Origin of the sequence: Lentibacillus sp. (assembly GCF_035301925.1) — a bacterium.
Classification (GTDB): domain Bacteria; phylum Bacillota; class Bacilli; order Bacillales; family Amphibacillaceae; genus Lentibacillus.
The window spans coordinates 1-45,349 of the sequence record NZ_DATGTI010000089.1; the positions used below are offsets into that span (position 1 = coordinate 1).

Consider the following 45,349-nt stretch of genomic DNA (forward strand, 5'->3'; position numbering starts at 1 on the left):
TTTGCTGGTATGAGAGGTGTTTCACTACTACAGTTAGCATCGAATATTTTAAATAAATGAAAAATATGAAACCTCAGAATTCACTAAAACGTATGGACTATTAACCTACCGTTTCACCCGAATAAGAAGCGCGTTTGGTCATAGAGAAGCCCTCTCTGACGTTTCGGCCGAATAAGAAGCACGTTTGGTCAGAGAGAAGTCCTCTCTCTGACGTTACGGCCGATTTTGAGATGCGTTCGGGCGTATAGAGTCTTCCTATAAAACGCTAATATTAACTTTAAAAGCTGTTTAGTCCAATAGAAACAAAATAAAAAGGACCGGATTATTAACCAAGCCTGTTGCTGCCATATTAACTTGATTAGCGGTGACGGCGTTTTTGGAAGTTCCCTTTGGGTTTCTTCCGGCCTGCCCATATAATTTTTCGATACCTTTTTCATACTGAAATCGGCTGACTCGTTGATTTTCACCATTACGGCCTTTTATTTCCGGCTTCTGGAAATACGGGGCGGCGCTAGACTTTTTCTTATGATTGTCAGGAGCTATCGAAAGAACAAGCCACTGCCGTTAATCTGAATTATGATGCCCCAATTGCAGCTGTACAGACGGCCAAAAGGTCTTTATCGGTTTCGGGAGAGATTTCTTTTTTATAACATGGTACCTCTCACACTTCATTTTGTGCTGTAACAATCACTTCACCCTTTGATAATATCTTTCAACCAGATTATAAATGGACAGAAGTTCATACAGGATTTTCAGCTCCGGTGGTAAGTTGGTGGGATACTGTTTTTTCGCTGTCGTAATGGCTTCGGTATCATCCCAAAATATATCAGTTAATCGCTCATACTGCTCACGATGTTTTTCCCGGTTGAAAGCACCAGGGTGTTTAAGTGATTGTGCCATTTCTGTTACAGCATTCGCGATAGACGTCCGTTCTTCTGAAGGCCACTCATTTGTGTCAAATGATGTATAGACCAGATTCTCAATATGATAGTGGATTAATCGCAGCTGGACAAGCTGTTTCTGATATCGCTCAAATTGTGCTTGCTCACTTCCGATAAGCGGATGGTATTTGGATTCTTCCTTTTGAAACCGAATCAGCTGCTCTGTCTGGTGGATCATTTTATCCAGCTGATCCGTCAGCTCCTGTTCAACGACAATAACCTGATGCTGGTCATCGAGAATATCATGAAAAACTTTTTCGGCCGCAATCCCCGTCCGGTATGCTATCCTCTCCAGTCCCTGGGAAATCTCTTTTGTGTAGTCAGGCGGCATCATAAACAGATTAACCACTGTTGATACAACTAGTCCCGTAGTTGTTGTGCCAAGCCGGATAAAAAATGACATGAGCACATTGGTGTGAATCACTTCAACCATCGCAACCGCGGTTAATGTGGCAACAAGCAGTCCCGCATGCAGCTTTAACCGAAAACATGTTGCAATGGTAAAGACTGCAGCCAGTGTATATGTAAGTGGTGAGTTGCCGAATAACGATATGAATAGCACCGCATAGGCCGAACCGATAGCTGAAGCCGGGAAACGCACGATTCCTTTTTTGATCGAATCTGATACAGTCGGCTCAATCGTCACTATGGCTGTAATCACGGCAAAAACAGGTGGCCAGTCCAGCAGTATGCAAATCCATGCCGTTATAAAGATAGACACACCCGTTTTGACAATACGGCTTCCAGCTAATTTGAAGAGTTTCATCACATTCATCCCCAAAATCTTTTTTCAAGAGGTTGCCAAAAAGTTCGGTAAAAATAACACGTCGTACAAAGGACCTTCTGCTAAAAGCGCCCACGTCAATCGCCAACTGGAGAAGTCACCACAAACAAGAGAAGCCCGCTCCTTGGAAAAGAAAACCGCTTTTCCTGCGTGCAAAGTGAATTCGATGAAGTTTTTCTTGTGCTCGAAACTGTACCGCCTCAAACGTTGACGCGATTGACGTGCTAGTGCCGGCGCCCGTGATTGTCGTCGCGAACTTAGCCGGCCGATCCTTTTGCCCCGCATGTAAGGGTCAGTAACCTGCCAAAATACGGCAGCTTATTGACTTTAAATGCTCGATTCGGCACGGGCCTTTACAATGCAGGTCACAAAGGCGTTGCAACAGGACAAGGAAAGTTGCGGGCAGCGATGCATCGCACGAAAAAATTGCTTTCCTTTTTCGAGGACGTTGCGTTCTCAGCCTTTGTTCCTTAATTTCAGTGGAGAAAAGCTCTCCACTGAATGAAGTTTCGCTTTATCCTACCTTTTTGAATAAGCACTTCAAACTTCTATTTTTCCAGTAATTTGGGTGTTTTGCAACTTTTGAAGAAAAATTTAAAAAAAGGGTTGCATTTTATTATGATTGGGAATAAACTGTATTATAACAAAACAGTAAAAGCTTATCTGTTATATAAAAGAAAGGAGGGTGCTGCTGATGAAAGCTCCGACATGCCCGGAATGTGGTGAGCGGATTGATCGAAACAGTTATACACTGGAATGTGATTACTGCTTGTCAAAAAGAGAAGAGTAATTTTTTTACATGTGTTGTTATATAACAATGTAAAATATTATTTATTGTAGTATAACAATATGGAAAATGAATTAAGAAGCTTGAACCAATTTCGATGTGAGTTGTTGACAAAAAGATCAAATGATGAATTAAAAAAATCCAAACCATTTGTTTAAGGGAGAGGTGCTTGATGGATCGGAATACACGAATCGAAAAAATTAAAAATGAATGGGAAAATGATTTGCGATGGATTAATGTCGAGAGGCCATACACGGCTGAAGACGTTGACCGGCTGCGGGGGTCAATGGATATTGAGCATACACTTGCCCAAAAAGGTGCTGAAAAATTATGGAAACTCATCAATCAAGAAAACTATGTAAATGCACTCGGAGCATTGACAGGTAACCAGGCAGTCCAGCAGGTGAAAGCCGGTCTAAAGGCCATTTATTTGAGCGGCTGGCAAGTAGCAGCTGACAATAATCTCGCCGGGCAGATGTATCCTGATCAGAGTCTGTATCCGGCAAACAGTGTCCCAAATGTTGTCAAACGGATTAATCAGGCATTACAGCGGGCTGATCAGATCCATCATGCAGAAGGTGATGATTCGGTTGACTGGTTTGCACCTATTGTCGCTGATGCCGAAGCAGGATTTGGCGGACAGCTTAATGTATTTGAATTAATGAAGTCTATGATCGAAGCAGGTGCTTCAGCTGTTCATTTCGAAGATCAGCTCTCATCGGAGAAGAAATGCGGTCATCTCGGTGGTAAAGTACTGCTCCCAACACAGACGGCAGTACGCAATTTGATTTCGGCGAGACTCGCTGCAGATGTGATGGGAACGCCGACAATCATTATCGCCCGAACGGATGCTAATGCCGCCGATATGATGACAAGTGATCTTGATCCATATGATAAACCATTTATAACAAATGAGCGCACAACGGAAGGGTTTTTCCGGACAAAAGCAGGACTTGATCAAGCGATTGCTCGTGGTCTTGCGTACGCACCATATGCTGATATGGTCTGGTGTGAGACATCTGAACCGGACTTGGAAGAGGCTCGGCGGTTTGCCGATGCCATCCATGAAAAATATCCGAATAAACTGCTTGCTTATAATTGTTCACCATCGTTTAATTGGAAGCGTAAATTGTCGGACAGGGAAATAGCGGACTTCCAGCAGGAGCTTGGCAAAATGGGCTATAAATTCCAGTTTGTCACATTGGCCGGTTTCCATGCGTTGAACCATAGCATGTTTGATTTGGCCCGAAAATATAAAGAATCCGGGATGGTTGCTTATTCTGAATTGCAGCAGAAAGAGTTCGCCAGTGAGACGCATGGGTATAGTGCAACACGTCATCAGCGTGAAGTTGGCACAGGTTATTTTGATGACGTTGCACAAGTGATTTCCGGGGGAACATCTTCAACCGGTGCTTTAAAAGGATCGACAGAAGCGGAACAATTTGTAAAATAATAATAAAAGATCACACGTTTAAAGACCCTCCTTTTCAAGGTGGGTCTTTTTATTCAATAAAAAGGATTGCTCTGTAACATTATTGAAATAATCATGAATCGACAAGCTTAGACCCGTGAAATCACTGTTGTCGGTATTAGAGGATGATGTGCGGAGTCAGTCGAACGTCATAAATTCTGGCATAGCAACATTTGACGTTTGAAATAAAATTGTAATCTTTCCATAATACGCATGTTAACTTCTATTGATATAATACGAATAACCTAAAACTATTACATACATAATAGATACAATAGAATGCCGCAATCGACCTACTTAATTGAAAGATACATAGATACGCGGCCGTGAAATGGGGGGGAATAAAAAGTGAAAAAAACAGTCAGAACGGTAGTTGCTGCTGGTGTCGTATTCGCTGGCAGTATGTTTATGACTGATTCGATTCATGCCGAAAAATTGCAGGATGTGCGGGATGAGCGTTCGGAAGTTCAAGCGAATCTATCAGATGCAGAGGCTGAAATTGCTGATGTGATGGCAGAACTGGATGAATTGAATGAGAAAGTCGAATCTTTCACTGAGGCGCTTGAGAAAAACAAGCAGAAAATGGAAGATACAAAAGAACAAATAACAGAAACAGAAAAAGAAGTTGCGGAAATAGAAGACGAAGTAACAACGCTGGAAAACAAGATAGAAGAACGGAAAGAGATTTTAAAAGAACGCCTTGTATCACTGCAGAAAAAAGGCGGGAACATCAGTTATCTGGAAGTAATCTTTGGGTCCAAGAGCTTTGGTGACATGATCAGCCGTGTATCCGCTGTTTCAAAAATTGCTGAATCCGATGAAAAATTGATGAAAAAGCAGGAAGAGGATAAGGTTGAACTGCAGGAAAAGAAAGATGCCAAACAGGAAAAACTGTCAGGACTTAAGGATATGAAAGTGGAACTGGAAGGCATGAAGGATACTATTACAGCTCAAAAAGAACAAGTTGAAGAAGATAAACAGGAACTGAAGGAAAAAGAACAGAATTTAAAAGAAATGAAATCTGAGCTTGAAGACGAAGATAGCAGTCTTGCTGCCATTGAAGAGGAGCTTCAGCAGCGTAATGACAATTCCGGTTCTTCAAATAGTTCAAATGCAAGTTCATCATCATCTGGTGATGGCGATGTCAAACAGTTAAGCAGCACAGCCAATACCGGCAGTGGCAACTTTGGTTCTGCGATCAACGCTGGTTATACACAGCTGGGAACGCCGTATGTAACAGCCGGAAAAGGCCCTGGCGGTTTTGATTGTTCAGGATTTGTATCATGGGCATTCGGACAGGCTGGCGTATCGATTCCATCCAGCACGTCAACATTGCAGAGTGTTGGATCAAAAGTTTCTTACAGCAATGCTCAACCAGGTGATTTGGTTTTCTTTGACACATATAAGACAAACGGACATGTCGGCATCTACCTCGGAAACGGCAAATTCCTGGGTGCCCAATCCAGTACAGGAGTTGCAGTTGCTGACATGAACAGCACATATTGGACCAAAAACTTCAGTGGTCATGTACGCCGTATTCAATAAGAAAAATTCTAACGTTCAAGACCTATCTTTTCAGGTAGGTCTTTTTTCTGTGCCTAAAAATCATAATTTTCTCCAACGCGGGTTATCTTGAATAGTAAAAAAGATCGAATTGCAAAGGATCGTATTAAATGAATAGAAATTAATTGGAGGAAAATGTATAATGTTCCCTGTGGCTTTTTCTAACCAACAAAATAGGGTTATGGTAAGGGGACTTTGAAAGATATTCATGATGAAGACAGCCGCCCTGGTCAGTTATTGGAGCACTTTATACGACGGTTTCGTGAATAAGGATATTCTCTCATTTCTTTAACCCGTGAAAAAGAAAGGAATTGTTATGGAAAAACATACATATAAGAACCCGGTGTTTTTTGTATCGGCTATAATCGTTGCGTTATTAGTATTGTCCGGGGCAATTTTCACTGAGACATTCCGCGATACGGCTAATACATTATTCAGTTTTACCACCATCAATTTTGGCTGGTTTTACTTGCTGGCAGTATTTATTTTTGTAGTATTTTTAGTGGCGTTGTCGATTACAAAGTATGGAAAAATCCGTCTTGGTCCGAAGGGATCACGTCCTGAATATCCGTTTTTTACATGGATTGGCATGCTGTTTTCGGCCGGATTTGGTGCAGGCTTGGTATTCTGGGGCGTGGCTGAACCGATGAGTCATTTTTTTGAGACCCCTTTTTCAGATCTGGAGGCACAGAGGGAAGAATCTGCCCGGGTGGCAATGGGTTATGCCTTTTTCCACTGGGGTGTGAGCCAATGGTCCGTATTTGCTGTCGTTGGCTTGATTATCGCATTTCTCCAATTCAAGAAAGAAAAGAAAGGGCTGATTTCGACAGCAATCGAACCGGTCGTCGGAAACAACAGGACTTTAAGTGGAACAGTCGATACACTTGCTGTCATTGCAACGGTTATGGGCGTTGCGACCTCACTTGGACTTGGAATTTCGCAAATGAATGGCGGTTTAAAAAGTGTGTTCGATTTGCCGAATTCCATCTGGATTCAAATGATGATTGCTGCGGTTATGCTGGTTACTTACCTGCTGTCGTCCAGCACCGGTTTGAACCGAGGCATTAAATGGCTGAGTAATTTGAATCTGGGTCTGTGTCTCGTTTTACTTCTGTTTGTCTTTTTGGCGGGACCAACTGTATTTATTCTCGATACGTTCGTGCTGGGGATGGGGGACTATATTTCAAATTTTGTGCAATACAGTTTTCGTTTGACACCTTATTCGGGTGAGACTTGGGTACGTGAGTGGACAGTGTTCTACTGGGCGTGGTCCACTGCCTGGTCGCCATTTGTCGGTGCTTTTGTCGCTCGGGTATCCAGAGGCAGGACAATCCGTGAATTCGTATTTGGTGTATTGGTTGTACCACCGCTGATTGCCTGTTTATGGATTGCCGCTTTTGGTGGAACGGCAATCTACAGCGATTTATTCAACGGAACGCAAATTGCTGAAGCGGTCAATGCTGATATGACCGTTGCATTGTTTCAATCGTTCAGCGGTTTGCCAATGTCAAACATTCTGTCCATCCTGGCCATTTTTCTGATTTTCACTTTCCTGGTGACATCAGCGGATTCAGCAACTTATATACTTGGAAGTATGACATCCAATGGAAGTCTCAATCCGGCATTAACGGTTAAAATTATTTGGGGTATACTCATTACGGCAATTGCTGTTGTGCTCTTGTTTGCTGGTGGATTAAATGCACTACAGACCGCATCGCTTACGTCGGCATTGCCGTTTACGATGATTTTACTGCTGATTGTGGTGGCGTTTATCCAAATGGTCAAAAAAGAACAAATACCTAAAAAAGATGATTGAGAAAAAGGAGACTAAATTGAGTTTTCAGGGTCGTAAGCCAGGCGTCTGACTTAAGAAGTAGAACGATTTTTTCATTAAAAATAGTTGGAGGGCTATCCTTCCAGCTATTTCTTTATGTTGAAAATGATTTAGTGATGGTAAATATTGTCAGTCCTGTCATTCCAACCAAAACACCGGAATAGATGATGGTTGATTCCTGGATAATTAACCAACCTAACAGGATGACAACACTGTCTATGATCAATATAATGATTCCCACATTAAGCGAAATAACCTTAGAAAGCATGAGTGCCAGCAAGTCACCTCCACCAACACTGACCCTTGCCAGCAGCATGATGCCGATTCCGGTACCAAGCAAAAACCCGCTTGTTATGGCACTGATCAGAATGTGTGGTGTATGTAACGTTATCAATGGGTGAAAATAATCAATACAGAATGCTGAAGCCAGTACTCCGTGTATACCATTATAAAAATAGGAACGGAAATGGAACCAGGCATAAGTGTATAAAGGTAAATTTAACAGAATAATCGTCAATCCCGGTTGCAGTCCAATTGCATATTTGGAAATTAGCCCTAATCCGATAATACCGCCATCAACAAGGTGATTTGGAATGACAAAATAGTTGATACCAATTGCAATCAAGACACTGCCAACTATAATCGACATCATTTTTTGAACCAAACATATCACGCACCGCATAACTTGTCCAAAATAAAGATTTGCTAATAAAAAGATATGTGTGGTTAATCTAATTTATCCATGGGAATGTTTTGTAAAGGAGAAAAATGCTTGTGATTATGGCAATCATTATTTTATTGTTTGTCTCATTTTTCTTTTCCGGAAGTGAGACGGCGTTAACAGCTACAAATAAGATAAAGCTGCAGACAAAAGCAGATAACAATGATAAAAAAGCACAAAAACTTTTAGATCTTCTTTCCAAGCCGAGTCAGTTCATAACGACCATTTTAATAGGCAATAATATATCGAATATATTGCTACCGACCCTAGTGACATCCCTTGCGATACAATATGGATTCAATGTTGGCCTGGCTTCTGCCATTTTAACCATCATTATTATCGTCTTTTCTGAAGTCATTCCAAAGTCGGTGGCAGCTGCTTTTCCCAATCGTATTTCAATGGCTGTCTCTCCAGTCATCCGGTTTTTCGTTATTGTATTTAAGCCGGTCACAATCGTGCTTAATTGGCTTACCGATAAGATTACAAATGTATTGTCAAAGGGAGAATCGGACGATGTCTCGGTGTCCAAAGACGAATTGCGCAGCATGGTGGATATTGCGGACTCGGAAGGGACTTTTAATGAGGCTGAATCCAATCGTATCAAAGGTGTGCTCGATTTTTACAATTTGGATATTAAGGATGTCCTGAAAACGCCGAGGGTTGATATTACTGCATTGCCTTACACCGCTTCGTTTCAGGAAGTACGAGATGTTGCCATTCAAAATCCGTTCACAAGATATCCCGTATATCGTGAGGATATAGATGATATTGTCGCCGTCTTTCATTCAAAGTATCTGATTTCCTGGTCGATGGAACCTGAGAAACCACTGGAGGCATTCAGTTATTCGGAACCGCTGATTGTATTTGAGTTTCAGCCGGTTGAATGGGTTTTCCGTAAAATGACGAAAGAAAAGAAACATATGGCCATTGTACTGGACGAATATGGCGGTACGGAAGGCATCCTGACACATGAAGATGCTATTGAAGCTATGATTGGGTTGGAAATTGAAGATGAAATGGATCTCGAAGGTGAGGCAATCGTTGAAAAGTTAACAGAGAATGTCATCATCTGCGATGGGAAAATCCCGCTTCACCGGTTAAATTCACTTTTTGATACGGATATTCCGGAAGAAGAGGATGTTCTTGCCGGTTATTTGCTGAAAGAATTTAATGAATTCCCTGAAAAAGGGAAGGTCATTGAGCGGGATAATCTGACATTCGAGGTACTGGAAGTCGAGGGAAGAATGGTCAGGAAGGTTCAGATTAATAAATGATATGCTTATTTTTTTGGATAACAGATATTCGTTGACTAAAGCATAATGGTTTGTCTATACTGTAGTTAATCAAAAGTTTTCTAGGGTTCCGCAGCGTATGCTGGACTGGACCGAGAGAAAACGCACGGAATGTGTACACGGCGGGATAAAAGCCCGGGAGGATATCTGAGTGATAGATATCTTCCCGGGCTTTTCGCTTTTTAAAGGATAAGTATAAAATTTGGCATATTCAATACCGAAATTGGCTAACTGAGCTGTTTCCACCTATTTAACCTCTGGCCAGTGGAAAGACGAGAAGCGTCTTGAGTTTTTCTAATTAGACGAATTTTAGGGCAGGACACAGGAGTGATGAACATGAATAAGAGCTGGAATATTTTATTTTTGGCCGGATTATTTGAAATTGGCTGGGTCGTCGGCCTGAAGCACGCTGATAGTGCCATGACCTGGATTCTGACTGCAGTTGCGATTTATGTGAGCATGCACTTACTGATTCTGGCTTCTCAAAAGCTCCCGTCAGGCACCGCATATGCTGTGTTTGCAGGGATTGGTACGACAGGGACGGTCATATTGGAGATTGTCATATTTGGTGAACCGTTTCGTTTGATTAAAATGTTACTTATTATATTACTGTTAAGCGGTGTTATCGGGTTGAAACTTGTTACAGATGAGCAGGCAGGTGAACAGGAATCATGAGTTGGATTTATTTAATCATAGCTGGTTTTGGGGAAATATTAGGTGTCATGGGCATTAATCAGGTGAATCAGAAAAAAAGTCTTTTCTCATTCACATGGCTGATTGGCGGATTTTTATTCAGTTTCGTATTTTTGACACTGGCAATGGAAGGTCTGCCAATGGGTACTGCTTATGCCATATGGACCGGAATTGGTACGGCCGGCAGTGCGATTGCCGGTATGATTTTTTATGGCGAATCAACGAGTTGGCGCCGTTTACTGTTCATCAGCATGATCATCGTAGCAGCTGTCGGTCTGAAACTGATTAGCTAGCATGTTCGCTGGTATAAAAAGATTGTTCCCAACGTCGGCTATAAAACAAAAGTCATAAATAATGGGAGATCTATGTGTCGACGAATCGGATGATACACTAGGGCTTGAAGCCAAATTAAACAAACCGGTGAACTGACCCGGAAAACCTGTTGGCTCATGAGGCGTCAAAAGTACCGGAAGAGATTGTTAGCTGATTACAGAAAAGAGGCTTCCCACTCGGCGGCCTCTTTTTTCACGCTTCCTGGCATACAGGGCATACACCGTATATTTCGAATTTGTGGTCTTCGATGGCATAATTGTCAAGAGCCTTTAGCACTTCATCCATTGGGCAGATGTCGATTTCTTTGGTTTTTCCGCAATCTTTGCAGATAAAATGATGGTGATGATGGTGCGTGCAGCTGATACGGAAATGCTTTTCGCCATTCAATTCAGTCGTTTCCAGCACACCGATGTCATCAAATAAGTGCAGGTTGCGATAAACCGTGTCAAAACTGATGCCTTCGTATTTGGGTTCCAAATAATTGATGAGATCTTTGGCTGTCCGGTATCCGTCAGCCTCATCAAAAAATTGCAGCATATCTTTTCGTTTAGCAGTTGTTTTATAGCCTTGTTTTTTAATTTCGTTAATGGCCTCGTTCAGTTCCATGGGTTAACCTCCTTTTCCGGGAAGTCGTTTTTAGTCCAATAGACACCAGCAAAATGGCAATGGATACCATCACGATTGTGCCGCCGGGCGGAATGCTGAAATAGTAGCCTGCTATGAGTCCTATGATAACAGCCAATTCGCCGAATACAACCGAGAATATGATCATTTGCTTGAATCCGCGGGCAAAGCGCATCCCTGCTGCAACCGGCAACGTCATGAGGGCGGATACAAGGAGAACCCCGACAACGCGGATGGATGCAGCAATGACAAGTGCCGTCAGGACAATAAACAGTAAATGAATCCGTTTGGCATGAATCCCTGATACGATAGCATGCTCTTCATCAAATGATAAGGTGACCAGTTCTTTGTAAAATAAACGGATAACCAGAATGATAATGACGGAAATTCCCAAAATAGAATAAAAATCCGTCCGGCTGACTGCGGACACGGAACCGAACAAATAGTTGAACAGATCCGTATTGAAGCCATTGGCAAGTGCAATAAAAATAACACTCAAGCCGACCCCGCCTGATAAAATGATTGGGATAGCCAATTCCTGAAAAGCGTTGTAAACACGTCGCAGTTTTTCAATGACAATGGATCCCAGAACGGAAAACCCCATTCCACTGTAAAGCGGTGCAATCCCTAGAGCAAATTTCTTATCCATAAAAAGGCCAAATGCAATCCCGGCAAGTGTCACGTGTGATAGTGCATCAGCGATCAGGGATAGGCGCCGGACCACGATGAATGTGCCAAGCAGAGGGGCAATGATCCCGATTAAAAGTCCGGTTAAAAATGTGTGTCGCAAAAAGTCATATTCCAGAAAATCTGCCAGCATCATGTTTTCCTCCAATGTTAGCGGGATAAATCTTTATTTGATAACCTTTTATATTCACTGGGGTCCCCGTGAAAATGCAATGTCTTATTCAGGCAAACGATATCTGTCGCATGCTCGATCATCGTGCCGGTATCATGTGTGACCAGTAAGAGTGTGATATTGTGATCATCATTTAATTGGTGCAGAAGCTCGAAAAACTTTTGCACATTTTCCTGGTCGACCCCAACAGTCGGCTCGTCGAGAATCAACAGTTCAGGATCACTGACCAGTGAACGTGCGATAAAGACACGCTGCTGCTGCCCGCCTGACAACCTGCCGATATTTTCATAGGCATAATTGCGCATACCGACTTGATCGATTGTTTTAAGTACTTTCTTTTTATGTTTTGCCGTCAATAATTTTAAATAGCCGATTTTGGCGGTCAGCCCCATTGCAACAACTTCATAGACGGTAGCGGGAAAACCTTTATTGAATGTGTTGGCCTTTTGGGAAACGAACCCGATTCGGCTCCAGTCTTTGAACCTCCGGATTGGCTGTCCGAACAGACGAACGTTTCCGTTGTCAGGTTTCAGCAGACCGAGAATGACTTTGATCAACGTTGTTTTGCCACCACCGTTTGGTCCGAGAAGCCCCATAAAAGCACCCCTCGGGATTTCAAGATTGATATCGTTCAGGACATTTTTTCGCTCATAGGCATAATCGATATTTTTCATCGAAACAATCGGGTCTTCCATTATCGCTTGCCTCCTATTCAATTGCCTGGTCAAGTACTTCAAGGTTGTGTTTCATTAATGAGAGATAATCTTCCCCGTTGTCAATATCAGCTTCTGTTAGAATGGAAAGATTATGAATGTACAAGCTTTTGGCACCAATGTGATCCTGAATGATTTCTGAAACACGTTCAGAACTGTTTTGTTCGAACAGAATATAATCAAGATGGTACTTTTTGGCTTGATCAATAATTGTTATTAGTTCCTTTTGGGATGGTTCATCACTAGACGATAATCCACTGATCGCGACTTGTTCAATGCCGTAACGTTCCTCCCAATAGCCGTAAGCCGCGTGGGAAACGAGTATTTTCTTATTTTCCTTGGGTTTCAGCGTGCGCCGGAACTGCTGGTCCAATGCCAGCAAATCGTTCTTCAGTGCATTGAAGTTTTCGGTGTATTGTTCTTTTTTTTCGGGATTTAATTCAATGAGCTTGTCTTTGACGGTGTCAGCCATGTCAATCATTCGCATTGGATCAAGCCAAATATGTGGATTGTGGTCGTGGTGATGATCGTCATTTCCGACGTGATCATGTGCCGTATCTTGGGTTGACGCATCATGAAATAATGTTTCATCTGCACCGATTTCGATTAATGCAACATCCTGTGAATCCAATGCTTCAGCAGCAGTCTCCGCAAAACCTTCCATTCCGGCGCCAAGATAAATAAATGCATCACCTTCCGCAATAGATGTTATTTCCCTGGATGATGGTTCATAGGTGTGTGCATCAACACCAGGCGGATAAACGGATTCAGCATCAACAGATTTCTCACCGATTCGCTCAACCGCGTATTGAATGGGATAGACGGATGTATATATTTTTAAATCGGCATTATCGTTTGTTTCAGAATTTGGGGCAGTGCAGCCTGTTGCGATGATAATTAAAACCAATACCAAAGTCACCATACGGTAAATTTTCATGTTCTAAGTCCTTTCCAAATCGGTCGTTAGCATCCCGCTGAATGAAGTTTCACTTTATATTATCGTAATGATTACGATTTGTAAATAGGAATGATTACGATTTGGGATGAATTTTATGTTGTTTTTTCGAAGGTTATTACCTTATGCTTTAGTGTTCCATTTGATCCATATGCAAGCTCCTGTCGGAAAAACAACAGTATCTGAGGAGGAGAGGAAAATATTAACGAGAAGATGCAAGATATCGGCAGAAAAGGAGGAAATATCGGCATAAGAGAAAAATTATCTGCTGAAGAAGGAACATATTAACAGAACAGCGTGCGTTTTTGAAGAAAAACGTCATTAAAAATAGAGTACCGTATGGGAAAAATAAAACCGGCATGACACCGGTTTATCCTTTAATGTCAGAACTTCTGCCCATAATATTTGTCGAGGGTGAATCCGCGTCCCAAAACTTCCGAAGCATTAATAAATACGACAAAGGATGTTGGCTCTTCATCCTGCAGAGCACTTTTAAGTTTCACCGCCTCCTGCTGATCGGCAACACAGAGAATCATGGTTTTGTTTTGATTGGAATAACCCCCGATCGTCCGGATTTTTGTCAATCCACGGTCAATCTGACCACTGATCATGCTGTGGATTTTTTCCTCATTTTCCGTAATAATTATAATCAGTTTAGATGCTGATGTACGAAGCTGGACGATATCAATCGTTTTGCTTGTAATATAAATACACATGAGTGCAAACAACGTTAATTCCAGGTTGAAAACAATGATGGATGAAATCACAACAAGTCCGTCGACAATCAGCTGAGAGTAACCGCTTGAAAGCCCGGTAAACTTTTTGACAACCTGAGCGATTGCAGCTGTTCCGCCGGTCGATCCGTGCCCTTTATAGACCGTGCCAAGACCGATGCCAAGAATGACACCTCCATAGATGGTACCCAAAACAGGGTTTGATACGGTATAGGGAAAATCGGCCGTCAGATAAATCATGAATGGCACCCAAAACGTACCAATCAAAGTTTTCCAGCTGAAATCCTTCCCCAAAACGATCCAGCCGATGATAAAGATTGGAAGATTGATTGCAAACTGAGTGAGAGCAGGGCTTAATGCATACACTTCATAAAGAATGGTGCTGACACCCGATATGCCGCCTGCTGCCAGTTTGGATGGCAAAAGGAACAAATTATAGGATAAAGCGACCATCGAAGCACCGATGATAACTTGTGCGTATTCCGTCATAAGTTTTTTGTTCATGGTATGTAAATCCTTTCTTAAGCTTTGAGCTGAAGAGACGCCTCAGCGATTTCCGCAAAACTGACGCCTTCTACCTTTATAAAGGAAGAAGGCCAGAGTGTTTCCTTAAACAAACCTTTATTATTTTAACGCACTTTGCCGATTGATAAAACCCTTTCGATCATTAATGCAGTCTTAGTTCCTCTCAGCGGGGAAAAGCGTCCCGCTAAAGTGAAGTTTCACTTAATTAAAAAAATATTGCTCATTTTTATTGCGAACTATCAGAATTTAACTTATACTGTTCAATAGATGGATAGGTGACTATCTTTTATTTTACAGTTAAAAATGAATGAGTATTCATTCAAAAGAAGATAGGGGGAGAAAACATGAAGCGAACGATCAAGCGTGCTGCGGTATTGGGTTCCGGCGTGATGGGATCCGGGATTGCTGCACACTTGGCAAACGCAGGTATTCCGACAATGATGCTCGATATTGTACCGCGTGAATTGACCAAAAGTGAAGAAAAGAAGGGATTGACGCTTGAAGATCGTGTTGTACGGAATCGCATGGCGGCCGACAGCAAGAAAGCTTTATTAAAGCAAAAGCCATCGCCAATAACCTCTAAAAAAAGCCTTGATTTGATAGAGGTCGGCAATATGGAGGACGATCTTGAAAAGTTGTCAGACGTTGACTGGATCATAGAAGTAGTTGTTGAAAATCTCGAAATCAAGCAGAAAGTTTTTGAAAACGTTGACAATCACCGCAAAGAAGGCACCATTGTTACTTCCAATACATCCGGAATCTCAGTAGAGGCTATGGCGGAAGGACGTTCAGACGATTTCCGCAAGCACTTTATGGGCACACACTTTTTTAATCCACCACGCTACTTGAAGTTGCTGGAAGTGATCCCAACGAAAGACACCGATCCGGAAGTGCTGTCATTTATGAAAACATTTGGCGAAGATGTGCTTGGTAAAGGTGTTGTTGAAGCAAAAGACACACCGAACTTCATTGCCAACCGGATTGGAACGTATGGCTTGCTTGTCACCGTACAGGAGATGTTAAAAGGCGGATACAGCATCGGGGAAGTGGATTCTGTTACCGGACCAATGATCGGCCGGCCGAAAAGTGCCACCTTCCGGACGCTTGATGTCGTTGGGTTGGATACGTTCATCCACGTTGCCAACAATGTTTACGATCAGGTTGAAGGCGACGAAAAAGACGTGTTCAAGGTACCTGAATTCATGTTGAAAATGCAGGAAAAAGGCTGGCTTGGTGCTAAAAGCGGCCAAGGATTTTTCCTGAAGAAAAAAGGAAAAGATGGAAGCACGATTTACGAATTGAATACTGAAACGTTTGAATATGAAGATCGCAAAAAATTGAAAACGAAAGCAACCGAAATGGCGAAACAGGAAAAAGGTCCACAACGTAAATTGAAAGCGCTTGTAACAGCCAAAGGTGATCGAGCAGGTGACTTGGTCTGGTCCGTTTTAAAGCCGGCGCTCATTTATTCTGCAGAACTTACCGGCGAAATTGCAGATGATATCGTCTCGATTGACGAAGCGATGAAATGGGGATTCGGATGGGAAATTGGCCCGTTTGAAACATGGGATGCCATTGGACTCCGCGAGTCGGTTGAACGCATGCAGGAAGAAGGTTCACAAATACCTGACTGGGTACTGAAAATGCTTAAAGATGGCCATGAATCTTTCTATAAGACTGAAAACGGCAATGTCTATTATTACGATAATGGCGAATACAAGCAACAGCATTTCAACCCGAAAGAAATTAACTTGAAGCGGTTAAAAGACGAAAAAGGCGTCATTAAAAAGAATGCCGGTGCCAGTTTAATAGACTTGGGGGACGGTGTTGCCGGACTGGAATTCCATTCACAGGGCAATGCGATAGGACTCGATATTATTAAAATGGTAAACGATTCACTGGAAGAAGTGAATAAAAATTATGAAGGATTGGTTATCGGTAACCAGGGCAAACATTTCTGTGTTGGTGCTAATCTTGGCATGATGCTGATGGCAGCGCAGGATGAAGATTTCTTTGAACTGGATATGGTTGTCCGCCAGTTCCAGAACATGGCGATGAACATTAAATATGCCGAAAAGCCGGTTGTTACGGCACCTTTCAACATGACCGTTGGCGGCGGTGCTGAAGTTTCCCTGCCGGCAGCTTCCATCCAGGCATCAGCAGAAACGTATATGGGGCTGGTTGAATTCGGTGTCGGCCTGATTCCGGGCGGCGGTGGAACGAAAGAGCTTTATTTGAAAGAACTCCGCAACTTGCCTAAAGGTGTCGATTTCGATTTGACCAAAGTCGCCAATGACGTTTTTGAAAAAGTGGCCATGGCTAAAGTGTCAACATCAGCAGAGGAAGCACGTGAAAACGGATTTTTGGATAATGGTGATGCGATCAGTGTGAATCCTGATCATCTGCTGCATGACGCCAAACAAAAAGTACTGGGACTTGCCAAAGCAGGATACAAGGCACCGAAATGCGAAAAAATTCCTGTTGTCGGGGACGCAGGCTATGGGGCCATGCTGCTTGGAGCAAAATCCATTCAATTCAGCGGCTATGCGTCAGATCATGATCTGAAAATAGCTGAAAAATTGGCATATGTTTTATCAGGCGGACGTATTAAAGAAGGAACATTAATTGATGAGCAAGCGATGCTTGACCTGGAGCGTGAAGCATTCCTGAGTCTGATCGGCGAACCGTTGACACAGCAACGGATGCAGCACATGCTCTTAAAAGGGAAACCATTGCGTAACTAAATTGAAGAGGGGGAGAAAACGTGAAGGAAGCAGTAATTGTTGCAGGTGCAAGAACCCCTGTAGGGAAAGCAAATAAAGGTTCACTGGCCAATACACGGCCGGATGACTTGGCAGCGTTGACGATAAAAGAAACATTGAATCGGGCGGAAAATTATGACGGTAATATTGATGACGTTATTATTGGCTGTGCGATGCCGGAAGCCGAGCAGGGGATGAACATGGCACGCAATATCGCTGGGCTTGCTGGTCTCCCGAAAGATGTGCCCGGCATCACGATCAACCGCTACTGTTCATCGGGGCTGCAAAGTATCGCATATGCAGCAGAACGCATCATGCTCGGTGCGAGCGATACCATCATTGCCGGCGGTGCGGAATCCATGAGCCTGATCCCAATGGGCGGTCATGTAATCAAGCCAAATACAAAATTGGTTCAGGACGCACCGGGCTATTATATGCAAATGGGTCATACGGCAGAGGAAGTGGCCAATCGTTTTGGCATTTCACGCGATGATCAGGATGAATTTGCTGTCCGGAGTCATCAGCGTGCAGCGAAAGCGCTGGAAGAAGGCAAATTCAAGGACGAAATTGTACCTGTTGAAGTGACAGAACGCGTAATCGGTGAAAAGAATAAGGTTGAAGAGAAAAAGTCGACATTTGAAATGGATGAAGGTGTTCGTCCGGAAACAACAAAAGAAGTGCTTGGCAAATTGAAACCGGCATTCTCCGCAACTGGATCTGTTACCGCAGGAAATTCCTCACAAATGAGTGATGGGGCTGGCACAGTTCTCGTAATGGACCGCGAAAAAGCTGATTCAGAAGGGCTTAAGCCACTTGCCAAATTCCATTCATTTGCCGTTGCCGGTGTTGAACCGGAAATTATGGGTGTCGGTCCGGTTGAAGCCGTTCCGAAAGCGTTGAAAATGGCCGGGCTGGAGTTATCCGACATTGGCTTGATTGAGCTGAACGAGGCATTCGCATCGCAGTCTGTTCGTGTCATTCAGGCATTGGATCTGGATCCGGAGATTGTCAACGTGAACGGCGGTGCCATCGCGCTTGGCCATCCGCTCGGCATGACCGGGACAAAATTGACGCTGAGCCTCATCCATGAAATGAAGCGCCGCAACGTGCAATATGGTGTCGTCACAATGTGTATCGGCGGCGGCATGGGAGCGGCCGGTGTATTTGAGTTGTTGTAGGATTTTATGCGGGCTGACCAGCAGTTGAAGTATATTTGAAGGAAAAACGCTAAAGATTACCGCAAATTCGCTAAAGTTCACAATGAATTTGCTAAAGTTCACAATGAATTCGCTAAAGTTCACAAATAAAATGATGAAGTTCACAATTCAGTGGCGACAAGTGACTGAATGCGCGCAATTCAACGGGTCAATTATAAAAATCCAACATGGAAAGGATGATTCACATGAGCGAAACAAAAGAAAAATTGTTCAAAGGCGGTGGATTTTTAACCGAAGATCTGACAGCCGACGATGTGATCACACCCGAAGATTTTACCGAAGAACACAAGATGATTGGCAAAACAACAGATGATTTTGTTGAAGGTGAAGTCATTCCCAAGATTGATAATCTGGAAAATCACGAATTCGACCATTCCGTCGATCTGATTAAAAAAGCAGGTGAACTCGGATTGCTTGGTGCAGATATTCCGGAAGAGTATGGCGGTGTCGATTTGGATAAAATCAGCTCAGCCATCATTACGGAAAAATTTGCCCGTGCAGGCGGTTTTTCAATAACGCACGGTGGTCACGTCGGCATTGGAACGCTGCCAATTGTATTTTTTGGCAATGATGAGCAGAAGCAAAAATATTTGCCAAAGCTTGCGACCGGTGAAATGATTGCTGCTTATGCGCTGACCGAGCCAAGTGCAGGGTCTGATGCCATGAGCGGGAAAACGACCGCAAAATTAAATGAAGCGGGCACACATTATATTCTAAACGGTGAAAAACAATGGATTACCAACTCAGCATTTGCAGATGTGTTCATCGTTTACGCACAGGTCGACGGTGATAAGTTTACTGCATTCATTGTTGAACGGGAATTCCCGGGTGTCTCAACAGGACCTGAAGAAAATAAAATGGGGATCAAGGCTTCTTCAACCCGTACATTAATTCTGGAAGATGCTGAAGTACCGGTTGACAACCTGCTTGGAGAAACAGGAAAAGGTCATAAAATTGCCTTCAACATCCTGAACGTCGGCCGTTATAAGCTCGCGATGGGCGGTGTCGGCGGATCCAAACATGGTATCGGTGTGGCAACAAAATACGTCAACGAGCGTAAACAGTTCAATACGCCTATCTCCAGTTTTTCACTGACACAGGAAAAATTGGCAACAATGGCGGCAAGAACGTACGCCAATGAAAGCGCCGTTTACCGCACAGTCGGATTGTTCGAACAGCGGATGGGATCGTTAACCGATGAGCAGTTGAAAGATGGCCGGGAAGTTGCCAAAGCAATCGCCGAGTATCAGATTGAATGTTCCTTAAACAAGTTCTCGGCGACCGAGTGCTTGGACTATGTTGCTGATGAAGCGGTACAGCTTCACGGTGGCTATGGTTTTATGGAAGAATACGAAGTGGCCAGAATGTACCGTGACTCAAGAATCAACCGTATATTTGAGGGAACCAACGAAATCAACCGTCTGCTTGTGCCGGGAACACTGATGAAAAAAGCGATGAAAGGCGAACTGCCACTGCTGCAGCAGGCACAAAATCTACAGGAAGAACTGATGATGATGATGCCTGAAGAAATCGGTGACGCTACATTGGAACAGGAAAAATATTTGCTGAAAAATGCCAAGAAAATGATTCTGCTTGGTGCCGGTCTGGCAGCACAAAAATATCAGCAGAAACTGGAGCATGAGCAGGAGATTTTAGTAAATCTGGCTGACATGGTGAATGAAGTCTATAACATGGAATCAGCCATTCTGCGTACTGAAAAAGCAATCAATAAAGATGGTGAAGATAAACACAAACAAAAGCTTCTGTACACACAAGTATACGTACAGGAAGCCTTCAATCGTATTGAAGCTGATGCAAAAGAGTCGCTTATTGCTGTTGAAGAAGGTGACACACTGAGAATAATGCTGTCGTCATTGCGTAAACTGACACGTCATACACCGACCAATGTGATTGCTAAAAAACGCGAAATTGCTGCGAAAATCATTGAAGAAGAAAAATATGTTGTTTGATAAGGTAAAATAAAAACCCCTGGCCGAATTGACGGTCAGGGGCTTTTTTAAAAATCTCATAGTTCGCAACTTATACGATATCAGTTTTGATGACTTGAATTATATCAAATCGGCTCAAGTTTATAATTTTTTCGTTAAAGTGTTCACCATTGCACGTCCATCAATTGTGAAACCTTGAAACTCATGAAGACATAACGGAAATGCCTAATCTTTTAAATCCGGAACATTATCCATTATCTCTTTCATTGTAAACGATACACAGGCAATATTCGGAGAGGTAACCGGTTCATTATCGTGAAATACGTTGATGATTTCGTACTGATTATCACGGAGAATATATTGTTCCAGCATGCCAGCATTGGTTTCCACAATCCAGTATTCAGGAATGTTGTAACGAGCGTATACATCTAGTTTGTCGATCTTATCCCGTTTTAATGTTGGCGGTGAAAGGATCTCCACAACCATGTCCGGTGCTCCATGAATACCTCTTTTTCGAATAATATCTTTTCTTTCCCGATGAACGAGGACAATATCCGGCTGGCGAACTTCATTAGTTGATAGAATGACGTCGACTGGCGCATATAAAATAATGTAGACCTCTTCACAATTCCGCGATAATCTCTTTTGCAATTCAAAACTGGTAATCTGGTGATTAACCAAAGGAGCAGGGCTCATCAGTTCCAGCCTCCCCCCGGCTAATTCATACCGGTTGCCGTCATCAATTGAAGCATAGTCCTCGTACGTAAGTCCTGTTTCTTTTAATAAATCATTCGTTTTTTTCCGGTTTTGATCACACTGCATACCAGCCACCTCCACGCTATAATATGTATATTATAGCATGTAATCGGTTATTTAAAGATCAAGTTTACGGCATAATTTTCAAATCGGCTGAAGTTGTCACAAAATCCGCTGAAGTTCACAATAAATTACCCGAAGTACACAGGCTATTTCCCGAAGTTCACAAATCATCCTCAAAATAAATAGGTGCACCTCGCCTGTCGCCAGTAAATTTGCTATAATAAAACTGATCACAAAAATAGCTCAGGAGGGAAAGGGATGGCATTAACGTTTTACTGGTACCCGAAATGTGGCACATGTCAAAAAGCCAAAAAATGGTTCGATGCGCATGATATTGATTATAACAGTATACATATAGTGGATGAGCCTCCGACAAAAGAAGAGCTGCTTGACTTCATATCCAAAAGTGATCTGCCACCGAAGAAATTTTTCAATACAAGCGGCAAGAAATATCGTGAGCTGAATCTCAAGGAAAAAATCAATCAGATGAGCACCAATGAAATGGCAGAACTGCTGGCATCGGATGGCATGCTGATTAAGCGGCCGATCGTAACAGACGGGCAAAAGGTAACCGTTGGGTTCAAAGCGGAAACATTCACCGAAAATTGGCTTCAAAAATAAAATATTAGTAAATTGTACTATCGCCTAGTATAGTTAAGGTAACACTTGGAATGATCAACGGAGGGATTTAAAATGAACTTACCGACAGATTTGCTTTATACCGAAGAACATGAATGGATCAAAAAAGAGGACGGAAGCGTACGTATCGGGATTACCGATTTTGCCCAGGATGAGCTTGGCGACATTGTATTTGTTGAGCTGCCCGAAGTTGGTGACGACATTGAGGCGGATGAGCCATTTGGCAGTGTAGAATCTGTTAAGACAGTTTCTGAATTATATGCCCCGATCAGCGGAAAAGTAGTCGAGATTAATGAAGAGCTTGAAGACAGCCCGGAATTTGTCAATGAATCGCCATACGACAAAGCGTGGATGGTTGTTGTTGAGCCGGAAAATATATCAGACGTCGATCAATTATTATCTGCTGAACAGTACGAAGAAGCCATTAATAAGGACTAATGGCAACCAATATCGAAAAGCTGACTCACTCTCGCATGAGGAAAGTCGGCTTTTTTAATATGCTGGCAATCGATTACCCCCATGATATTAATAAAATACGGCTGTTTTCGCTCAAGGAGTGCAATATGGATGACACATGACACGGAAAAAGTTATCATTGTGGAAGGATTGACCGATAAAAAACAAATCAAAAAAGTGATTGCTGAAGACGCTGACATCATCTGTACAAACGGGACATTGGGTGTGGAAAAATTTGATGAACTTCTCGAAGAATATGATCTGGACAATCGGGATGTATACATTCTGGTTGATGAGGACAGTCCAGGCATTAAACTACGCCATCAGTTGTCACGTGAGCTCCCGCACGCTGAACATATATATGTGAGCAGTGAATATCGCGAAGTGGCGACAACGCCTGAAAACATATTGGCTGCAGAGCTTGTGGGAAAGCGGATAGCGGTTAATCCGATTTTTCTGATTTAGGGTGATTTTTTGCAGCAAGTAACAGATAAAGAACTGGAAAAGGATCGTTATTTATTATACATTTATACACCATTTTGTGGTACATGTGCCTTGGCGCGTTCGATGCTCGACAAAATCGAATCGGTCCATCAGCAAGATATTTTTTATGAAATGAATGCGTCGCTCAACCCTGATTTCATGCAGGCATACAAGATTGAAAGTGTCCCTTGTCTGTTGATCAAGGAAGATGGCGAAATCAAGGATAAAGTTTATGCATTCAAATCAATCGGTAATATATACAGCTATTTAATGACATATAAGCCAGAGCTGTTTGCTAAAAGTTAGCGGGACGAGGGGTCAGACCCCCTGTCCCACCCCAAAAGTTAATGGGACAAAGGGTCAGACCCCCTGTCCCAACCCTGACCCTTTGTCCCAACCCTGTTGACAACCGGGATAAGTCGTGCTAATATTTTTATTATCGATTTTAAATTGAATACGATTTTTTTCTCTTATCCAGAGCGGTGGAGGGGCTGGCCTTATGAAACCGCGGCAACCTCAAATAGTTATTATTTGGAAGGTGCCAATTCCTGCAAAGCGATTGCTTTGACAGATAAGGGAACGTGAAGATGGTGATTGTATACGTCTTTCTGTTCTCTTAACAGGAAGACGTTTCTTATTTAGGGTGAGAAACCACCGTTATTCAAGCACTTTCCTTCGTTAAAATGATGCGATACCGCTCTTGGAAAACGGACATAATAGCAATGAAGGAGGATAACCTTGATATCAATAGAGGGTTTAAAAAAAGTTTTCACAACAACGAACAACCAGATAACCGCGGTCGATGATTTAACCCTTGATATTAAAGAAGGTGACATATTTGGCGTCATTGGCTACAGCGGCGCCGGCAAAAGTACATTCGTGAGGCTTTTGAACAGGCTGGAGGAGCCGTCTGCCGGCAAAATCGTCATCGATGGTCAGGAACTAACCGCGCTGAGTACCAATCAGCTGCGGATTACCCGGCAGGAAATCGGCATGATCTTTCAGGATTTTAACTTGCTGTGGTCACGGACCGTGAAGGAAAATATTGCGTTTCCATTGGAAATTGCCGGGGTTGCCAAACGTGAACGGGAAGACCGAGTCCTGGAATTAATCGAACTCGTCGGGTTAGCCGGACGGGAAAATGCTTATCCTTCACAATTAAGCGGTGGACAAAAGCAGCGCGTCGGGATTGCCCGGGCACTTGCCAACAGACCGAAAGTATTGCTCTGTGATGAGGCAACATCAGCGCTGGATCCGGAAACGACGAATGCGATTCTGGATCTGCTCGTGGATATTAACGCAAAACTCGGGTTGACGATTATACTGATTACCCATGAAATGCATGTCATCCGTAAAATATGTAAACAAGTGGCCGTGATGGAAGCGGGAAAAATCGTTGAACAAGGCAATGTACGTGATGTGTTTATGCATCCGCAGCAACGGATCACCAAAAAGTTTGTTGAGCAAGTGATGGGAACCGGCAATGAACATGACGGTGTCGAGGAATTGATCAACACTTATGACAGTGGCAATATCATCAGACTTCATTTTGTCGGCGAAACAGCAAATCAGGCGATTATCAGCCGGACAGCCAAGTTATTTAATATTGACATCAATATCTTGCAGGGAAAAATTACGCAAATGCAGCAAGGCGCATACGGCACATTATTCGTTCAAATCGATGGGGAGCCTAAAGAAATTGCCCGGGTAATAAACCATTTAAGGGATGAAACCTCTGTGGAAGTGGAGGTGCTCCGTGATGTGGAATAGTCTGTTTCCGAATATTGATATGCAGGATTTATGGGTTGCCACATATGAAACATTTTATATGACGATTCTCGCCTTGATTGGTACCTTTATTTTTGGAATATTATTGGGCCTTTTGCTTTATCTGACGATGGATGGTGGCATCTGGCAAAATAAAGTACTCAATATGATCGTTGCCTCGATTGTCAATATATTCAGGGCTATCCCATTTATAATTTTGATCCTGCTCCTCTTCCCGTTCACCGACTTTTTGATTGGCACGATCCGTGGTCCGAATGCGGCACTGCCTGCATTGATCATCGGCTCTGCACCATTTTACGGGCGTTTGGTTGAAATTGCCCTGAAAGAAGTGGATAAAGGAGTGATCGAGGCAGCAAAAGCAATGGGGGCTAAAACAAAAACGATCATTTTCAAGGTTTTGCTTCCCGAATCAATGCCGGCGCTCGTTTCGGGTATTACCGTGACAGCGATTAATCTGATTGGCTATACGGCTATGGCAGGTGTCATCGGTGCTGGGGGACTCGGAAATTATGCATACTTCTTCGGGTTCCAGCGTCGTGAATTTGATGTTGTTTTTGTATGTACAGTACTGATTGTCCTTATCGTATTTTTGTTCCAGTTCATTGGAGATTATATTTCCAACAAAATAGATAAACGCTAAAGGAGAAAATGAACATGAAAAAAGGTTTGGCATTTGTTTCATTATTAACAGTTCTTTTTTTGGTGGCTTGCGGCGGTTCAGGTGACGGCGACAGCACCGAGATAAAGGTTGGTGCATCGAGCACACCACATGCTCAGATTTTAGAGGAAGCGAAACCACTTCTTGAGGAAGAAGGTATCACGTTAACGATTGAAGAATACCAGGATTATGTATTGCCGAATGAAGATCTTTCAAATGGGGAAATTGATGCAAATTACTTCCAGCATATTCCTTATCTGGAGGGACAGATTGCGGATATTGGCTATGATTTCACCCATCTTGGCGGGATTCATATTGAACCAATGGGAATTTATTCCAAAGACTTCAGCAGTATTGATGAGATTCCGGAGGGTGCTGAAGTGCTGATGAGCCGTTCGGTTGCCGACCACGGACGTGTTCTTGGATTACTTGAAAAGGAAGGCCTGATTAAATTGGCGGATGACGTTGATACAGTCGATGCAACAACAGATGATATTGTGGAGAACCCAAAAAATCTGACGTTTTCGTATGACTATGATGCCGCAACATTGCCTAATCTGTATGAAACTGAAGAAAATACCCTCGTCGCGATTAACACCAATTATGCAATCGGTGCGGAATTGAATCCGATGGAAGATGCACTCATTCTGGAAGGTGAAGAGTCGCCATATGTGAATGTGGTCGCAGTCAAGAAAGAGAATGAGGACAACGAAGCAATCAATACATTAGTGGATGTGCTGCACTCTGAGGAAATCCAGAACTTTATAACGGAAGAATTTGATGGTGCGATTGTACCGGTTGACGGTGAGCAGGCGTAATGCAAATTTTAAGGAATTCACTAAGTTTACATGACATGTTACAGAGGTGAATTTCAGCTTTATATATTTTATCCAAGCAAACTAAAGTGGCCATATGTGTTTTGTGCTTGTTATGATTATGGTATGCTTGTTTTCGCAATCAAACGAAAGGATGGTTCACTATAAATAGTGGCATAAAAATGCATTATACTCCGGAAATGGAGAAAGCAATGCAGCAGTCGCACAAAATGGGTTATGTGGAATACGAAAGGAAACTGGAAAAACGCATAGCCGTGGAAAAAAGACGACAAAAAGAATATGAAAGATGTAAACACATGGTAGCTGAAATTGACAGTCATATTCATAAACGATAAAGAAATCCGGTACGCTTTAAAGGGTACCGGATTTTTTCTTTAAAGAGGTTGTTCAAAAATTATTGTTGGGACTCATCCAAGTTTTGATGAAAAATTGCAATTATAACAGGGATTGGGATGGAAGAAGTCGAATACATATATGATTGAAGTCTCAAGGAGGTACATATTTTGAAATTATTAAGCTACAAAATTAAGGGCAACCCCGGACCGGCAAGGATGGGATTTATGCACGAAGAAAAAATAGTTGACCTGCAAGAAACATGGCGAAGATGGCAACGTGCCGGAAACAAAGACAACGAAGCAGATGCTGCTGACAGGCTTTTCCCCGCCGATCCGGTACAGTTTTATGCCGTCGGTCAGTCTGTCATCGAACAGGCCAAAGACGTACAGGCATATGCCAAAACGAATGATGTGAAGGATATTACCTTTAGTCGTGATGAAACTAATCTGGCCACACCGGTTCCGTCGCCATCGAAAATCATTTGTGTCGGCAAAAATTATGCCGCTCATGCAGCAGAAATGGATAGTAATGTTCCGGACCACCCAGTATTATTTGCCAAATTTGCCAATGCGCTGATAGGACCTGATGATCTGATTGAAAAACCGGGATTCGTCCGGAAACTTGACTATGAGGCTGAGCTGACAGCCGTCATCGGAAAACAGGCATCACATATCAAACGGGAAAATGCACTCGATTATATTGCCGGTTATACAATCGGTAATGATATTTCGGCCCGTGATCTGCAAAAGCGGACACCGCAATGGCTGCAAGGGAAAACGATGGACCGCGCAACACCGATTGGTCCTTGGGTTGTCACAGCTGATGAGGTTGGCAGCCCCGGTCATTTAGCCATTAGTTCCTATGTGAATGGTGAGAAGCGTCAAGCAGCAACAACGGAACAACTCATCTTTGATATCCCGTTTCTGATTGAATTCATTTCGTCCCTGATTACACTAAAACCCGGCGACCTGATTATGACGGGAACGCCGGATGGGGTTGGTATGGGAATGGAACCACCGCAATTTTTAAATGATGGGGACACCATAACCGTGGAGATTAACAATATTGGCCGTATGGAAAATCGGGTGGCAGAATTGAATAATTAAGCGATTATATCTAAAAATGGATGCGGATCAAGGTTACGGTTTGCATCCATTATTTTATTTTTATGAGAAAAATATTGCATTAATATAAATTTTATTGCATAATAATACATAACATTTTAAATGACAGTATATCCGGAATCATTATATGCGTCTGTCCAGCCGCGGGAGCCTTCTATTCCGTATGACTGTTTGACTGATAGCCAGAAATTGAACTGGTGGAAGGAGCGTGTGATGTGAATGAAAACTGAGGTTGCCCCCATACATGCCGGTTACCGGTTGAAAGGCCGTCATTTTTTAAAACTTGCAGATTTGTGGCAAGAAGAATTGTTCGGTTTGCTGGAACTGGCTAATGAGCTGAAAAGGAAGCACAAATCAGGAACACAATTCGAACCGTTGAAGGGAAAAACACTGGGCATGCTGTTTGAAAAGCCATCAACCAGAACGCGCGTGTCGTTCGAGGCAGGGGTTTTCCAGCTGGGTGGTACAGGTATTTTCCTGAGTCCGGACCATATACAACTAGGCAGGGGCGAAACAATAGCCGATACAGCCAAGGTCCTGTCCGGTTACGTGGACGGGGTCATGATCCGGACGTTTTCACAGGATATACTTGAAGAATTCGCTGACAATGCCACCATTCCGGTCATCAACGGGTTGACTGATATGTATCATCCATGTCAGGTGCTTGCAGATCTGCAGACGATTCAGGAAGTGAAGGGCGGATTGAAAGGTGTGAAACTTGCCTATATCGGTGATGGCAACAATATGACGCATTCACTGATAATCGGTGCTGCGATGACCGGTATGACGATCAGCATAGCATCACCTGCCGACTGCCAGCCGGACAATGCGATCGTTCAAAAATCCCTGTCAATTGCAAAGCAGTCCGGGAGCAATGTTGAAGTCACATCTGAACCACAGGCAGCCGTAAAGCAGGCTGATATCATTTACACGGATGTATGGTCGAGCATGGGACAGGAAGATGGAAAGCAATATCGTGAAAAACAGTTTGCCGGTTTTCAAGTAAACACTGCGCTATGCTCATTGGCAAACACTGATGCCGTTTTCATGCACTGTCTGCCGGCACATCGCGGTGAAGAAGTCACAACTGAGGTCATTGATGGACGGCAATCGGTTGTATTTCAGCAGGCTGAAAACAGGCTGCACGCCCAGAAAGCCCTGATGACAGCATTGCTGAGCTGAATGAAACGGACATATATTTTCAGCATTATCATAAGGAGAGGATACCATGGGGAAAGAAAAAATCGTATTAGCGTATTCGGGAGGATTGGACACGTCTGTTGCTGTTAAATGGCTGCAGGACAAATATGGCTATGATGTGATCGCAGCAGCAATTGATGTTGGGGAAGGAAAAAATCTTGAATTTGTCAAAAAGAAGGCACTTGATGTTGGTGCTGTTAAATCGTATGTCATCGACGCCAAGTTGTTGTTTGCCAGTGAATATGTTCTCCCGGCTTTACAGGCTAATTTATTATATGAAGGAAAATACCCGCTCATTTCTGCCCTGTCAAGACCACTGATCGCTAAATTGCTCGTTGATATCGCTGAAAAGGAAGGTGCTTCAGCCGTTGCGCATGGATGTACCGGAAAAGGCAATGATCAGGTGCGGTTTGATGTCGCTTTTGCCGGACTGAATCCGGACCTTGATGTTGTTGCACCGGTGCGTGAGTGGTCAATGTCACGGGAGGAAGAAATTGCGTTCGCCAGGGCGTATAACATCCCGGTACCTGTTGACGTCGACAGCCCGTACAGCATTGATGAAAATTTATGGGGACGGAGCAACGAATGCGGGATTTTGGAGGACCCTTGGGTAGAACCGCCAAAAGATGCATATGATCTGACGGTCGATCCGTTTGATGCTCCAGATGAACCTGAAGTTGTTGAAATTATATTTAAGCAAGGGAAACCGGTTTCGCTGAATGGAAACGACATGCCACTGGATGAATTGATTATGGTGTTAAATGAGCTCGCAGGCAAACACGGTGTTGGTCGTATTGATCACGTTGAAAACCGTCTCGTCGGAATTAAGTCGAGAGAAATTTATGAAGCACCAGCAGCATCTGTCTTACTGAAGGCCCATCAGGAACTGGAATCACTGACATTAACACGTGAGACATCACGTTTTAAACCTATTGCAGAGCAGAAATTCGCCCAGACTGTATATGACGGCTTGTGGTATTCACCATTAACTGATGCACTCAAAGCATTCATTGAAGAAACACAACAGTATGTATCCGGAACTGTCAAAATGAAGCTGTATAAAGGCCGTGCTCAGACAATCGGACGTGAATCGGCACAATCCCTTTACGACTTTAATCTGGCAACCTATAATGCCGATGATGCATTCGACCATGAAGCCGCCAATGGATTCATTAAATTGTGGGGACTGCCGACAAAAGTGCATTCCGCCGTCAATGAAGCACATAAAAATGACCAAACACCAACAGAGATTAATACAGATATCGCTGAAAAGGATCCATCGAACCAATGAAGCTATGGGGCGGACGATTTACAAAACCGACGAATCAGTTAGTGGAAGAATACACAGCATCCATCCGTTTTGACAAGAAACTGGCGACATACGATGTTCAGGGGAGTCTGGCACATGTCAGGATGCTTAAAAAATGCGGTATCGTAACTGATACCGAAGCAGATATGATTGTGGATGGACTGCAAACAGTTGCAGCAAAAATTGAAACTGGTGAAGCGGAATTAAATGAAGCACATGAAGATATTCATATGAATGTTGAGAAGCTGCTGATTGACGAAATTGGATCTGTTGGCGGGAAGCTTCATACCGGCAGGAGCCGAAATGATCAGGTGGCACTGGATATGCGCCTTTATTTACGTGATATAGTTCTGGAATTGATCCAATTATTGACCGCCGTTCAGCAATCTCTCTATAAGCAGGCTGAATCCAATATGGACACGATACTGCCCGGATACACACATTTGCAGCGGGCACAGCCTGTATTGTTCGCCCATCATATGCTGGCTTATGTGTTTATGTTTCAGCGGGATATCGAGCGGCTGGCCGATAGTTTGAAACGCATTAATAAGATGCCGCTTGGAGCCGGTGCACTCGCAGGAACAACCTTCCCGATTGACAGGGAGTATGTTGCCCAGGAGCTTCACTTTGACAGTATTTGTGAAAACAGCCTGGATGCCGTCAGTGACCGTGATTTTGTAGTGGAATTTTTATCAGATGCGTCTATCATAGCCATGCATCTGTCACGATTGTGTGAGGAAATGGTGCAGTGGTCAAGCGCCGAGTTTAATTTTATTGAACTGGATGATGCCTTTTGTACGGGAAGCAGCATGATGCCGCAGAAGAAAAATCCGGATGTGGCAGAGCTTGTACGCGGAAAGACCGGGCGTGTTTATGGCCATCTAAATGGAATGCTCACAATGCTAAAAGGGCTGCCGCTTGCCTATAACAAAGATATGCAGGAAGACAAAGAAGGCATGTTTGATACAGCCGAAACATTGCGGGGAGCGCTGTCGCTGTTTGCACCAATGATCGAAACGATGGCTGTCAAAAAGGTGTCAATGTATGAGGCAGTGCGACAGGATTTTTCGAATGCAACTGACCTGGCTGATTATCTGACTGGCAAGGGAATGGCTTTCAGAGATTCCCATGAGGCAGTCGGGAATATCGTCTTGTATTGTATCCATCACAATAAATATTTGCTCGATCTGTCGCTTGATGAATTCCGTTCGTTTTCTGAGGTGATTGAAGCGGATATATTTGAGGCACTGAGTCCCGAGATGGTCGTCAATGCTCGTCAGGCACCAGGCGGTACAGCTGTGCAAAGTGTCAGGAAACAACTTGAAAAAGCAGCTGATCTGCTGAAGGAAAATCATGCATGGTATCAACGAAAATCAAAGCAATAAAGATGTGCGCAAGCCCGGTTAAACGACCGGGTTTTTTCCGGTTCAATCTATTTAACACAAGTCTGGGCATGTATTATAATGAATTGAATACCTTTTAGGTTGAGCAACCGCATCCTGAATGGTTAATAAAAACTTCCTGCTGATTGAGGTTTCACTTTATACGTATCGAATAGCCTCTGAGAGTTGATAATACATTCGAAATGATTTAAGATTATAATGAGAATAGATTGAGAATGGATGAGTACATATCCATTTCCAACAACAGCATCATAACAGTAATTGGAGGTATCAATATGGCAGGCTCAACATTAGAGATCAAAAATCTTCATGTTGAAATTGAAGGTAATAAGATATTAAAGGGTGTCGACCTTACGATAAAAGGTGGCGAATTCCATGCGGTAATGGGACCGAACGGTACTGGTAAATCAACACTTGCTTCTGCTATCATGGGGCACCCGCATTACGAAATCACAGAAGGCAGTGTCCTTCTTGACGGTGAAGACGTTCTGGAGATGGAAGTTGATGAACGTGCCCGCGCTGGTCTTTTCCTTGCTATGCAATATCCAAGTGAAATCAGCGGTGTGACAACATCAGACTTTCTGCGTTCATCCATTAATGCCCGTCGTGAAGAAGGCGATGAAATTTCGCTTATGAAATTTATCAAAGAAATGGATGGCGTGCTTGATGAACTTGAAATCGACAAAAATATGGCCCAGCGCTATTTGAACGAAGGTTTCTCAGGCGGAGAGAAAAAACGTAATGAGATCCTGCAGCTGATGCTCTTAAAACCGGAAATTGCCATTTTGGATGAAATTGACTCCGGACTCGATATCGACGCTTTAAAAGTCGTTGCCAAAGGTATCAATAAAATGCGCGATGAAAAATTCGGCTGCCTGATCATTACACACTATCAGCGCCTGCTTAACTATATTACACCAGATAAAGTACACGTCATGATGAACGGCCGCGTCGTCAAATCCGGTGGACCTGAACTGGCGCAGCGTCTTGAGGCTGAAGGTTATGACTGGATTAAAGAAGAACTGGGTATTCAGGACGAAAATGTCGAGCAAGAAGTCTAAAAGCTAGGAGGGGTAATATGACTGTAGAAACAAAGCTGCCTTACGACCAAGATTATACAAGACAGTTTTCACAAGATAAAAACGAACCAGACTGGATGCAGGAGTTACGCCTTCAAGCTTTAGAGCAAGCTGATTCACTGGAAATGCCTAAGCCTGACAAGACGAACATCACCAAGTGGAATTTCAGCAAGTTCAAACATGATACAGCTAAAGGCGAAAAGATAGCATCACTGGATAAGTTGCCTGAAGATATACAGGATTTCCTTGATCAGGAGAACACACAGGATAACCTGTTAATACAACGTAACCATACGGTTGCCTATGCATCATTAAATAAAGAGCTTGAAGAAAAAGGCGTCATTTTCACCGACATTTTTACAGCACTCAGAGAACATGGTGATTTGGTGAAACGCTATTATATGAAAGATGCCGTATCGGTTGATGAACACAGGCTCACTGCACTGCATGCAGCATTGATGAATGGCGGCGTATTTGTTTATGTTCCAAAAAATGTCCAGCTGGAGGAGCCGCTGCAGGTCATTTTCTGGCAGGAAGATCCTGAAGTTGCCATGTTCAACCATGTATTGGTTGTTGCGGACGATAACAGTTCATTGACATATGTGGAGAATTATTTTTCCCAAAACCATGAGGAAGAAACAGTAGCGAATATTGTAACAGAAGTAATTGCCAACAATAATGCGCAAATTTCGTTTGGCGGGGTTGATAACTTTGCGGAAGGAACAACGACTTATATCAACCGCCGTGGTGTGACCTACCGTGATGCAAGAATTGAGTGGGCACTGGGACAAATGAATGATGGCAATACGGTCTCTGAAAATGTGACACATTTAGTTGGTGAAAATTCATGGTCCAATGCCAAAACGGTTTCGGTAGGACGAGGTAAGCAATCGCAAAACTTCACATCACAAATCGTTCACTTTGGCAAATTTACAGAAGGGCATATTCTGCAACATGGCGTCATGAAAGACAAAGCAAGGTCCATCTTTAATGGTATTGGAAAAATTGAACATGGTGCGTCAAAATCAAATGCCGAGCAGGAATCACGTGTCTTGATGTTAAGTGATAAAGCACGCGGTGATGCCAACCCGATCCTGCTGATTGATGAGGACGATGTTGAGGCAGGCCACGCAGCATCCGTCGGCCGTGTAGATCCGCTTCAGCTGTATTATTTGATGAGTCGGGGCATTACCCGTCATGAAGCTGAGCGCCTCATTATACACGGTTTCCTTGAGCCGGTAGTGGGTCAGCTGCCGATTGAATCGGTGAAAACACAGTTGAGGCAGGTTATTGAAAGGAAGGTATACTAATGGATGTGAAGGCCATACGGGAACAATTTCCGATTTTACATCAGGAAGTCAATGGCTCTCCGTTGGTATATCTGGATTCGTCCGCAACGTCTCAAAAACCGCTTCCTGTAATCGAAGCCGTTGATGCCTATTACAGGGAGGATAATTCCAATGTACACCGTGGTGTTCATACCTTGGGGACACGGGCAACCGAGAAGTATGAAGGTGCCCGGGAAAAGGTCCGGAAATTCATAAATGCGAAGAGTACGGCGGAAGTAATTTTCACACGTGGTACGACAACTTCGATCAATATGATTGCCTATAGTTATGCACGTGCCAACCTAAGAGAAGGGGACGAAATCGTCATTACACCGATGGAACATCACAGCAACTTAATTCCTTGGCAGCAGGCGGCCAAAGCGACCGGGGCATCGTTGAAATATGTATCACTTAAGAGCGATGGTACGGTTTCATTGGATGATATCCGTGAAACGATAACCGACAATACGAAGATAGTCGCCATCACACATGTTTCGAATGTGCTCGGTACAATTAACCCTGTCAAAGAAATAACCAAAATCGCTCACCAGCACGATGCGGTTACGGTCGTGGACGGCGCCCAGGGTGCACCACATATGAGCGTTGATGTTCAAGATTTGGATTGTGATTTCTATGTCTTTTCCGGCCACAAAATGTGCGCACCGACCGGTATTGGTGTTCTGTATGGCAAGCAAAAACTGCTGGAAGATATGGAACCGGTGGAATTTGGCGGTGAGATGATTGATTTTGTCAACCTTTATGATTCCACATGGAAAGAACTCCCTTGGAAGTTTGAAGGCGGGACACCCATCATCGCAGGTGCTGTCGGATTGGGAGCAGCCATAGATTTTCTGAATGAAGTTGGAATGGATAACATTACGGCACATGAACAAAAATTAGCCGACTATACAATGGAAAAATTACGTACAATAGACGGTATAAGCATTTATGGCCCGGAAAAGCGCGCAGCACTTGTTACGTTTAACCTTGATGATGTCCATCCACATGATGCTGCGACGGCACTTGATGCGGAAGGAATTGCTGTCCGCGCCGGCCACCATTGTGCACAGCCTTTAATGAAATGGCTGGACGTGACCGCAACCGCACGGGCAAGCTTCTATTTATATAATACAGAAGAAGATGTCGACCGCCTATTCGATGGAATTTTGAAAACGAAGGAGTATTTTGGGGATGTCTTTTAGCAACCTTGATACACTGTACAGGCAGGTGATCATGGATCATTATAAAAATCCGAGAAATAGGGGCTCTGTTGACGGAGACGCGCTTACCGTAGATATGAATAATCCAACATGCGGCGACCGGATCCAGCTTCAACTGCAGCTGGAAGATGGTATTGTTCAGGATGCCAAATTCAACGGAGAAGGCTGCTCCATCAGCATGTCATCCGCATCAATGATGACCCAGGCCATAAAAGGGAAAAAACTTGATGACGCATTAAAGATGTCGAAAGCTTTTTCTGACATGATGCTTGGTGAGGATGTGGATACGGAGGAAATGGATATGGGAGATGTTGAAGCGCTGCAGGGCGTTTCCCAGTTCCCGGCGCGAATCAAATGTGCAACCCTGGCTTGGAAGGCAATGGAAAAAGGTGTTAAAGAAGAGTAAGCAGCCAATGGTATAACACTTTTAAGGAGGTATATTCATGGCAAAGCAAATGCCAGAATTGGAAGAGTACAAATATGGCTTTCATGATAAAGACGTTTCGGTATTTCGTTCCGGAAAAGGGTTGACACGTGAGGTCGTTGAAGAAATTTCACGCATGAAAGAGGAACCTCAATGGATGCTCGATTTTCGCCTGAAAGCATTGGATACATTCTATAAAAAACCAATGCCGCAATGGGGGGGCGACCTGTCTGAGCTTGATTTTGACGAAATCGTCTACTATGTCAAACCGTCCGAACGTCAAGGTAGAACATGGGATGAAGTACCTGAAGAAATCAAACGGACATTCGATAAATTGGGTATTCCGGAAGCCGAGCAAAAATACTTGGCCGGCGTATCCGCACAGTATGAATCCGAAGTTGTTTATCATAACCTGAAAGAAGACCTGGAAGAATTGGGCATCATCTTCAAAGACACAGACACTGCACTACAGGAAAACGAAGAATTATTCAAAAAATACTTCGGTAAGGTTATTCCGCCTTCGGATAACAAATTTGCTGCATTGAACTCAGCCGTATGGTCCGGCGGTTCGTTCATCTATGTTCCAAAAGGTGTCGAAGCTAAAACACCGCTGCAGGCATATTTTCGGATCAATTCTGAGAACATGGGACAATTTGAACGTACGCTGATTATCGCCGATGAAGGATCATCTGTCCATTATGTGGAAGGCTGTACAGCACCGGTTTACACAACCAACTCCCTGCACAGTGCGGTTGTTGAAATCTTTGTTCACAAAGATGCTTACTGCCGTTACACAACGATCCAAAACTGGGCCAATAATGTGTATAACCTGGTTACCAAGCGTGCCACTGCTGGTGAAAATGCTACGATGGAATGGATTGACGGCAACATCGGTTCCAAATTGACGATGAAGTATCCTTCAGTTCTGCTTAGAGGCCCTGGGGCACGCGGCAACACATTATCGATTGCAATTGCCGGTAAAGGCCAGCATCAGGATGCAGGTGCCAAAATGCATCACCTGGCACCGAACACGTCATCCACAATCGTGTCCAAATCAATTTCCAAGCAAGGCGGTAAAGTAACGTATCGTGGAATAGTTGATTTCGGACGCAAAGCAACAGGTGCCCGTTCGAACATTGAATGTGATACGTTAATCATGGATAATGAATCAACGTCAGACACTATTCCATATAACGAAATCAACAATGACAATATTTCATTGGAACACGAAGCCAAAGTTTCCAAAGTGTCGGAAGAACAGCTCTTCTATCTGATGAGCAGGGGACTTGGCGAAGAAGAAGCCACCGAAATGATTGTCATGGGCTTCATTGAGCCATTCACCAAAGAACTTCCAATGGAATACGCCGTTGAAATGAACCGCCTGATCAAAATGGAAATGGAAGGTTCAATCGGTTAATTGGAGAAATATAATTCAGAGAGCTCGCTTCGGCGGGCTCTTTTCATGTTCCCTCTTTTATAATAATAATCGTTTGAAGTCGTGAAAAAGGGGCATCTAAACATGAAAAAATTTATCGATTTCATGCCCCCATTTCCAATTTCATTTCGATTGTAATGATAGAAAGAGGTTATATGGGTTATGGGGATGGGGTCTGTCCCTCTATGATAGGGGACAGATCCCTGTCCCAATAGCAAAAAATATTCATTCAGCCTGATTCGTGCTAGTATAGATATAGTGGATATGATGGAAGGGATTTTATTGTTTTATGTTATTTGTTTCATCATTGGACTAGCCGCTGCATTTGCCGGGAGTCTTGTTGGTATGGGCGGAGGTGTCATACTGATTCCGAGTTTGCTGTTAATCAGTCATTATTCGGATGCATTCAACTGGGCAACCCCTCAGGCGATTGTTGGTATATCACTGGTTACGATGGTGTTCACAGCTTTCTCATCGACGGTTTCCTATTATAAAAATAAGCAAATTCATGTTAAAATCGGTTTGTTATTTTTAACCGGCAGCATTCCGGGCGGTATATTGGGGTCATGGCTGAATCAGTTTGTCAATGCCGATCATTTCTCACTTTATTTCGGTATCCTGATGATTGTGTTATCTTTTCTGTTTTTGTTTAAACGGGAAAAACAGACAGATGATCAATCATCACAAAAAACCCCCGTATTGTCCGTATTTATCATTTCATTGATTATCGGTGCCATATCTGGTTTATTTGGTATTGGCGGCGGTGCCATGATTGTGCCGGCAATGATCTTCCTTTTCGGGTTATCGATACATACAGCCGCGGCCACCTCAATGTTTGTGATTTTATTTATCAGTATCATGAGTGCAGGTACGCATATTGCTTTAGGCCATGTCGTCTGGGAATATGTTGTCTTTTTTATTCTAGGTGCTTGGCTTGGTGGGACGTTTGGTGCTAAAGTTAATCAGCTGAGTAATAGCAAAATATTGGAATGGGTATTGCGATTAATGCTGATTATCGTTGGGATCAGACTGATTAGCGAGGGATTGATGTAAGGAGCATGTCAATGCAGGAGAAGCTTTATTTTTATTATACAAACGATTTACACAGCAATTTTGACAATTGGCCGCAAGTCGCGGGTTTTTTAAAAGAAGTCCGGGAAAAAAGAGCGGCTGATAGTCAGGAAAATTGGCTAATGGATATTGGTGATCATGTTGACCGGGTCCATCCAATTGCTGAAGCTTTTATGGGCAAAGCGAATGTGCAATTAATGAATGACGTCGGCTATGATTTCGCCACGATCGGTAATAATGAAGGCATTACGATGGCGCATGATGATCTTCACCATTTATATGATGATGCGGATTTTCAGGTGGTGTGTGCCAATTTGCACAGTTTGACAAATACCGAACCCGAATGGCTGCAGTCGACCGTACATATTCAATCGGCCAGCGGGATCAAAATTGGCATTATCGGGCTGACCGCTCCATTTAATGCATTTTATGAACTGCTTGACTGGCATATTTCTGCGCCATTTCAAACATTGGGAAACCATATAAGCAGCCTGAAGGATACAGCAGATATCATTGTTTTAATGTCACATCTGGGGCTCAGTGAAGACCAGGAAATTGCACGCCGATTTACCGATATTGATGTTATCATCGGAGGCCATACACACCATTTGCTGCGGACAGGTGAAAAGGTCAACCAAACACTTATAACAGCAGCCGGGAAACATTGCAGTTTTGCCGGTGAAGTGGTGCTGACGTGGGATCATCATGAAAAACGTCTTGTCGATAAGACAGCGACAGTTTATGATATGACAGAACGTCCCCGTGATCTCGCAACAGAGCAATCACTGAACGAATTAACGGAAAAAGCCGACAAATTGCTTGAACAGACGGTCATTCAATTAAAAAACCCGATCGAAGTTAAATGGTTCCAGCACACCGATATTATGCAGGAACTGACGGAGACGCTTAAAGAATGGACCAAAGCGGATGTCGCTATGCTGAACGCCGGTATACTGCTGGATCAGATTCCGGGAGGGCAAGTCACGTATAAAGACATTCACCGTATCTGCCCCCACCCGATCAATCCTTGTATGGTGGAGCTGAATGGTACTGAGTTGACAGAAGTTATCCGCGCATCTCTGACCAGGGATTTTACAGAATTAAAGTTAAAAGGGTTCGGTTTTCGGGGGGAAATCCTCGGTAAAATGATGTATGCCGGCTTGGAAGTCCATGCTGTTTCGCGGGAAGATGGAAGTAAATACATTAAAACCATATATTTTGATGGTACACCGCTGGATCCCGAAAAATCCTATAAAGTGGCGACAGCCGACACATTTACATTTGGCCGCCTGCTTCCGGAAATTGCCAGATCAGAGGAAAAGCATTATTTTCTGCCGGAATTTTTACGTGACTTACTGGCTCACACATTGCGTCATAAATTTGCCGGTCATTAGATGTGTGTCATGACGCCCTGTTGATGCATAATATATTGTGTATCTGGTAAGGAGGGCTTGATGATCATGATGACTGTCAATCCGCTGGAAGTCGAAGGAATACATTTTACAGCTGTAACAGTGGAGCTTCCCAAAACAAATTTATTGGTTATCTCCAATGACGTCGGCTATATTATGTGCGGCGCGCTGGATGTCGATCTGTTAAATGAAGCTCTTGCAGACAGAAAAGTGATTGCCGGACGCGCCAGAGGTGTCAGAACAATTGATCAGCTGCTTCATGCGCCGCTGGAAAAGGTGACGGATGCATCAAAGGCATATGGCTGGAAACCAGGCATGACCGGAAAAGATGCATTGCTGAAAATAGCGTGAAATTATTCTAACCCCCTTTAAACAAGCATATGTTGTTTTTAAGGGGGTTTTATATGTTGAGGAAGCGTATGGTATTCCGCAGAAGAAAAATATCCAAAACACCGCCTCCATTGTCCAAAATGATCGTATTAACAGCAATTATTTTTGCTTTAATGATTTTTCTCAGTTTGGCGATTATAGATAAAGGCATTAAACCGACTTTAATGGATATTGCCGAAAGAAGAACAGATGAATTTGCAACACGTGGTATCAATACAGCGGTCAGGTTTGCCGAAAATTACAACTATGATGACTTGCTGAATATTACATACGATAACGAGGGTAATGTTGCCACGTACAATTGGAATTCTGCTGTCGTCAGTGAAATAAATCGTGTTGCAACTGATCGGGTGGAAGAGTATTTCCGCTATATGAACACAGGGGAACCGCCCGATTATGAAAACTCCTTGTTCGAACCGGAAGAATTTGAAGACACAACCGAAAATCTTCCGATGAAAGATCCGACAGTCGTGGAAATTCCGCTAGGCCAGGCCACCGGGAATACCATTTTGGCTAATCTCGGGCCAAGGATACCGGTTAATCTGGAATTCGTCGGAAATGTACGCACCAATATTGTACGTGAGGATGAACCGCTTGGACTGAATGGGGCATGGGTGTCGTTATATGTTCAGGTCGAGGCCGACGTACAAATTGTTATTCCATTTATGACCGATGTCACGACAGTTTCAACAGAAATCTATATAGATGGCGGTGCCCTTATGGGCGATGTGCCGGATTTTTATGGAGGAGGGGATGGTCCTTCAATCGCCGTGCCAAAAGAAGATATTACGGAAGAGGAAGAAGAATGACACGTCCATGATTTTCAAAATATCATTTAATAAGTCTTAAATAAAAAAATATAAATAAACTTTGACATAGTAACAAAGTACCGTTATAATATGGACATAAATATCAGAAAAATAAAAATATCCTTGCTTCATTAAATATTCACTGAAGTTTTAAGGAATCATAAGGGGGAGTTTTGACATGGAAACCCGTTCTCAATGGGGGACAAGAGCAGGTTTTATTTTAGCTGCAGCAGGTTCTGCTATCGGGCTTGGTAACATTTGGCGCTTCCCGGCAACCGCGTTTGAAAATGGCGGGGGAGCATTCATGGTTCCGTATCTGATTGCGCTGCTGACAGCAGGTATCCCGATTTTGATCATGGAATTCACCATGGGCCACAGGTATCGAGGCTCAGCACCGTTGACATACAAACGGATGAACAAGAAATCAGAATGGATCGGATGGTGGGGCGTACTGGTTGCCTTTGTCATTTCGACCTATTATTCCGTGATCATTGCCTGGGCAATCATGTATTCGATTTTTTCCTTTAATCTGAATTGGGGTTCGGATACAGAAGGGTTCCTGTTCGGCAGCTATTTGGAAACAGCCGCACCTGGTGAATTCGGCGGTTTTGTTCCCGGCGTTCTTATACCATTGATTATTGTTTGGCTGCTTGTTTTAGGTATTCTGTACAGAGGTGTCAAAAAAGGGATCGAAATGGCGAACCGCATCTTTATCCCGTTATTGGTACTCGTATTTCTCGTTATCGTTATCCGTGCCATTACACTGCCTGGTGCAGTTGAAGGATTGAATGCATTTTTCACGCCGGATTTCTCCGCGCTGGCAGATGGTCAGGTATGGGTTGCGGCGTATGGACAAATATTCTTTAGCTTGTCGATTGCTTTTGCTATCATGATTACGTATTCAAGCTATTTGCCGAAAAAATCGGATATAACGAATAACGCGTTTATCGTTGGCTTTGGTAACTCCAGTTTTGAACTGCTATGCGGTATCGGGGTATTCTCGGTATTAGGCTTTATGGCCGTTCAACAAGGTGTCGGCGTGAATGAAGTTGTTGCTGGAGGCGTTGGACTGGCATTTGTCGTATTTCCGCAAATCATCAACGAACTGCCGGCGCTCAATGAATTGTTTGGATTTCTATTCTTCATATCACTCGTGTTAGCAGGGTTGTCATCGCTCATTTCGATTATCGAGACATATGTAGCAGGTCTGTCCGATAAATTCAACATTTCCCGCCAAAAAGCTGTTATTTTTGGTGGCGGATTCGCAGCATTGGTTTCACTGGTGTTTGCAACCCGCGGCGGATTGAACTTTCTGGATGCCGCTGACTACTTTATTAACCAATTCGGGGTCGCGTTTGTCGGCTTGGTTGAGGTTGTCCTGATTGCCTGGGTACTGCGCAAGCTTGGCGAATTGAAGGAGCATGCGAATGAGATTTCCGATATCAGACTCGGCGGCTGGTGGACCTTCAGCCTTGGTGTTATCACACCGATTGTGCTGGGGTATACGATGTATGATTTATTCAGAACCAACCTGATGAGATTGTTTGAAACGGAAACCGGAAACTATGCAAATTACCCTGATGCATTCATCTTGTATGGCGGCTGGTTTGTTGCTGGCGGTGCATTAGTGGTCGGTATCATTATGGCACTGTTTAAATGGCGAAATGCCAGTGCCGCGAGTGAAAACGAGACACAGAATACCGGGGAGGCGAAGTAATATGACTGGAGGAGCTATTACGTTTATGATCATCTCCATGTTGATTATATGGGGAGGATTGGCGGCAAGTATTATGAACGCTGTCAAAAAAGGTGCAGATAGGAAATAGATTCATTCAATATGAAATACGAACCGTTATTCTATTCGGATGGTGCAGCTTAACTTATAAGAGCCTTTGCCTATATGGCAGAGGCTCTTTGCTAATTTGTGGTTGGGCCACACTGATGGAATGGAAAGGTAAATATTGAAACGCGCTGACACTTCGGTTTAAATTACTGATACACCGCGCAGCAATGACCTTATTCAGACATTCGCTCCCACCTTTGCAAAAATGGGTACGGATCAAACGACGATTCACTGTAACCGTTGTCCTGATACAAGCCATAATGCAGATGCGGCGGGAATTTGCCTGATGTGCCGGGCGGACCGTAGCCGGTAGATCCGACATTGCCGAGGATATCACCTGGCTTAACCACCTGGCCGACTTTAATTTCATCATTGTAACCGCTCATGTGTGCGTAATAATGATAAACATTATTGATATCCCGTATGCCCAGCCGCCATCCGCCGTATAAGTTCCAGCCTTTCATTTCAATAACACCGTATGTTGTGGATTTTACAGGTGTGCCGTAGTCTGCAAATATATCTGACCCTTCATGTATCCTCACCCCTCCAAATCCGCGGCGATCACCCCAATTATTGTTATAGGTGTAATTGTAATCTGTATCAACCGGGAAATCCCGGTCTGTTAAATCAAGCCGGTTGAACCTTTTGAAAACTTTAGCCGTATTCATGATGGTTTGGACGGTTAAATCACGTCTATAGAAATTCCAAAGCGCAATTTTCACCTCGTCCCGCGAAGGACCGTATTCCAGCAGGATGGATGCCATTGTGTATAAAACGTCTTCAGGGTTTTCAGGATTGGCTTTTTTGTCACCGTTTCCGTCCTTGCCTTTCCCCTGGAAAAATTGAATGATGTTTTCGTCTTTGACCATGGAACTATTACCAAGACCATACCAAATTTCATCCGGTATTGATATCGATACAAGCTGATCGTCTTTATTTGCCTCGGAGCTATTCCGTTCATACTGGTCAATTGCAGCAATATAATACCATGGGATTTGTGTTAATGTCTCCGTTTTTTTGTATAAAACCATCCGTTTTTCGTGCAGATCCTGTCCCTCTGCCTGCACAGGATACGTAAAGACGATGACCATGAAGCATGATGTTAACAGGAAGGTTATTATTTTCGGCATTAAGCACACCTCCTTCATTAACGAGCAGGACTAACGAAACGTGGCCGTTAGTCCTCTGGTTGGCTATTTTTCCATTCCCTGTGGTGATTTCTTCATTTCTTCGATAATCTGATTTATCGTGTTGTCGTAGTCATTATCCTGAACACTGGAATTGTGTAAGCTTTGAATATCCTGCATCAAGGTTTCGTTATCCGATACATAGACATCAAAATAACCCGGCAAAATGGAAACTGCCGTTTTGTTGGCGACATCTGCCGCTTTATCGGCATCCAATTCATCTGCCTTATCGTATGCAATCAGCGCTTTGTCATCCGTCACAAGTGTCGCTGCTTCTGAAAAACCATCATTGCGCAAAATGATCCGTGTAATCATATTGGCAAGGCTGGTCCGATCAATGTTGATGTTATGCTGATTTTCAGTTTGATTATCAATCTGTTCTTTTGTATAACGCACATATCCAAGCTTGCTGTCACCGGATGGGTTGGATGGTGTCGATTCCTGCTCCGGATCGAGTTCTTCAACAATCTGATCACGCTCTTCAGCTTGCTGGCGCTCCTCATCTGCTGCATTGTCTGTACCATTACAGCCTGCCAGTGTGATGACTGTCATAAACAATGGGAAAAGTAATTGTCTGTACATGAGTGGCCTCCTTTTGCCCAAAAATTCTTTCCGTCTTAGTTTGCTGTATCAGGCGAAATTCATACAGAAGTTGTTCAAAAACTCCGGTAAAAATGACACGTCGAATAGAGGACTTTATGCTAAAATCGTCCACGTCTTGTGCCAGGCGCAGAAGTCACCACAACACACGCAAGCCCTCTCCTTAGAAAAAAGAATACGAATACTTGCGTGAGATGTTGTTTCATGGAAACATTCCTGGTGCTCAAAGCAGTGCACCGTCTTGAATTTTGACGAACAGGACGTGCTAGTGTCGGCGTTAGCACAGGGTGTTGCAAACTTAGCTAATTTATATGAAGACTATGATTTTAGTCCTGGTTTTCGTTTATTGTGGTGTCTGAGAAAACATGTGGATTTTAAACACATACATAGAGCAGTTTTTGTTAAAATGTTGGTTGAATGCCGCCAGGTTATGATAAACTGAGGATACGTAAGTGGGGGGATGTTTGTGATTGAGTTACAAGGAAAGACATATGAGATCATCGAAAATGAAAAGAACGGATTTCATGAAGAAAGTGTAAAAGAACGTTTTTCCGATATTTTGTCAAAATATGATTTTATTGTTGGTGACTGGGGATATGATCAGTTAAGACTCAAAGGTTTTTATGATGATCAGAATCCAAGAGCCGATTTTGACACAAAAATAAGCACGCTGGATGATTATCTTTACGAGTATTGCAACTTCGGCTGTGCCTATTTCATCATGAAAAAAGTGGACAAGTAAG

At 43.3% G+C, this 45,349-nt stretch carries 43 protein-coding genes and 2 riboswitches; of the genes, 33 read left to right on the forward strand and 10 right to left on the reverse strand.

Annotation, left to right across the window (positions count from 1 at the left end; all coding sequences use genetic code 11):
• Window positions 1-687: 687 nt before the first annotated feature.
• The gene (locus VK080_RS08005; RefSeq protein ID WP_324224246.1) at window positions 688-1,707 is read right to left on the reverse strand and encodes an aromatic acid exporter family protein; all 1,020 of its coding nucleotides are present in this window, start codon (window positions 1,705-1,707) and stop codon (window positions 688-690) included.
• A gap of 712 nt (window positions 1,708-2,419) precedes the next feature.
• Here VK080_RS08005 and VK080_RS08010 point away from each other — a divergent pair.
• From VK080_RS08010 to VK080_RS08025, 4 genes are all read left to right on the forward strand, one after another.
• A complete protein-coding gene (locus VK080_RS08010) occupies window positions 2,420-2,515 on the forward strand; it encodes a YhfH family protein (protein ID WP_414672230.1) in 96 nt (31 codons plus the stop codon).
• Between the two features lie 169 nt (window positions 2,516-2,684).
• Window positions 2,685-3,965, forward strand: coding sequence for an isocitrate lyase (gene aceA, locus VK080_RS08015; RefSeq protein WP_324224247.1), 1,281 nt, complete (start codon window positions 2,685-2,687; stop codon window positions 3,963-3,965).
• A 366-nt stretch (window positions 3,966-4,331) separates the two neighbouring features.
• The gene (locus tag VK080_RS08020) at window positions 4,332-5,528 is read left to right on the forward strand and encodes an NlpC/P60 family protein (protein ID WP_324224248.1); all 1,197 of its coding nucleotides are present in this window, start codon (window positions 4,332-4,334) and stop codon (window positions 5,526-5,528) included.
• Between the two features lie 334 nt (window positions 5,529-5,862).
• Complete coding sequence (locus tag VK080_RS08025; protein WP_324224249.1) at window positions 5,863-7,362, forward strand: BCCT family transporter; 1,500 nt, start codon at window positions 5,863-5,865, stop codon at window positions 7,360-7,362.
• A gap of 112 nt (window positions 7,363-7,474) precedes the next feature.
• Here the strand turns inward: VK080_RS08025 and VK080_RS08030 are convergent, their stop codons facing one another.
• On the reverse strand, window positions 7,475-8,044 hold the full coding sequence (locus tag VK080_RS08030) for a YitT family protein (protein ID WP_324224250.1): 570 nt from the start codon (window positions 8,042-8,044) through the stop codon (window positions 7,475-7,477).
• Window positions 8,045-8,154: 110 nt separating this feature from the next.
• Between VK080_RS08030 and VK080_RS08035 the strand changes: the two genes are divergently transcribed.
• The 3 genes from VK080_RS08035 to VK080_RS08045 all read left to right on the forward strand — a co-directional run bounded on the left by VK080_RS08035 (window position 8,155) and on the right by VK080_RS08045 (window position 10,379).
• Window positions 8,155-9,375, forward strand: coding sequence for a hemolysin family protein (locus VK080_RS08035; RefSeq protein ID WP_324224251.1), 1,221 nt, complete (start codon window positions 8,155-8,157; stop codon window positions 9,373-9,375).
• Between the two features lie 69 nt (window positions 9,376-9,444).
• A riboswitch (guanidine-I (ykkC/yxkD leader) is annotated at window positions 9,445-9,537 on the forward strand.
• A 192-nt stretch (window positions 9,538-9,729) separates the two neighbouring features.
• A complete protein-coding gene (locus tag VK080_RS08040; protein ID WP_324224252.1) occupies window positions 9,730-10,068 on the forward strand; it encodes a multidrug efflux SMR transporter in 339 nt (112 codons plus the stop codon).
• A complete protein-coding gene (locus VK080_RS08045; protein ID WP_324224253.1) occupies window positions 10,065-10,379 on the forward strand; it encodes a multidrug efflux SMR transporter in 315 nt (104 codons plus the stop codon). Before VK080_RS08040 ends, VK080_RS08045 begins: the two co-directional genes overlap by 4 nt.
• A 232-nt stretch (window positions 10,380-10,611) precedes the next feature.
• Here VK080_RS08045 and VK080_RS08050 read toward each other — a convergent pair whose 3' ends face one another.
• The 5 genes from VK080_RS08050 to VK080_RS08070 all read right to left on the reverse strand — a co-directional run bounded on the left by VK080_RS08050 (window position 10,612) and on the right by VK080_RS08070 (window position 14,808).
• The gene (locus VK080_RS08050; RefSeq protein ID WP_324224254.1) at window positions 10,612-11,025 is read right to left on the reverse strand and encodes a Fur family transcriptional regulator; all 414 of its coding nucleotides are present in this window, start codon (window positions 11,023-11,025) and stop codon (window positions 10,612-10,614) included.
• Complete coding sequence (locus tag VK080_RS08055) at window positions 11,003-11,863, reverse strand: metal ABC transporter permease (protein ID WP_324224286.1); 861 nt, start codon at window positions 11,861-11,863, stop codon at window positions 11,003-11,005. Before VK080_RS08055 ends, VK080_RS08050 begins: the two co-directional genes overlap by 23 nt.
• 17 nt (window positions 11,864-11,880) lie before the next feature.
• Complete coding sequence (locus VK080_RS08060) at window positions 11,881-12,597, reverse strand: metal ABC transporter ATP-binding protein (RefSeq protein ID WP_324224255.1); 717 nt, start codon at window positions 12,595-12,597, stop codon at window positions 11,881-11,883.
• A 13-nt stretch (window positions 12,598-12,610) separates the two neighbouring features.
• Window positions 12,611-13,552, reverse strand: a complete 942-nt coding sequence (locus VK080_RS08065; RefSeq protein WP_324224256.1) for a metal ABC transporter solute-binding protein, Zn/Mn family — start codon at window positions 13,550-13,552, stop codon at window positions 12,611-12,613.
• A 401-nt stretch (window positions 13,553-13,953) separates the two neighbouring features.
• Window positions 13,954-14,808, reverse strand: a complete 855-nt coding sequence (locus VK080_RS08070; protein WP_324224257.1) for a YitT family protein — start codon at window positions 14,806-14,808, stop codon at window positions 13,954-13,956.
• Between the two features lie 365 nt (window positions 14,809-15,173).
• Here VK080_RS08070 and VK080_RS08075 point away from each other — a divergent pair, with 365 nt between their 5' ends.
• The 3 genes from VK080_RS08075 to VK080_RS08085 all read left to right on the forward strand — a co-directional run bounded on the left by VK080_RS08075 (window position 15,174) and on the right by VK080_RS08085 (window position 20,778).
• Window positions 15,174-17,573 carry a 3-hydroxyacyl-CoA dehydrogenase/enoyl-CoA hydratase family protein gene (locus VK080_RS08075; RefSeq protein ID WP_324224258.1) on the forward strand — a complete coding sequence of 800 codons (2,400 nt, stop codon included), beginning with the start codon at window positions 15,174-15,176 and terminating at the stop codon, window positions 17,571-17,573.
• 20 nt (window positions 17,574-17,593) lie between these two features.
• Window positions 17,594-18,769 (forward strand): acetyl-CoA C-acetyltransferase, encoded by a 1,176-nt coding sequence (locus tag VK080_RS08080; protein ID WP_324224259.1) that lies wholly within the window; start codon window positions 17,594-17,596, stop codon window positions 18,767-18,769.
• A 224-nt stretch (window positions 18,770-18,993) separates the two neighbouring features.
• Window positions 18,994-20,778 carry an acyl-CoA dehydrogenase family protein gene (locus tag VK080_RS08085; RefSeq protein ID WP_324224260.1) on the forward strand — a complete coding sequence of 595 codons (1,785 nt, stop codon included), beginning with the start codon at window positions 18,994-18,996 and terminating at the stop codon, window positions 20,776-20,778.
• Between the two features lie 204 nt (window positions 20,779-20,982).
• Here VK080_RS08085 and VK080_RS08090 read toward each other — a convergent pair whose 3' ends face one another.
• Window positions 20,983-21,579: a Uma2 family endonuclease gene (locus VK080_RS08090; RefSeq protein ID WP_324224261.1), complete on the reverse strand. Its 597-nt coding sequence runs from the start codon at window positions 21,577-21,579 to the stop codon at window positions 20,983-20,985.
• 255 nt (window positions 21,580-21,834) lie between these two features.
• On the opposite strand from VK080_RS08090, the gene VK080_RS08095 reads away from it, so the two are divergent.
• The 22 genes from VK080_RS08095 (at window position 21,835) to VK080_RS08200 (ending at window position 42,802) form a co-directional block, all read left to right on the forward strand.
• Window positions 21,835-22,197 carry an arsenate reductase family protein gene (locus VK080_RS08095; protein WP_324224262.1) on the forward strand — a complete coding sequence of 121 codons (363 nt, stop codon included), beginning with the start codon at window positions 21,835-21,837 and terminating at the stop codon, window positions 22,195-22,197.
• 72 nt (window positions 22,198-22,269) lie between these two features.
• Window positions 22,270-22,653 carry a glycine cleavage system protein GcvH gene (gcvH, locus tag VK080_RS08100; protein ID WP_324224263.1) on the forward strand — a complete coding sequence of 128 codons (384 nt, stop codon included), beginning with the start codon at window positions 22,270-22,272 and terminating at the stop codon, window positions 22,651-22,653.
• Between the two features lie 129 nt (window positions 22,654-22,782).
• Window positions 22,783-23,136, forward strand: a complete 354-nt coding sequence (locus tag VK080_RS08105; protein WP_324224264.1) for a toprim domain-containing protein — start codon at window positions 22,783-22,785, stop codon at window positions 23,134-23,136.
• A gap of 9 nt (window positions 23,137-23,145) precedes the next feature.
• On the forward strand, window positions 23,146-23,460 hold the full coding sequence (locus VK080_RS08110) for a thioredoxin family protein (RefSeq protein WP_324224265.1): 315 nt from the start codon (window positions 23,146-23,148) through the stop codon (window positions 23,458-23,460).
• A 161-nt stretch (window positions 23,461-23,621) separates the two neighbouring features.
• A riboswitch (SAM riboswitch) is annotated at window positions 23,622-23,732 on the forward strand.
• 160 nt (window positions 23,733-23,892) lie between these two features.
• On the forward strand, window positions 23,893-24,924 hold the full coding sequence (locus VK080_RS08115) for a methionine ABC transporter ATP-binding protein (RefSeq protein WP_324224266.1): 1,032 nt from the start codon (window positions 23,893-23,895) through the stop codon (window positions 24,922-24,924).
• Window positions 24,914-25,582: a methionine ABC transporter permease gene (locus VK080_RS08120; protein ID WP_324224267.1), complete on the forward strand. Its 669-nt coding sequence runs from the start codon at window positions 24,914-24,916 to the stop codon at window positions 25,580-25,582. Before VK080_RS08115 ends, VK080_RS08120 begins: the two co-directional genes overlap by 11 nt.
• A gap of 14 nt (window positions 25,583-25,596) precedes the next feature.
• Window positions 25,597-26,418: a MetQ/NlpA family ABC transporter substrate-binding protein gene (locus tag VK080_RS08125; protein WP_324224268.1), complete on the forward strand. Its 822-nt coding sequence runs from the start codon at window positions 25,597-25,599 to the stop codon at window positions 26,416-26,418.
• Between the two features lie 521 nt (window positions 26,419-26,939).
• A complete protein-coding gene (locus VK080_RS08130; protein ID WP_324224269.1) occupies window positions 26,940-27,878 on the forward strand; it encodes a fumarylacetoacetate hydrolase family protein in 939 nt (312 codons plus the stop codon).
• Between the two features lie 237 nt (window positions 27,879-28,115).
• Window positions 28,116-29,078, forward strand: a complete 963-nt coding sequence (gene argF / locus VK080_RS08135; protein WP_324224270.1) for an ornithine carbamoyltransferase — start codon at window positions 28,116-28,118, stop codon at window positions 29,076-29,078.
• Between the two features lie 46 nt (window positions 29,079-29,124).
• Window positions 29,125-30,387, forward strand: a complete 1,263-nt coding sequence (locus VK080_RS08140) for an argininosuccinate synthase (RefSeq protein WP_324224271.1) — start codon at window positions 29,125-29,127, stop codon at window positions 30,385-30,387.
• Window positions 30,384-31,790 carry an argininosuccinate lyase gene (gene argH / locus VK080_RS08145; protein WP_324224272.1) on the forward strand — a complete coding sequence of 469 codons (1,407 nt, stop codon included), beginning with the start codon at window positions 30,384-30,386 and terminating at the stop codon, window positions 31,788-31,790. The genes VK080_RS08140 and argH overlap by 4 nt, the downstream gene beginning before the upstream one ends.
• 293 nt (window positions 31,791-32,083) lie before the next feature.
• On the forward strand, window positions 32,084-32,869 hold the full coding sequence (gene sufC, locus VK080_RS08150; protein ID WP_324224273.1) for a Fe-S cluster assembly ATPase SufC: 786 nt from the start codon (window positions 32,084-32,086) through the stop codon (window positions 32,867-32,869).
• A 17-nt stretch (window positions 32,870-32,886) separates the two neighbouring features.
• Complete coding sequence (gene sufD, locus VK080_RS08155; protein ID WP_324224274.1) at window positions 32,887-34,197, forward strand: Fe-S cluster assembly protein SufD; 1,311 nt, start codon at window positions 32,887-32,889, stop codon at window positions 34,195-34,197.
• Window positions 34,197-35,417, forward strand: a complete 1,221-nt coding sequence (locus VK080_RS08160) for a cysteine desulfurase (protein WP_324224275.1) — start codon at window positions 34,197-34,199, stop codon at window positions 35,415-35,417. Before sufD ends, VK080_RS08160 begins: the two co-directional genes overlap by 1 nt.
• Window positions 35,407-35,841: a Fe-S cluster assembly sulfur transfer protein SufU gene (sufU, locus tag VK080_RS08165; RefSeq protein ID WP_324224276.1), complete on the forward strand. Its 435-nt coding sequence runs from the start codon at window positions 35,407-35,409 to the stop codon at window positions 35,839-35,841. The genes VK080_RS08160 and sufU overlap by 11 nt, the downstream gene beginning before the upstream one ends.
• A gap of 37 nt (window positions 35,842-35,878) precedes the next feature.
• On the forward strand, window positions 35,879-37,276 hold the full coding sequence (gene sufB / locus VK080_RS08170) for a Fe-S cluster assembly protein SufB (protein ID WP_324224277.1): 1,398 nt from the start codon (window positions 35,879-35,881) through the stop codon (window positions 37,274-37,276).
• A gap of 300 nt (window positions 37,277-37,576) precedes the next feature.
• A complete protein-coding gene (locus VK080_RS08175; RefSeq protein WP_324224278.1) occupies window positions 37,577-38,347 on the forward strand; it encodes a sulfite exporter TauE/SafE family protein in 771 nt (256 codons plus the stop codon).
• Window positions 38,348-38,358: 11 nt separating this feature from the next.
• Window positions 38,359-39,759, forward strand: a complete 1,401-nt coding sequence (locus tag VK080_RS08180) for a bifunctional UDP-sugar hydrolase/5'-nucleotidase (protein WP_324224279.1) — start codon at window positions 38,359-38,361, stop codon at window positions 39,757-39,759.
• A gap of 66 nt (window positions 39,760-39,825) precedes the next feature.
• Window positions 39,826-40,128, forward strand: coding sequence for a YunC family protein (locus VK080_RS08185; RefSeq protein WP_324224280.1), 303 nt, complete (start codon window positions 39,826-39,828; stop codon window positions 40,126-40,128).
• A gap of 53 nt (window positions 40,129-40,181) precedes the next feature.
• Complete coding sequence (gene yunB / locus VK080_RS08190; RefSeq protein WP_324224281.1) at window positions 40,182-40,976, forward strand: sporulation protein YunB; 795 nt, start codon at window positions 40,182-40,184, stop codon at window positions 40,974-40,976.
• A gap of 178 nt (window positions 40,977-41,154) precedes the next feature.
• Window positions 41,155-42,693 (forward strand): sodium-dependent transporter, encoded by a 1,539-nt coding sequence (locus tag VK080_RS08195; protein ID WP_324224282.1) that lies wholly within the window; start codon window positions 41,155-41,157, stop codon window positions 42,691-42,693.
• A 1-nt stretch (window position 42,694) separates the two neighbouring features.
• Entirely contained in the window at window positions 42,695-42,802 is a 108-nt protein-coding gene (locus VK080_RS08200) for a methionine/alanine import family NSS transporter small subunit (RefSeq protein ID WP_324224283.1), read from the forward strand.
• A 190-nt stretch (window positions 42,803-42,992) separates the two neighbouring features.
• Here the strand turns inward: VK080_RS08200 and VK080_RS08205 are convergent, their stop codons facing one another.
• On the reverse strand, window positions 42,993-43,949 hold the full coding sequence (locus VK080_RS08205) for a M23 family metallopeptidase (RefSeq protein ID WP_414672231.1): 957 nt from the start codon (window positions 43,947-43,949) through the stop codon (window positions 42,993-42,995).
• A 63-nt stretch (window positions 43,950-44,012) separates the two neighbouring features.
• Window positions 44,013-44,588: a YhcN/YlaJ family sporulation lipoprotein gene (locus VK080_RS08210; RefSeq protein ID WP_324224284.1), complete on the reverse strand. Its 576-nt coding sequence runs from the start codon at window positions 44,586-44,588 to the stop codon at window positions 44,013-44,015.
• A 484-nt stretch (window positions 44,589-45,072) separates the two neighbouring features.
• Between VK080_RS08210 and VK080_RS08215 the strand changes: the two genes are divergently transcribed.
• Window positions 45,073-45,348 carry a YutD family protein gene (locus VK080_RS08215; protein ID WP_324224285.1) on the forward strand — a complete coding sequence of 92 codons (276 nt, stop codon included), beginning with the start codon at window positions 45,073-45,075 and terminating at the stop codon, window positions 45,346-45,348.
• The last annotated feature ends 1 nt before the right edge of the window (window position 45,349 follow it).

What these genes read in the sequence shown, in the direction of transcription:
- VK080_RS08200 (WP_324224283.1), top strand. Translation starts at nt 42,695, where the DNA reads ATGACTGGAGGAGCTATTACGTTTATGATCATCTCCATGTTGATTATA.
- gcvH (WP_324224263.1), top strand. Translation starts at nt 22,270, where the DNA reads ATGAACTTACCGACAGATTTGCTTTATACCGAAGAACATGAATGGATC.
- sufC (WP_324224273.1), top strand. Translation starts at nt 32,084, where the DNA reads ATGGCAGGCTCAACATTAGAGATCAAAAATCTTCATGTTGAAATTGAA.
- sufB (WP_324224277.1), top strand. Translation starts at nt 35,879, where the DNA reads ATGGCAAAGCAAATGCCAGAATTGGAAGAGTACAAATATGGCTTTCAT.
- VK080_RS08085 (WP_324224260.1), top strand. Translation starts at nt 18,994, where the DNA reads ATGAGCGAAACAAAAGAAAAATTGTTCAAAGGCGGTGGATTTTTAACC.
- VK080_RS08205 (WP_414672231.1), bottom strand. Translation starts at nt 43,949, where the DNA reads ATGCCGAAAATAATAACCTTCCTGTTAACATCATGCTTCATGGTCATC.
- VK080_RS08040 (WP_324224252.1), top strand. Translation starts at nt 9,730, where the DNA reads ATGAATAAGAGCTGGAATATTTTATTTTTGGCCGGATTATTTGAAATT.
- VK080_RS08140 (WP_324224271.1), top strand. Translation starts at nt 29,125, where the DNA reads ATGGGGAAAGAAAAAATCGTATTAGCGTATTCGGGAGGATTGGACACG.
- sufD (WP_324224274.1), top strand. Translation starts at nt 32,887, where the DNA reads ATGACTGTAGAAACAAAGCTGCCTTACGACCAAGATTATACAAGACAG.
- VK080_RS08105 (WP_324224264.1), top strand. Translation starts at nt 22,783, where the DNA reads ATGACACATGACACGGAAAAAGTTATCATTGTGGAAGGATTGACCGAT.
- VK080_RS08160 (WP_324224275.1), top strand. Translation starts at nt 34,197, where the DNA reads ATGGATGTGAAGGCCATACGGGAACAATTTCCGATTTTACATCAGGAA.
- VK080_RS08005 (WP_324224246.1), bottom strand. Translation starts at nt 1,707, where the DNA reads ATGAAACTCTTCAAATTAGCTGGAAGCCGTATTGTCAAAACGGGTGTG.
- yunB (WP_324224281.1), top strand. Translation starts at nt 40,182, where the DNA reads ATGTTGAGGAAGCGTATGGTATTCCGCAGAAGAAAAATATCCAAAACA.
- VK080_RS08120 (WP_324224267.1), top strand. Translation starts at nt 24,914, where the DNA reads ATGTGGAATAGTCTGTTTCCGAATATTGATATGCAGGATTTATGGGTT.
- VK080_RS08045 (WP_324224253.1), top strand. Translation starts at nt 10,065, where the DNA reads ATGAGTTGGATTTATTTAATCATAGCTGGTTTTGGGGAAATATTAGGT.
- VK080_RS08185 (WP_324224280.1), top strand. Translation starts at nt 39,826, where the DNA reads ATGATGACTGTCAATCCGCTGGAAGTCGAAGGAATACATTTTACAGCT.
- VK080_RS08055 (WP_324224286.1), bottom strand. Translation starts at nt 11,863, where the DNA reads ATGCTGGCAGATTTTCTGGAATATGACTTTTTGCGACACACATTTTTA.
- VK080_RS08210 (WP_324224284.1), bottom strand. Translation starts at nt 44,588, where the DNA reads ATGTACAGACAATTACTTTTCCCATTGTTTATGACAGTCATCACACTG.
- VK080_RS08125 (WP_324224268.1), top strand. Translation starts at nt 25,597, where the DNA reads ATGAAAAAAGGTTTGGCATTTGTTTCATTATTAACAGTTCTTTTTTTG.
- VK080_RS08195 (WP_324224282.1), top strand. Translation starts at nt 41,155, where the DNA reads ATGGAAACCCGTTCTCAATGGGGGACAAGAGCAGGTTTTATTTTAGCT.
- VK080_RS08060 (WP_324224255.1), bottom strand. Translation starts at nt 12,597, where the DNA reads ATGGAAGACCCGATTGTTTCGATGAAAAATATCGATTATGCCTATGAG.
- VK080_RS08025 (WP_324224249.1), top strand. Translation starts at nt 5,863, where the DNA reads ATGGAAAAACATACATATAAGAACCCGGTGTTTTTTGTATCGGCTATA.
- VK080_RS08050 (WP_324224254.1), bottom strand. Translation starts at nt 11,025, where the DNA reads ATGGAACTGAACGAGGCCATTAACGAAATTAAAAAACAAGGCTATAAA.
- argF (WP_324224270.1), top strand. Translation starts at nt 28,116, where the DNA reads ATGAAAACTGAGGTTGCCCCCATACATGCCGGTTACCGGTTGAAAGGC.
- VK080_RS08065 (WP_324224256.1), bottom strand. Translation starts at nt 13,552, where the DNA reads ATGAAAATTTACCGTATGGTGACTTTGGTATTGGTTTTAATTATCATC.
- sufU (WP_324224276.1), top strand. Translation starts at nt 35,407, where the DNA reads ATGTCTTTTAGCAACCTTGATACACTGTACAGGCAGGTGATCATGGAT.
- VK080_RS08010 (WP_414672230.1), top strand. Translation starts at nt 2,420, where the DNA reads ATGAAAGCTCCGACATGCCCGGAATGTGGTGAGCGGATTGATCGAAAC.
- argH (WP_324224272.1), top strand. Translation starts at nt 30,384, where the DNA reads ATGAAGCTATGGGGCGGACGATTTACAAAACCGACGAATCAGTTAGTG.
- VK080_RS08075 (WP_324224258.1), top strand. Translation starts at nt 15,174, where the DNA reads ATGAAGCGAACGATCAAGCGTGCTGCGGTATTGGGTTCCGGCGTGATG.
- aceA (WP_324224247.1), top strand. Translation starts at nt 2,685, where the DNA reads ATGGATCGGAATACACGAATCGAAAAAATTAAAAATGAATGGGAAAAT.
- VK080_RS08180 (WP_324224279.1), top strand. Translation starts at nt 38,359, where the DNA reads ATGCAGGAGAAGCTTTATTTTTATTATACAAACGATTTACACAGCAAT.
- VK080_RS08090 (WP_324224261.1), bottom strand. Translation starts at nt 21,579, where the DNA reads ATGCAGTGTGATCAAAACCGGAAAAAAACGAATGATTTATTAAAAGAA.
- VK080_RS08095 (WP_324224262.1), top strand. Translation starts at nt 21,835, where the DNA reads ATGGCATTAACGTTTTACTGGTACCCGAAATGTGGCACATGTCAAAAA.
- VK080_RS08070 (WP_324224257.1), bottom strand. Translation starts at nt 14,808, where the DNA reads ATGAACAAAAAACTTATGACGGAATACGCACAAGTTATCATCGGTGCT.